We start from the raw sequence: 56575 nt of genomic DNA on the forward strand, positions 1-56575 counted from the left end.
AGATACATCCTACCCCGACGCGGCCCTGCGCGTCGCGGCGCCCGCGCGGCCCGGCGCGCCGGGGTCGACGGGCGCGCCGGGCCGCGCACGGCCGGCCGGGAGGCGGGGCCCTCAGTCCCCGGCGGTGCCCTCGACCGCCCGGCGCTCGCGCTCGACGGCCTTCTGGTGCTGGCGGGGGTCGTAGTCCGGGGTGCCCTGCTTGTGCAGCTCGGCGGTCGCGCGGCGGCCGGCCTCGGCCACCCGACGCGTCGCCTCGGCGGCGGACTCGCGGGCGTCACCCTCGTGCGGTGTCGTCATCGTCGGCTCCTTCCGGTGGGGCGGGCGCCGCGGGCCGCGGTGCCCGGTCCCCACGCTAGGCCGACGCGCGGCCCCGCGCGAGGGCATCGGCGCCCCGACCTGCGGCGATCCGGAGATGCCGGGGACGCGGTTCGGCGCGCTCGATGGTGGCTCAGCGCTCCAGGACCGCGACCGCCTCGACGTGGTGCGTCATCGGGAACAGGTCGTACCCCGTCACGTCGGCCAGCGCGTAGCCCTCCTCCGCGAGGTACGCCACGTCCCGCGCCAGCGCGGCGGGGTCGCACGCGACGTAGACGACGCGCCGCGGCGCGAGCCCCGCGACCGCCCGCACGACGTCCCGCCCCGCACCTACGCGCGGCGGGTCGAGCACGACGGCGTCGACCCCGGCACCCGCAGCGCCCGACGCGAGCGCGCCGGCCACGTCGCCGCCGTGCAGCTCGACCTGCGGCCGGTCGTGCAGGTTCCGGCGCGCGTCCCGCACGGCGCGCGCGTCGCCCTCGACGGCCACCACGGACCCCGCGTCGCCGACCGCGTCGGCCAGGGGCAGCGTGAACAGGCCCGCGCCGGAGTACAGGTCCAGCACGCGCGCGCCGTCGACGTCGCCCAGGGCGTCGAGCACGGCGCCGGTGAGCGCGGCCGGCGCCTCGCGGTGCACCTGCCAGAAGCCGGCGGCGGCGACCCGGTACGCCCACTCCCGCTCCCCCACCCGCACCTGCTCGCGGACGGCGGACCGGGCGTTCGGCCGCGGGTCGACCTTGCCGCGGCGGAGGTCGAACGGCTGGTCGTCGACGAGCACGACCGGGGCGTCCCCGCCGGCGGGCGCGACCGCCTCGATCCGGGCGCCCGGGGCCCAGCGGCGCCCGAGCAGGTCGAGCTCCGCCAGCGCGTCGCTCATCAGCGGCATCGTCGTCACCGGCACGACGTCGTGCGACCGGAACCGGCGCATGCCGGCGCGGCCCTCCCGGTCGGCGAGGAAGCCGACCCGGGTGCGCCAGCCGAGGCCGCCCCGCTCGTCGTCGCCGGGCAGCGCCCGCACGGGCACCTCCCGCTCGACGCGCGCGAGCCGCTGCAGCTGCTCCGCCAGCACGGCGGCCTTCCAGGCGCGCTGGGCGTCGGGCCGGACGTGCGCGAGCTCGCCGCCCCCGACGCCGCCCGGGCCCGCCTCGGCCCACGCGGACTCCACGCGGTCGGGCGACGCCTCGAGCACCTCGACGGCGTCGGCCCGCCAGAACCTCGCCTTCGGCCCGGCGTCGGTCAGCCGCGCCACGACCCGCTCGCCGGGCAGCGCGTGCCGGACGAACACGACCCGCCCGGGGGCGTCCTCGCCGGGCGCCCGCAGCCGGGCGACGCAGTGCCCGCCGTGCGCGACCGGACCGACCTCGAGCTCGACCAGGTCCCCCGGGGCCACCGCGGCGCTGCGCGCCTCAGAGCCCACGGGAGATCGTCCTGCGCACGTGGTCCTCCATGCCGGTCTGCCCTTCGGTCGATGCGAGCTGCCACGGCACGGACGCCACCACGACGCCCGGCGTGAACAGGAGACGCCCCTTGAGCCGCAGGGCGCTCTGGTTGTGCAGCAGCTGCTCCCACCAGTGGCCCACGACGTACTCGGGGATGTAGACGACCACCAGGTCCCGCGGGCTCTCCCGCCGGATCGAGCGGACGTAGGTGATGACGGGCCGGGTGATCTCGCGGAACGGCGAGTCCAGCACCCGCAGCGGCACCGGGAGGTCCATGGCCTCCCACTGCGCGCGGAGCGCCGCGGCGTCCTCGGGGTCGACGCCGACGGTGACGGCCTCGATGGTCTGCGGCCGCGACGCCCGGGCGTACGCGATGGCCCGCATGGTCGGCCGGTGCAGGTGCGAGACGAGCACGAGCGCGTGCACCCGGCTCGGGAGCGCGCGGGCCGCCGCGGGGTCGGCGCCGAGCGCGAGCTCGGCCTTGACCGCGTCGTAGTGCCGGCGGATGCCCTGCATGCCGATGAACACGATGATCATCGCGAGGATGGCGATCCAGGCGCCGTGCGTGAACTTGGTGATGAGCACGATGACCAGCACGGTCGCGGTCATGCCGAAGCCGATCGCGTTGATCACCCGGGACCGGAGCATCTGCCGCCGGCGGTCGGGGTCGGGCTGGGTGCGGAGCTCGCGGGTCCAGTGCTTGATCATCCCGAGCTGGGACAGGGTGAACGACACGAAGACGCCGACGATGTACAGCTGGATGAGCCGGGTGACCTGGGCGTCGAAGGCCAGGATCAGCGCGATCGCGCCGGCGGCCAGGGCGATGATGCCGTTGGAGAACGCCAGCCGGTCACCGCGGGTGTGCAGCTGCCGCGGCAGGTAGCCGTCCTTCGCGAGGATCGAGCCGAGCACCGGGAACCCGTTGAACGCCGTGTTCGCGGCGAGGATCAGGATGAGGCCGGTGACGACCGAGACCAGGTAGAACGCCGGCGGGAACGAGTGGAAGATCGTCTGCGCGAGCTGCCCGATGACCGGGTCCTGCACGTACTCCTCGCCGACCGGCACGCCGTTGTCCAGCAGCTGGGTCGACGGGTCCTCGACGTAGTGCACGCCGGTGAGCCGCGCGAGCGTCAGGATCGACATGATGAGGAACACCGACAGCCCGCCCAGCAGGAGCAGGGTGGTCGCGGCGTTCTTCGACTTGGGCTTGCGGAACGACGGCACGCCGTTGCTGATCGCCTCGACGCCGGTGAGCGCGGCGGACCCGGACGCGAACGCCCGCAGCACGAGGAACGCGCCTGCCGCGCCCATCAGCCCCTGGTCGAAGCCGTCGGCGGGGACGATCGTCAGCGCGCTGGAGGCCGCGGGCTGCAGGTCGCCCGTCAGGTACTGCACGAACCCGAAGATCGCGGTGCTGCCCACGGCGACCATGTACAGGTACACCGGGATCGCGAACGCGTTGCCGGACTCCCGGACGCCGCGCAGGTTCGCGAGGGTGAGCAGCACGACGATGGCCACGGCGAACAGCGCCTCGTGCCCCCGCAGCGCCGGGATCGCCGACGCCGCGTACTGCGCGCCCGACGACACGGACACCGCGACGGTGAGCACGTAGTCGACGAGCAGCGCGCTGGCGACGGTGACGCCCGCCTTCGGCCCCAGGTTCACGGTGGCGACCTCGTAGTCGCCGCCGCCCGAGGGGTAGGCGTGCACGTTCTGCCGGTACGACGCGATGACGGTGATCATCACGACGACGACGGCCAGGCCGACCCACGGGGAGATGACGGTGGCGCTCACGCCGGCGAGGGCGAGCGTCAGCAGCACCTCGTCGGGGGCGTAGGCGACGGACGACAGCGCGTCCGACGCGAAGATCGGCAGGGCGATCCGCTTCGGGAGGAGGGTGTGCCCCAGGTTCTCGCTGCGGACCGGTCGGCCCAGCAGCAAGCGTTTGGCGGCATCCGCGAGATCCGGCACGAGCGACCATGCTAGGCGCACCCGGGGCGTTCCGGCACCGGACACCACCCGGGACCACCCGGGACCACCGGCGCGCCCGGCGGTCCGCGCGGGGTATAGCGTTCCGCGTTGTGCACTTCGTCATCATGGGCTGCGGCCGCGCCGGCGCCACGCTCGCCCAGTCGCTCGAGTCCCACGGGCACTCCGTCGCGGTGATCGACCAGAACCCGGACTCGTTCCGCCGCCTCGACGCGGAGTTCGCCGGGAGCAAGGTCACCGGCCTCGGCTTCGACCGGGACACGCTGCGCCAGGCGGGCATCGACGACGCGTTCGGGTTCGCGGCCGTGTCCGACGGCGACAACTCGAACATCCTGGCCGCGCGCGTCGTGCGCGAGACCTTCGGCGTCGAGAACGTGGTCGCCCGGATCTACGACCCGCACCGCGCGGAGATCTACCAGCGCCTCGGCATCCCCACGGTCGCGACCGTGCGGTGGACCGCCGACCAGGTGCTGCGCCGCCTGCTGCCGATGGGCGCGACCAGCCAGTTCACCGACGCGTCCGGCAAGATCAGCCTGTCCGAGGTCGACGTGCACGCCGGCTGGGTCGGCAAGCCGCTGCGCCTGATCGAGGAGGCCACGGGCGCCCGCGTCGCGTACCTCACCCGCTACGGCGACGGGCTGCTGCCCGACGCGCAGACCGTCCTCCAGGAGAGCGACATCGTGCACCTGCTGCTCCGGACCGACGAGTCCGCCGCCGTCGAGCGGACCCTCACCGTGGCGCCGGAGGTGCAGGCGTGAGGGTCGTCATCGCGGGCGCCGGCTCGGTCGGCCGCTCCATCGCGCGCGAGCTGCTCGCCAACGGGCACGAGATCACGCTCATCGACCGCCAGCCCTCCGCCATGCGCGTCGCGCAGGTGGCCGACGCGGACTGGCTGCTGGCCGACGCGTGCGAGCTGCCCACGCTGACCCAGGCGCGGACGGACGAGTGCGACGTGGTCGTGGCCGCCACCGGCGACGACAAGGCCAACCTGGTCATCTCGCTGCTCGCCAAGACCGAGTACGGCGTGCCGCGCACGGTCGCCCGGGTGAACAACCCCAAGAACGAGTGGATGTTCGACGAGGCGTGGGGCGTGGACGTCGCCGTCTCCACCCCGCGCATCATGACGGCGATGATCGAGGAGGCCGTCTCCGTCGGCGACCTGGTGCGGATCTTCACGTTCCACCAGTCCGGCGCGGACATCCTCGAGCTGACGCTCCCCGAGGGCTCGCCGCTCGCCGGGTCGCTGGTCGGTCAGATCGACTGGCCGGCCGACACCGTGCTCGCGGCGATCGTCCGGGACGACCGCCCGTTCCAGCCGTCCGGGGACGACACCCTGGAGGGCGGCGACGAGCTGCTGTTCGTCACGGGGCGGGACGCGTCCGAGGAGGACCTGGCCGCGCTGCTGTCGAGCCGCGTACCAGGATCCAGCTCGCCCACAGCACCAGCGCCGTGAGCGGCACGCCCATGACGAGCTTCGCCGTGCCGAGCCACGCGACCTCGTCGGCGTAGTACAGCGGCACCTGCACGACCAGCCGCGCGGCGAACATCCCCGCCCACAGCCAGGTGACGAGGGCGTACCGGCGCAGCAGCGCCGGGTCCCTCCGCCAGGCGACGGCGCCGGCCCACGAGCCCTGCTCGGACATCGGGCCGTCGCCGCGGAACAGCCCGAGCACGACGCCGACGAGCGGCCAGCGGACCAGCACCGAGACCACGAACGCCAGCAGGTAGGCGACGTTGGTGAGCAGGCCCCAGGCGAAGTAGTCGCTCGCGTCGCCCGTGCGCCACGCCCAGACGACGCCGATGCCGACCCCGAGGACGCCGGACAGCGCCTGGGTGAGCGGGCTGCGCTGCACGAGGCGCGCGACGACCGCGAGCACCGCGGCGGCGACGGACGCGATCAGCGCGGGGCGCAGCTGCTGGCCGGACGCGACGAACACGACGACGAACAGCAGGCCGGGCAGGACCGACTCGACCGCGCCGCGGACCCCGCCGACGGACTCCGCGATCGAGAAGCTGTCGGCCTCGATCGCGCGCATGCCGCGGGCGGGGACGGCGTCCTCGGGCGCGGCGGCGGGCGGCACGGGGGTGTCGGCCGCGGCGGGCGGGTCCGGCGTCACCGACGGCTCGCGGCCGCCGGCCGGCGTCGGCTCACTCACCCGGACGGGGCCGCAGCTCGTAGCGCGGGTTGAACATGGAGCGCCGGCCCTCGCGGGTGCACACCAACCCCTCGACCTTGAGCCGGCGGCCCGGCTCGATGCCGGCGATCTCCCGGCGGCCCAGCCAGACGAGCACCAGGTTGCCGCTGCCGTCGTACAGGTCGGCCTCGAGCGCGGGCACGCCCTGGCGCGGGCGCAGCACGACGGAGCGGATCACGCCCGAGACCTTCACGCGGTGCCGGTCCGGGGTCTGCGCGACGGGCACGCAGCCCTTCGCGCGGACCGCGTCCTCGCGCTCCTCCGAGGCCTCGATCTCCTCCTGCGACGCGACGGCCCGGCGCAGGCCCTCCCGCAGCGACAGCGGCGACATGTCAGCGGATCTCCGTGATCTCCGGCCCGCGCTTCAGCGGGTCGAACGTGGGTGCGGCGGGGGCGGCGGGCTGGGGCGCCACGCCGTCCGCCTGGTTCGGGAGCGTGAGCGCGAGCAGGTCGCGCGGGGCGCGCGCCTCCGTGCCGCGCACGACGACGGTCGTCCGGAACAGGTTCTCGAGCGTGCCCGCGGCCTCCTCGTCGACCGCGGCGCGGCCGGTGATGACGCCGCGCAGGAACCAGCGGGGGCCGTCGACGCCGACGAACCGCGCGGGGCGGTGGCCGGTGCGGCCCTCCGGGGTGCGGACGGGCAGCCGGGCGAGCAGCTCGCGGCCGAACGGGCCGGGCACGTCGTCGACGGCGCCGCCCTGCTTGCGCACGGACTCGCCGATCTCCTCGCGGATCTCGTCCCAGATGCCGTCGGTCCGCGGCGCGGCGAACGCCTGCATCTGCAGGGTCGAGCCGTCGATCGTCACGCCGACGGCCGTCACCGTGCCGGACTTCTTGTCGATCTCCATGCGCAGCTCCATGCCGTGCACGCCGGGCAGCCGCAGGGCACCCAGGTCGACGCGCGGGCCGGGCGGGATCTCCTCGGTGGAGTCCCAGGGGCCGGCGGACCGGTCGACGGCGGCCGGGGCCGGGTCCTCCGGGGTCGCGTCCTGCACCTCGGGTCCGTCGCCCGCGGCGGCCGCGGTGCCCGCCTGGTCAGCGGCCCCCTCGGCTGCGTCGACGCCGGCCGCGGTCTGGTCCTGGGCGGTGCGGTCCTTCGCACCGCGCCGGAATAGCGCCACCCTCAGTCCCCTCTCCGGGTCGCCCGCGTCGCGGGCGCGTTCGTCACCACGATAGTCCGCACGCCACGGACCACCTAGCGGGCCGCCTGCGTGTCCGCCGAGGGCGCACCGGTGGTCGCGCCCGCCGCCTCGGTGGGCGCACCGGCGGCCCGCCAGCCGCCGCTCGACCCGAAGCCGCCCGTGCCGCGCACCGAGTCCGGCAGCTCGTCGACCTCGACGAACAGCGCGCGCTCCACCCGCTGGATCACCAGCTGGGCCACCCGGTCGCCGCGGTGCAGCACCACGGGCTCGCGCGCGTCGGTGTTGAGGAGCGTCACCGCGATCTCGCCGCGGTAGCCGGCGTCCACCGTGCCGGGCGCGTTGACGATCGTGAGGCCGTGCCGCGCGGCGAGGCCGGAGCGCGGGTGCACGAAGGCGGCGTAGCCCTCGGGCAGGGCGATCGCGATCCCCGTCGGCAGGGTGGCCCGCTCGCCGGGCTCGATCGTCGCGTCGACCCGGGTCACCAGGTCCGCGCCGGCGTCGCCCGGGTGCGCGTAGGCCGGGACCGGCACGCCCTCGTCGAGGCGGCGCAGGCCGATGGTCAGGGTCTCGGGGGCCACGGGGGCGGGCGCGTCGTCCGTCACGGGCCCCGACCCTACCCGTCGCAGGTGGGATGCTGGGGCCGTGCAGACGACGACCGCCCCCGCCTTCGCCGAGCGCCTCTGGCCCTCCCCCGCCGGCTGGGTCGCCGTGCCCGCCCTCGCCGCGATGCTCGGCATCGTGCTGCTGCCCCTGTCGCCGGTGGCGGCGGGCGTGGGCACCGCGCTGGGCCTGGTGGCGGCCGCGCTCGCCGCGGCGCGGCTCGCCACGCGGGTCCGCGTCGAGGGCGGCGAGCTGCACGCGGGCGACGCGCACGTCCCGGTCGCGCTGCTCCGGGCGCCGCGCGCGCTCGACGCGGACGAGACCCGCCACGAGCTCGGCCCGGGACTGGACGCCCGCGCGCACGTGTGCCTGCGCGGCTGGGTGCGGACCGCGGTGCGCGTCGAGCTCGACGACCCGGCGGACCCCACGCCCTACTGGGTGGTCTCGACCCGGCGGCCCGCGGAGCTGGTCGCGGCGCTCGGCGGGACCGTCGAGGGCGGGCACCCGGCCGCCTGACCCCGCCGGGGACGACGACGCCGGCCGGACCCGTCGGGGTCCGGCCGGCGTCGTGACGGCTGGGTGGGGCGCGCTCGCCTGCCGATCAGGCGTGCGCGCCCGGTCGGCAGCTCAGGCCGCGCACTCCGAGCAGACGGGCATGCCGTCCTTCTCGTAGGCGAGCTGACTGCGGTGGTGGACCAGGAAGCACTTCGAGCAGGTGAACTCGTCGGCCTGGCGCGGCAGCACCCGGACCGAGAGCTCCTCGCCCGACAGGTCCGCGCCCGGGAGCTCGAACCCCTCGGCCGCTTCGGTCTCGTCCTCGTCCACCACGCCCGAGTTCTTGTCGGAGCGCCGGGCCTGGAGCTCCTGCAGCGAGTCCTCGCTGAGGTCCTCCTCGGTCTTGCGCGGGGCGTCGTAGTCGGTTGCCATGTGGTGTGGTCACGCTCCGTCTGGTGGTCGGGATCGGCGTACGCGGGATCAAGCGAACGGGGGTCGCCGTTTGTTCCCGGTCAGGCGCCCCGGATTGTGCCTCATTTCGGGGCGGCGTGCACGCCCGGCTCAGTCGTCCGCGTCGGCGCCCAGGTCGGCGAGCAGCGCGGCCAGCGCGTGGACCGTCGCAGCGGGCCCGACGACGGACATCTCGACGCCCGCCGGACGCCCCCGCAGGCCGCTGACCTGCGCACCCGCCTCGATCGCGATGATCTGCCCGGCCGCGAGGTCCCACGGGTTGAGGCCGCGCTCGTAGTGCGCGTCGAGCGATCCCTCGGCCACCCGGCACAGGTCCAGCGCCGCCGAGCCGATGCGCCGGATGTCCCGGACCTGCGGCAGGAGCGCGGCGAGCACCCGGCCCTGCGCGCGGCGGCGCTGCTCGAGGTACCCGAAGCCCGTGCCGACCAGCGACGTGGCGAGCGGGCGCGCCGGGTTGGCCTCGATGCGCCGGCCGTCGCGGAACGCGCCCTGCCCGCGGCCGGCGGTGTAGGTGCGGCCGTCCGCGACCGCGTGCACGCAGCCGGCGACGGGGGTCCAGCGCTCCGGGTCGGGGTCGCCGGCGACGACGCCCACCGAGACCGCGAACGCCGGGACGCCGTACAGGTAGTTGACCGTGCCGTCGATCGGGTCCAGCACCCAGGTGAGCCCGCTGGTGCCGGGCTCCAGCCCGTGCTCCTCGCCGAGCACGCCGTCCTGGGGCCGGTGCTCGGCGAGCAGGGCGCGCAGGTGGGTCTCGGACGCGAGGTCCATCGCCGTGACCGGGTCGACGTCGCTGGACTTGGTGGCGGCCACCTGCACCCGCTCGGGGCTCGTGGTGCGGATCAGGTCGCCCGCGGAGCGCGCGAGGCGCTCGGCGAGCTCGGTGAGGGCGCGGACCTCGACGGGGTCCGGCAGGGCGGCGGGAGACACGGGGGCGCTCGTCACCCGTCCCATCCTGCCCGAGCGGGGCCGGGCGCGGGGGTCAGCCTGCGTCCGGCCCGCCGGCGCCGCCGCCCGGACCCGCGCCCTCCCGGCCCGCCGCGCGCGACCGGCGCACCCGGGCCACCCAGCGCAGCAGCGGCGCCGGCTGCTCGCGGGGCGCCCGCCCGGCGCGGCCCACGCCCCCGACCCGGCCGAGCCGGGCGCGGGCAGCCTCGCGGTCCCACGGCCCCGGCGCCTGCCAGCCGAACCGCAGCGCGACCAGCCGGACGCCGAGGACCCCGACGACCACGGCGACGACCGTGCCCTCGGACAGCGCGTCCTCGCGCCACAGCACGGCGAGCACGAGCGCCCCGAGCAGCGACGGGATGGCGTAGAGCTGGCGCTGGTGCAGCACGGCGGGGAGCTCGCCGGTGAGCAGGTCGCGCAGCACGCCACCGCCGACGCCGGTGACGATGCCGGCGAAGACCGCCGCGGTGGCGCCGACGCCGTACTCCAGCGCCTTGACCGTCCCGACGACCGTGAACAGCGCCAGCGCTCCGGCGTCGAGGACCAGCACCAGGCGGCGCAACCGGTGCAGGGCCGGGTGCGCGGCCCAGGTGAGCAGGCCGGCGGCGCAGGCGGTCGCGACGAACTCCCACCGCGCGATCCCCACGGGCGGGATCGCGCCGATCAGGACGTCGCGCAGCAGGCCGCCGCCGAGGCCCGCGACCCAGGCCAGCACGACGATGCCGAAGATGTCGAAGCCCTTGCGCACCGCGGCCAGGCCGCCGGACAGGGCGCCGACGAACACGCCCAGGAGCTCGAGCACGGGCTGCAGGGGGAGGTCGACGTGCACAGGGGAGATCATGGCAGCCGGGAGTTCCGGCGGCGCACCGCCGAGCCTCCCCGGGATCGGGCCCCGGCGATGGCAGGCTCGTCCGCGGAACGATGGGAGAGGTGATGGCCGAGCTGGAGCTGATCGGGCTGCACGAGGACGGGGAGCACCTGGTCCTCGCCGCGGCCGACGGGCAGCGCTACCGCCTGCGCATCGACGAGCCGCTGCGTGCCGCGGTGCGGCGCGACCGCCCGCAGCTGGAGCAGATCCGCGCCGAGCAGTCGGGCGTGCCGAGCCCGCGGGAGATCCAGGCGCGCGTGCGCGCCGGGCAGTCCGCGGAGCAGATCGCCGAGGAGTCGGGTCTGCCCGTCGAGCACGTGCGGCGGTTCGAGGGCCCCGTGCTCGCCGAGCGCGAGTTCGTGGCCGAGCAGGCCCGCGGGACCCGGGTGGGCCGCGACGTCGGCGCTCCGGTGCTGGGCGAGCTGGTGGTCGACCGCCTGGCGGCGCGCGGCGTCGACACGGCCGCCGTGACCTGGGACGCGTACCGCGAGAACGGCGGCGGCTGGGTGGTCGTCGCGCGGTTCCGCGTGGAGGACGACGCCCGCGAGGCGCGCTGGACCTACGACGCGCAGGCGCGCGCGGTGCACGCGGAGGAGGACGAGGCCCGCTGGCTCTCCGAGACGGAGATCGCCGACGGCCCGGTCCCCCGCCGGCACCTGTCCGCCGTGCGCGACCTCGTGTACGACGTGGACGCCGACGTGCGCCCCGTGCTCGCGGCGGTCGACTCCCCCGGGCGCGCGCAGCACCGCGAGGAGGAGGACCCCGCGGACGACCTGCGGGCCACGCACGAGCTGCTGGACGACCTGCGCGCCCGGCGCGGGGTGCGGCAGACCCTCGACCTCGAGGACGACGAGGACGGCGACGCCTTCGGCGGCTTCGGGCCGCAGCACGCGTTCGACTTCGGGCAGCTCGACGAGCCCGCGGCCCCCGGGGCGCACCCGGTGGACGCCGAGCCCGCCGCCGAGGCCCGGATCTACCCGGCGCCGACCCGCCCGCGCCCGGCCGAGGACGAGCCGGAGACCCCGGTCGCGCTCGAGCCCGGCGAGCCGGAGCCCGCGCCCGCGACGGACGAGGACACGACGCCGACGCGGCCCGAGGACCAGCCGAAGCCGCGCTCCGGCGGGCGCCGGGGCCGGCCGAAGGTGCCGAGCTGGGACGAGATCGTCTTCGGCGCGAAGCCGGAGTGAGGCCCGCGCGGGGGCGGTGACGCCGCCCCCGCGGGCGCGGTCCGGGCTCAGTCCCCCGCGAGCAGCCCGAGCGTCTGGGGCGACAGCGCCGGCGCGCCCGAGGTGCGCGCGGTCATCCGCAGCCGGTGGTGCTTGCGGCACAGCACCTCGTAGCCCACCGCGTCGCCGTCGTCCGGCACCGCGACGTCCCCGACGACGACCTGCGCGCCCTCGACGACCATGACGCCGTGCTCGGTGCGGGCGTTCTGCGTGGCGCGCGCCCCGCACCAGCACAGCGCCTGGACCTGCAGCGTCTCGACGCGGTCCGCCAGCTCGAGCAGCCGCGCCGACCCCGCGAACAGCCGGGTCCGGAAGTCGGTGGTGATCCCGAAGGCGAAGACGTCCACGTCGAGGTCGTCGACGACCCGGCCCAGCTGCTCGACCTGCTCGGCGGAGTAGAACTGCGCCTCGTCGCAGATGAGGAAGTCCACCCGTGCGCCGCGGCTGCGCCGCTGCACGACCTCGTCCCAGAAGTCCGTCGCGGGCGTGACCTCGTGCGCGGGCACCGACAGGCCGAGCCGCGAGGACAGCACGTGCTCCCCCGCGCGGTCGTTCTGGGTGAACAGCACCCCGCCCCGGCCGCGGGCCGTGTGGTTGTGGTGCATCTGCAGCGCCAGGGTGGACTTGCCGCAGTCCATGGTGCCGCAGAAGAAGACCAGCTCGGCCACGTGCTCCTCGTTCCTCGTCGTGCTCGGTGTGCGGGGGTGGGGTGCGGGCGGCGCGCCGGCTCAGGTGTGCACCGCGAGCAGCGGGACACGCAGCTCCGCGGGGGTCAGCGACCCGTGCACGCCGACCAGCTGCAGCGACGCCGCAGTCTGGGTCCGGGAGTCCACCACCGTGGCCCGGCCCGTCGCCGCGACCACCAGGTCGCCGATCAGGGGCCGCACGTGCGCGGACACCGGGCCGAACAGCCCGGCCGCCACGGCGTCGTCCCCGGTGAGCACGACCGCGTCGTCGCCGAGCACGTCGGCCCACCGGGCCTCCGCCGCGCGCGTGTCGACGCCGGGCTCGAGGTGCACGTGCACCGCGCGCGGCTCCCCCGCGACCAGCGCGACGCCCTCGGCCAGCCCCGGGGTGGTCGCGACGTCCCGGCGCCGGGCGGGGTCCACGTCGACCATGCCGTGGTCGGCGGTGACGACGACGGTGGCGTTCTTCGGCAGCGACCGGACCAGCCGGCGCAGCTCGCCGTCGAGCGCCTCGAGCTGGTCGCCCCACTGCCAGGAGCCGGCCCCCTCGTGGTGGCCGGTCTTGTCGACGTCGCCCCAGTACAGGTAGACGAGGCCGGGCTCCCGCAGCAGCCGCAGCGCCGCGTCGACCCGCTGGGCGAGCGACTCCGCCGCGCGGTACCCGCCGCCGCGGAGCGCCGCCTCGGTCAGGCCGGAGCCCATGAACTTGGCGGGCCCGACGGTGGTCACCGTGATGCCCTGCGCGACCAGCCGCTCGAACACCGTGGGTTCGCGCTGCCACTCGCGGGCCGGGCCGAGGCCGTCCCACGACACCATGTTGGCCAGGCCGCCGCTCGCGGGGTTGCGGACGGTGTAGCCGACCAGGCCGGTGCGACCCGGGCCGGTGCCGGTGCCGAACGAGCCCATGGACGCGGCCGTCGTCGACGGGTAGCCCGCGGACAGCGGCCCGGAGCCGTTCAGCAGCGACCGCAGGAACGGGGCGTGCCCGGCGCGCTCCGTGAGGTTCTCGTAGCCCAGGCCGTCGACCAGGACGACGCACACCCGGTGCGCCTCCGGCAGCCCGAGCTGGGCGCGCCGGGCCGGGCCGTCGGGCACGGGCGCGCCGAGGGCGTCGGCGACCGCGGGCAGCAGCCCGGACAGCGACGGGCCCTCGTAGTCGGGCGGCACCAGGCCCGCGTCCGCGAGCCGGGCCGGCACGGTGGACGACGCGGCGGCGGTCATCGTCAGCGCGCGCTCGCCGCGGACAGCCGCTTCGCGAACGCCACGGCGTCGCGGACCGCGCCCTCGCCCTCGGCGACCGCGGACACCCGGACGACCACGTCGTCGGGGGTCAGCGTGCCGGTCAGGCCGTGGTCCGCCTCGCAGGCCGGGTCCGCGCAGGTCGCGGGCTCCAGGTCGACCCGGGACACCGCGCCCCAGCCGACGGCGAGCGTGAGCTCGGCGGCGGCGGTGCCCGGGCGGTGCTGCTCCGGGCTCGCGATCACGTGCGTGAGCGCGACGGAGCGCAGCTCGGACAGCGGCACGGCCTCGGTGGTCGCCGCGGCGCTGGCCGACGGGTGCTCGCTGTCGGCCGGGTGGTCGTCGACGTGCGCGACCACGAGCCGCGTCGGGGTCAGCGCCAGGACCGTGACGTGCCGGCGCACCTCCTGCGCGTCGAACGTCGTCTCGGGGTGCACGAGGTAGGCCTCGACGGGCTCGTCCGCGAGCGCGACGTCCAGGACGTCGGCGACCAGGTCGGGGTAGTACCCGGCGCGGTGCAGGTCACGGAGCAGGTCGGTGGAGGGTGCAGGCACCCGGACATCCTCCCACCCGAGGGGCGGCGCCGTCACACCCCGGCCGGGAGCGTCAGGCGGGCAGCGCGCGGCGCGGGCCGTCGGCCCGGGTGCCGGCCACCCCGACGCGGGCCGTCGCGCCCAGCACGTAGGCACCGCGCTCGGCCACCACGACCGGGTTCAGCTCCAGGTGCAGCAGCTCCGGGAGCTGGTCCGACAGCACGGCCACCCGGGCCAGCACGTCCTCCAGCGCGGCGACGTCGAGCGGCGGCACGCCCCGGTAGCCGAACAGCCGGGGCGACGACCGCGGCGCGCGCACCATGTCGGACACGTCCACGTCGGTGAGCGGCGGCACCGCCCAGGCCACGTCGCCGAGCAGGTCCGTGGTGTCGCCGCCGAGCCCGAACCCGAGCACCGGGCCGAACAGCGGGTCCTCGGCGGACCGGATGACGCAGGCGACCCCGTGCGGGGCCATCGCCTGCACCTCGAGCGGCGCGCGCCCCGGCTCGGGCTCCCGGCCCGCGGCGAGCGCGAGCACCTGGTCGACGTCGGCGCGCAGCTCGGCCTCGTCGTGCACGTCGAGCCGCACCCCGCCGAGGTCCGACCGGTGCCGCAGCGCCGGGACGGTCGACTTGAGCGCGACGGGCCAGCCCAGGCGCTCCGCTGCCGCGACGGCCTCGTCCGCGTCGTGCACGCCGACCGTCGGGAACACCTCCACCCCGGCGAGGCCCAGGAGCTCGGCGACCTGCTCGTGCGTGAGGTCGAGCGACGCCCGGCTGCCGGCCTCGTCGAGCCAGCCCGCGATGCGGCGGCGCGCGGTGCGGGCGTGGATGCCCTCGGGCGCGACGAGCCGGCCGCGGTCGGCCGCCCGCCACGCGGCGTACCGGGCCGCCTGGTCGAGCGCGAGGACGGCGTCCTCCGGGGTCGTGTACGCGGGGACGGTGCGCGGGGCGCCGTCCGCGTCCGGCGCGGTGAGGGCGGGCGTCGCGCCGTGCAGCCCCAGCAGGCAGGCCACCGACGTCCGACCCGACCCGGCGGCGTGCCGGGCGAGCGCCTGGGCGACGCGGTCGTCCCGCGGTCCCACGGTCGGGACGTGCATGGTGACGACGACCTCGACGTCCGGGTCGGCGTACACCGCGGCGAAGGTGCGCTCGACCTTCGCGTCGTCGGCGTCCTCGTGCAGGATCGCCGGCGCGCGGGCGACGGTGAACCCCGCGGCGGCGAGCGCCTCGGACACCAGCGACGCGGCGGCGGACGACGAGGCGACGACCGCGGCGCGGCGGCCCGGGGGCAGCGGCTGCAGGGCGAACAGCTGCGACACCTCGAGCATCTGGTGCACGTTGTCGACCAGCACGACGCCCGAGCGCCGCATCACCTCCTGCAGCGTCTGACGCGAGGCCTGCGTGGGCCGGACGGCGTGCCCGGGCGGCACGACGTGGCCGGACCGGCCGGCGGTCACCACGACGACGGGCTTCGCGGCGGCCAGGCGCCGGGCGACGCGGGAGAACTTGCGCGGGTTGCCGATCGACTCCAGGTACAGCGCCACGACGTCCGTCGCGTCGTCGTCCTGCCAGAACTGCATGAGGTCGTTGCCGGACACGTCGGCGCGGTTGCCCGCGGACACGAGGTGCGCGAGGCCGAGGTGCCGGCGGCGCACCGAGCCGAGGATCGACACCGCGGTCGAGGCGGACTGGCAGAACAGCCCGATCCGCCCGGGCGGCGGCGGGTCCTCGGTGAGCGAGGCGTTGAGCAGGCCGCCCGCGGCGTGCGCGAGCAGGCCGTACGACCGCGGGCCGACCACCCGGAGCCCGGCGGCGTGCGCGGCGCGCAGCAGGGCGCGCTGCAGCGCGAGGCCGGTGGGGCCCTGCTCGGCGTACCCGCCCGACAGCACGACGACGCCCTTGACGCCGAGCCGGCCGAGCGCGCGCACCGCGACGACGGCCTCCGCGGCGGGCAGCGCGAGCACGGCGAGGTCGACGGGGCCGGGGACGTCGTCGAGGCGGTCCCAGTGGTGCACCGTCGGGCGCGGGTCGGCGCCGTCGGGCGCCGGGCGCCCGACCACGTGCACCTCGACGCCGCGCTCGTCGCCGCCTGCCGCCGTGACGGCGCCGGTGCGGTGCGCGGGGTCCTCGGCGGACGGGACGCCGCCGACCAGGTCCGCCAGCACGCGCTCGGCGCGGCGGTCGTCCAGGGACCCCGGCTCGGCGTTCGGCGACGACAGCACCAGCACCGACCGGGCGGTCAGCAGCGCCTGGACGCTGCGCGCCTCCGCGGCGTGCTCGCGGGCCATCATCACCGCGAGCGACCGGTCCGTCGGGTCGATGTCGAAGCCCACCGTCACCACGCCGTCCTCCAGGCGCTGCTGCAGCGAGTACCCGGCCTCGCGGAACACCGCGATCATCCGGCCGTTCTGCGGCAGCACGTCGGCGGTGAACCGGCGGATGCCGCGCTCGCGCGCCGCCGCGGCCAGGTGCTCCAGCAGCACCGAGCCGAGCCCGCGGCCGTGGTGCGCGTCGGCGATGTTGAACGCCACCTCGGCCTCGTCGGGGCCGACCTTGTCGTACCGGGCGACGCCGATGATCGCGTCGTCCCCCGTCACCGCCACCAGCGCGACCCGGTCCCGGTGGTCGACGCGGGTGAACCGCGCGAGGTCCCGGTCCCCCAGCCGCTCCAGCGGGGCGAAGAACCGGAACACGATCGACGCCTCGGACTGCCCGACGTGGAACGCCTGCAGGGCGTCCGCGTCCTCGGGGCGGATCGGCCGCACGTGCGTGGTGCTGCCGTCGCGGAGGACGACGTCGGCCTCCCAGCTCTCCGGGTAGTCCGCCGCCTCGTCGGGCGCGCCCCCGGTGCTCTCGGCCATGCCCACGAGCCTAACCAACCGGCGCGCCGCGCGTCGTGGTGGTCCACAGGCTCGCGGAGCGGCGACAATGGGCGCCGACCACCCGCACCGCCGATCCCGGGAGCAGCCCCCAGCATGGCGCGCCGCAGCAGCACACCCGACGTCCCGCCGGAGGACGTCGTCGAGCGCATCGTCGACATCGACGTCGCCACCGAGATGGAGGGCTCGTTCCTCGAGTACGCCTACTCGGTCATCTACTCGCGCGCCCTGCCCGACGCCCGCGACGGACTGAAGCCGGTGCAGCGCCGCATCCTGTTCCAGATGTCCGACATGGGCCTGCGCCCGGACCGGCCGTTCGTGAAGTCGGCCCGCGTGGTCGGCGAGGTGATGGGCAAGCTGCACCCGCACGGCGACACCGCGATCTACGACGCGATGGTCCGCATGGCGCAGCCGTTCTCGCTGCGGCTGCCGCTGGTCGACGGGCACGGCAACTTCGGCTCGCTCGACGACGGGCCCGCCGCCCCCCGGTACACCGAGGCGCGCATGGCGCCGTCCGCGCTCGCGATGACGCAGAGCCTGGACGAGGACGTCGTCGACTTCGTCCCGAACTACGACAACAAGCTGACCCAGCCCGGCGTGCTGCCCGCCGCGATCCCCAACCTGCTGGTCAACGGCGCGTCCGGCATCGCGGTCGGCATGGCCACGAACATGGCCCCGCACAACCTGGTCGAGGTCGTCGCGGCCGCCCGGCACCTCGTGCTGCACCCCGAGGCGACGCTGGACGAGCTCATGCGGTTCGTGCCCGGGCCCGACCTGCCCAGCGGCGGCAAGATCGTCGGCCTCGAGGGCGTGCGCGACGCCTACCGCACCGGCCGCGGCGCGTTCCGCACCCGGGCCACCGCGCGGATCGAGAACGTCACCCCGCGCCGCAAGGGCATCGTCGTCACCGAGCTGCCGTACACCGTCGGCCCGGAGAAGGTCATCGAGAAGATCAAGGAGGGCGTGCAGTCCAAGAAGCTCTCCGGCATCTCGGACGCCCTCGACCTCACCGACCGGCAGCACGGCCTGCGCCTCGTCATCGAGGTCAAGACCGGGTTCAACCCCGAGGCCGTGCTGGAGCAGCTCTACCGGTACACGCCGCTCGAGGACTCGTTCTCGATCAACAACGTCGCCCTGGTCGACGGCCAGCCCCGCACGCTCGGGCTGCGCGACCTGCTCCAGGTGTGGGTCGACCACCGGATCTCCGTGGTGCGGCGCCGGAGCCAGTTCCGGCTGCGGAAGAAGCAGGAGCGGCTGCACCTCGTCGAGGGCCTGCTCATCGCCATCGTCGACATCGACGAGGTCATCCAGGTCATCCGGTCCTCCGACGACGCGGACGCCGCGCGCACCCGGCTGCGCCAGGTGTTCGACCTGTCCGAGCCGCAGGCCGAGTACATCCTCGAGCTCCGGCTGCGGCGCCTGACCAAATTCTCCCGCATCGAGCTGGAGAAGGAGCGCGACGAGCTGCTCGGCGAGATCGAGGCGCTGCAGGCGATCCTCGGCGACGAGGCGCTGCTGCGGACCACGGTCAGCGACGAGATGGCGGAGGTCGCCGCGACCTACGGCACCCCGCGCCGCACGATCCTGCTGGAGTCCGCGGGCGGCGTCGCCACCGCCGCCGAGGGCGCGCCCGCGCCGCGGTCCGGCCGGTCCGCCGCCCCCGCGCTGTCGCTCGAGATCGAGGACTCCCCCTGCTACGCGCTGCTGTCCGCGACCGGCCTGGTCGCGCGCACCGGCAGCACCGACGTCGAGCTGCGGCCCGCGCCCGGCGCCGGCCGGTCCAAGCACGACGTGCTGTCCGGCGCCGTCGCGACCTCCGTGCGCGGCGAGGTCGGCGTGCTGACGTCCCGCGGCGTCGTCCGGCGGGTGTCCGTGCTCGACCTGCCGGGCCTGCCGCCGACCGACGGCGCGCCGAACCTCTCCGGCGGCCTCCCGCTGTCCGAGCTCCTCGCGCTCGACAAGGGCGAGAAGGTCGTCGGGCTGGTCCCCGTGACCGCCGACGGCCCGACGCTGGCCGTCGGCACCGCGCAGGGCGTGGTCAAGCGGGTCAGCTCCGGCGAGGCGCCCGCGAACCGCGACTCCTGGGAGGTCATCGGCCTGAAGGACGGCGACGAGGTGGTCGGCTGCGCGACCGTGACCGACGAGGACGAGCTCGTGTTCGTCGCCTCCGACGCCGCGCTGCTGCACTTCCCGGCGGCGTCCGTGCGCCCGCAGGGCCGGCCCGCGGGCGGCATGGCGGGCATCAAGCTCGCCCCCGGCCAGCGGGTGGTGCACTTCGGCGCGCTGCCCGCGGGCTCCGACGCGGTCGACGACGCCGAGGGCCCGGTCGTGGTGACCGTCGCCGGGGCGTCGGACGCGCTGCCGGGCACCCAGGCGGGCTCGGCCAAGGTCACGCCCTTCTCCCGGTACCCGGGCAAGGGCCGCGCCACCGGCGGCGTCCGGGCGCACCGGTTCCTCAAGGGCGAGGACGCGCTGTTCCTCGCCTGGGTCGGCCCGGCCCCCGCGCGCGCGACGGGCTCGGCGGGCCAGCCGGTCGACCTCCCGGAGCCGGACGACCGCCGCGACGGCTCGGGCCAGCCCCTGGCGGCCCCGCCCCTGGCGATCGGCTGACCCGGCCGCCCCACGGCCCCACCGCCCACCGCGCCACCGCCCACCGCCCCACCGCGCCACGCCCCCACCGCGCCACCGCGCCACCGCGCCACCGCGCCACCGCGCCGAGTGTGTACGCGACACGTCGAGTGCCTATCCCCTGGATAGGCACTCGCGGGGCCACGCGGGCGGACGGGCGCACGGGCCGAGCTCGCGGCCTCCAGGACGACCCGCCGGCGCAGCGCCGGCGGGCGCGGGTCAGCGGGCCTGGCCCGTGGCGGCGATGCGCGCGCGGACCAGGCCCGACACCTCGACCAGCGACGCCACCTGCGCGTCGTCCAGCGGCGACAGCAGCAGGTCGCGCACCAGCACCCGGCGGGTCTGCTGCGCGGCCCGCGCGGCCGCCTCGCCCGCCTCGGTGAGGCAGACGACCGTGCCGCGGCCGTCCTGGCGGTCGCGGCTGCGCGTCACGAGCCCGCGGGACTCCATGCGGCGCAGCTGGTGCGAGACCCGGCTGTCCTGCCACTCGGCCGCGGCGGCGAGGTCCTTGGCCCGCAGACCGGGGTGCCCGGCCGCGAGCAGCGGCTCGAGCAGCTCGAGGTCGGCGACGGACACGCCGGCGTCGGCGCCGAGCCCGCGCTCGAGCGCCGTGAACATCTCCCGGGAGAGTCCCAGGTACATGCGCCAGGTGGCGTCCTCGTCGACCTGCGCGCGCCCGTCCTCTGGAGCCATGGGCACAGCGTAGGGCCCCGCCGTCGCGCGACGGGGCCGTTCCGTCAGACCTCGATCGTGTACATGATCGCGCCGTGCGTCACCTCGTAGCCGAGGCTGGCGTACAGGCCGTGCGCGCCCGACGGGTTCTCGGTGTCGACGTCGAGCTCCGCGTACTGCATGCCGTCCGCCCGGAACGACGCCATGGCGGCGGTCAGCAGCGCCGGGGCGAGGCCGCGTCCGCGCCACGCGCGCCGGACGCCGAGCAGCTCGGTGTAGCCCGACGTGAACCCCGCGATCTCCCAGTCGTGCTCGTACCGGCCGGAGATCGTGTAGCCCGCGACCTCACCAGTGGCCTCGTCGAGGGCCACGTGGCTCCACTGCGGGGCGAACATCGCGCGGCCCTGCTGCCAGTGCTCCGCCGTCCGGGGCTCGCTCCCCCAGTGGTCGGCGAACGCCTCGTTGTGCGCCAGCCGCACGGCGTCGTCGAGCTCGGCCGACCACGGCACGACGCGCACGCCGTCGAGCGGGCGGGGCTCCGGCAGCGGCCGGGACAGGTCCCGGCGCATGTCGGTGAAGTACCGGATCGGCGCGAACCCCGCGGCGGCGTGCAGGGCGAGGGCGTCGGCGCGGTGGTCCTCGAGGAAGGCGGCGATGCGCCCCGGGGCGTCCTTGCCGGACTCCGCGAGCTTCTGCCGGGCCCGGGCGGTCGCCCAGGCCAGGACCGCGCGCCCGATGCCGCGACCGCGCCACTCCGGGTCCACTCCGCCCGACACCCACACGCGGATGACCCGGACGTCCCCGGGCGGCGCGTCGAGGCTGATCCACGCGCGCGGGACCCCGTCGGCGTCGAGCCCGACCCGCGTGTCCCGCGCCGGGTCCTTCCAGTCGCCGTCGAAGCCCTCGCCGACCTCGGTCTCGCTGGTGCGGAACGGCTGGGCGTCGGCGGCCTCGATGCGCGCGATCAGCGCGGCCAGCACGGGGACGTCGTCGCGGGTCAGCGGTCGCCAGGTCAGGCCCGTGGCGGCGGGGTCGGGCTCGGGGAGCGTCGCGCGCGCGGCGGCGCGCACCGCGAGCGGCGGGACGGCGGCGGGCGTCTCAGGCGTCTCGGGCATGCGGGACACGGTGCCCGACGGCCGCCCGCCCTGTCACGCGGAATCGCCGCGGACGACCCCGAGGCGCAGGTCACGGACGCGCGCCCCGGGGGACCCGCGGCGTCAGGCGTCGATCTGCGAGGCGTCCAGCGTCGACGCTCCGGCCACGATGAAGTCCTTGCGCGGCGCGACGTCCGAGCCCATGAGCAGCTCGAACGTCTCCTCCGCGCTGCGGACCAGCGCGTCGGCGGACTCGGCGGCGGGCAGGGTCACCCGGCGCAGCGTGCGGTGCCGGGGGTCCATCGTCGTCTCCGACAGCTGGTCCGCGTCCATCTCGCCGAGGCCCTTGTAGCGCTGGATGTCCTCCTTGTAGCGCTTGCCGGCCTTGTCGAGCTTCTTCAGCGTCGCGGTGAGCTCGGCCTCCGAGTACGTGTAGATGTACTCGTTCTTCCGGCTGCCGGCGCCGATCACCTCGATGCGGTGCAGCGGCGGGACCGCGGCGTACACCCGGCCGGCCTCGACCAGCGGGCGCATGTACCGGAAGAACAGCGTGAGCAGCAGGGTGCGGATGTGCGCGCCGTCGACGTCGGCGTCGGTCATCAGCACGATCTTCCCGTACCGCGCGGCGTCGAGGTCGAACGTGCGGCCGGAGCCCGCGCCGATCACCTGGATGATCGCGGCGCACTCGGCGTTGCGCAGCATGTCCGAGATCGACGCCTTCTGGACGTTGAGGATCTTGCCGCGGATCGGCAGCAGCGCCTGGAAGTCCGACGACCGCGCGAGCTTGGCGGTGCCGAGCGCGCTGTCGCCCTCGACGATGAACAGCTCGCTGCGCGACACGTCGTCGCTGCGGCAGTCGGCGAGCTTCGCGGGCAGGGACGAGGATTCCAGCGCCGTCTTCCGGCGGGAGATCTCCTTCTGCTTGCGCGCCGAGACGCGGGCGCGCATCTCCCCCACGACCTTGTCGAGCAGCGCGGCCGACTGGGCCTTGTGCTCGCGCTTGGCCGACGTCATCAGCGCGGCGAGCTCGGTGTCGACGACCTTCGCGACGATGTTCCGGACCGGGGCGGTGCCGAGCACCTCCTTGGTCTGGCCCTCGAACTGCGGCTCGGCCAGCCGGACGGTCACGACGGCGGTGAGGCCGGCGAGCACGTCGTCCTTCTCGATCTTCTCCCCGCCGTCCTTGGCGGAGATCTTCAGCCGGCGGGCGTTGGCCTCGACCTGCTTGCGGATCGTGCGGAGCACCGCGGTCTCGAAGCCCGCCAGGTGCGAGCCGCCCTTGGGCGTCGCGATGATGTTGACGAAGGTGCGGACCTCGGTCTCGTAGCCCGTGCCCCAGCGGAGCGCCACGTCGACCTCGCAGTCGCGCTGCACCTCCTGCGGGGTCATGTGCCCGCGCGCGTCGAGGACCGGCACCGTCTCCGAGAACGTGCCCGAGCCTGTGAGCTGCCAGGTGTCGGTGACCGGGGCGTCCGGGGCGAGGAAGTCGGCGAAGTCGACCGTGCCGCCGTCGTGCCGGAACACCTCCTCGTGCGGGCCCTCGGCCGCGGGCGTGCCGGGCAGGCCCCGCTCGTCGCGGACCGTGATCGTCAGGCCCGGCACCAGGAAGCTGGTCTGCCGTGCGCGGGTCACGAGCTCGTCGTAGGAGAACACCGCCGACGTCGGGAAGATGTTCCGGTCGGCCCAGTACCGGATGCGGGTGCCCGTGCGGCCCTTGGCGACCTTGCCGACGACGTCGAGCTGCGAGCGGGCGACGAACGGCTCGAACGGCGACTCGGGGCTGCGGCCCGCCGCGTCGTCGAACACGCCCGGCTCGCCGCGGTGGAACGTCATGCGGTGCGTCTTGCCGCCGCGGTCCACCTCGACGTCGAGGCGCTCGGACAGCGCGTTGACCACCGAGGCGCCGACGCCGTGCAGGCCGCCGGACGCGCCGTACGAGCCGCCGCCGAACTTGCCGCCCGCGTGCAGCTTGGTCAGCACGACCTCGACGCCGGTCAGGCCGGTCTTGGGCTCGACGTCGACCGGGATGCCGCGGCCGCTGTCGCGGACCTCCACCGACGAGTCGGCGTGCAGCACGATGTCGATGCGGTCGCCGTGGCCGGCCAGGGCCTCGTCGACCGAGTTGTCGATGATCTCCCAGAGGCAGTGCATGAGGCCCCGGGAGTCGGTGGAGCCGATGTACATGCCCGGGCGCTTGCGGACCGCCTCGAGCCCCTCCAGCACGGAGAGGTGACGGGCGGTGTAGCTGGACTCGGCGGAAGCGGTCGACACGAGTCCCGAGGGTAATCGCTCGGACCGGCAGAACCGCGGCACCATGCCGCTCCCGGGCGCCGTTCCTCAGGACGCCGTGCGCGCGCGGTCACGATCCGGTGTCGGTCGCGTGACAGGTCGATGACGTCGGGTGATCCGGCGTACGCGGTGAGCGAACCACCCGCCCTCGACGGGAAGGATCCCGGCCGGAGATGGTTGTATGACAACGTGACGGAGACGATCGAGACCACGAACCCGCTGACCGCAGCCGACCGCTGCGACCGCTGCGGCGCTCAGGCCTACGTCCGCGTGCAGCTGCCCGTGGGCGAGCTCCTGTTCTGCGCGCACCACGCGCGCGAGCACGCGCCGAAGTACTCGCAGGTCGCGACCCACGTGCAGGACGAGACGGACAAGCTGCTCGCCGAGCACGGAGCCGGAGCCGGCGCCGCTCGCTGAGCCGCGCCACGAGACCGGCGGCGCACCGGGGACCGGTGCCGCACGCCGCGACGACACGAAGGACGGGGCCCGTCCGGCTGCAGCCGGACGGGCCCCTTCCGTGTGCGGTCACCGCCGCAGGACGACCTTGAGCGCGTCGTGCTGCGCGGCGGCGCCGAACACCTCGTACGCCTCGTGCATCTGGTCGAGCGCGAACGTGTGGGTCCCCATCGGGCGGATGTCGAGCGAGCCCTCCGCCACGAGGTCCAGCAGCATCGGCGCCGTGACGCCGTCGACCAGGCCCATCGTGACGGTGATGTTCTCGATCCACAGCCGGTCGATCGGCAGCGTCACCGGGTGCCCGTGCACGCCGATGTTGGCGACGTGGCCGTACGGGACCACGAGGTCGAACGCCGCCTCCAGGGTCTGCGGGAGGCCGACGGCCTCCATCACGACGTCCGCGCCGCGCCCGCCGCAGAGCGCCCGCACCTCGTCCTGCCAGCCGGCGGCACCCGAGTTCACGGCGTGCGTCGCGCCGAAGTCCTGCACGGCCCGGTCGAGCCGGAACGGGTCGAGGTCGACCGCGACCACCCGGCGGGCGCCGTGCAGGTGCGCGGTCGCCATGGCCGCGAGCCCGACCGGACCGGCGCCGATGCAGACCACTGTGTCGCCGGGCGAGACCGCGCCGTTGCGGACGCCCATCTCGTAGCCGGTCGGGAAGATGTCCGACAGGAAGATCACCTCCTCGTCGGACAGGCCCGCCGGCACGCGGTGCAGCGACGTGTCGCCGAACGGCACCCGGACCAGCTCCGCCTGGGTGCCGTCCACCAGGTGCCCGAGCACCCAGCCGATCCCGCCGACCGACTGGCAGTGGCTCGCCCGGCCGACCCGGCAGTAGCGGCACGTGCCGCACGACGTGATGGCCGGCACGACGACGCGGTCCCCCACCGCGAACTTCCCGACGCTCGCACCGACCTCGACCACGGTGCCGACGGCCTCGTGGCCCAGGACGCGCCCGGGCGTGACCGCGGGGACGTCGCCGAGCAGGATGTGCAGGTCCGTGCCGCAGATCGTGGTCGTGTCGACCCGGACGACCACGTCGGTCGCGTCGACGACGTGCGCATCGGGCACGTCCCCCCACTCCTTGCGTCCCGGGCCGTGGTAGACGAGTGCCTTCATCGCGGGACCTCCTCCGGCGGGCGCCGTCGCCCGCCTGCCTGGGTCGCCTCGCCGTCGAGGTGACCTTCGTCCCCCATCCACCTCCGGCGCGCGCGGCCCCGAGTGGGACCGAGGTCCCGATCCGGACATCCCGCCGCCCCCGGGTACGACGAAGGGCCCACCCCGTGCGGGATGGGCCCTTCGTGGTACCGGCTCAGTCCAGGTAGTCGCGCAGCACCTGGGAGCGGCTCGGGTGGCGCAGCTTGGACATCGTCTTCGACTCGATCTGGCGGATCCGCTCACGGGTCACGCCGTAGACCTTGCCGATCTCGTCCAGCGTCTTCGGCTGGCCGTCCGTGAGGCCGAACCGCATCGAGACGACGCCGGCCTCGCGCTCGGACAGGGTGTCCAGCACCTGGTGCAGCTGCTCCTGGAGCAGCGTGAAGCTCACCGCGTCCGCGGGCACGACGGCCTCGGAGTCCTCGATGAGGTCGCCGAACTCGCTGTCGCCGTCCTCGCCGAGCGGGGTGTGCAGCGAGATCGGCTCGCGGCCGTACTTCTGGACCTCGACGACCTTCTCGGGGGTCATGTCGAGCTCCTTGGCGAGCTCCTCCGGCGTGGGCTCCCGACCGAGGTCCTGGAGCATCTGCCGCTGCACGCGCGCCAGCTTGTTGATGACCTCGACCATGTGCACCGGGATGCGGATGGTGCGGGCCTGGTCGGCCATCGCGCGGGTGATCGCCTGGCGGATCCACCACGTGGCGTACGTCGAGAACTTGTAGCCCTTGGTGTAGTCGAACTTCTCGACCGCGCGGATCAGACCGAGGTTGCCCTCCTGGATCAGGTCCAGGAACAGCATGCCGCGGCCGGTGTAGCGCTTGGCGAGCGAGACGACCAGGCGGAGGTTGGCCTCGAGCAGGTGGTTCTTGGCGCGGCGGCCGTCCTGCGCGATCCACTGGAGCTCGCGGCGCGCCTTCGGCTCGAGGTCGTCGCCGATCGCGGCGAGGCGCTCCTCGGCGAACAGGCCGGCCTCGATGCGCTTGGCGAGCTCGACCTCCTGCTCGGCGTTCAGCAGCGCGACCTTGCCGATCTGCTTGAGGTAGTCCTTGACCGGGTCGGCGGTGGCGCCCGCGGTCACGACCTGCTGGGCCGGGGCGTCGTCCTCGTCGCGGTCGGACACGACGAAGCCGGTGTCCGTGGACTCCTCGGCCGCGGGGGCCTTCGTGGCGGCGGCGGGGGTCTCCTCGGACTCGCCGTCCTCCGTGGTCTCCTCGGCGTCGTCGCCGGCCTCGATCTCGGTGTCGTCGATCTCGACGTCCTCGAGCTCGACGTCCTCCTCGTCGCCGTCCTCGTCCGACTTGGCCTTGGTGGCCTTCGTCGCCTTGACGGGCTTGGCGGTGGCGGCCTTGCCGGCGGTCGCCTTCTTGGCGGCCGGCTTGGCGGCGGCGGCACGCGTCTTGCGGGCGGGCTTCTCGGCCGCCTCGTCTCCGTCCTCGGCCGCGACGACGGCCTTGGCCGACGGGCGCGCCTTGGCGGTGGTGGCCGCGACGGCGCGGGCGGGCGCGGCGGTCGGCTCCTCGATGGTGATGCCGGCGTTGGCCAGACCGCGCACGACGGCCTTCAGCCGCCTGGCGTCCTCCACCTGAGCGGCCTCGCACGCGTGACGCAGCGCAGCGGCGTCGACGCTGCCGTTGGTGCGCCCGGCGCGCACGAGGTCCTGCAGGGCGGGGTGCTCGAACTCACGCGGGAGTGTGGGGGTGGGAGTCTGGGGCGTCACGAATGACCTTTCGGCAGCAAGGGACCCGGTTCGGCGCATCGGGTACCTCGATATTGTACCGGCCCGCACCCACCTCGGGATGCCCCCGGACGGGCGGCGAGGCCTCGGTCCGGCAGGCCGGATGACCTGTCGTAGGTGCTCAACGCACGACGCCCGCCACGGATTCCCGTGGCGGGCGTCGGAGGTGCGCGGATCCCAGGCCCCGGCGTGTCCCGGGCACCCGGGCGTGTCGGCGCCGAGGTGCCGGGGCGCGTCGGCGCCGACGTGCCGGGGCGTGCCCGGAGCCCCGGGTCAGCTCGGGTCGGGCTTGACCGCCAGGACCGGGCAGGGGGAGTCGAGCAGGATGCGCTGGGCGTTGGCGCCGAGGATGAGCTTGCCCACCGGGCTCCGCCGGCGCAGGCCGATGACGATGAGGGTGGCGTCGGTCTCCTCCGCGGTGCCGATGAGCGACTCCGCGACGTCGCGCCCGCCGGTGATGACGCGGACGTCGTGCGGGACGTCCTCCGACTCGAGCGACTCGCGGACCTCGTCGAGCGCGGCGGCGAGCTCGGCCCGCTGCTCGTCGGTCTCGTCCCCGCGCTCGCTCACGACGACGACCAGCGGCTCGGACCGCCGGACCGCCTCGCCCGTCGCCGCGGCGAGGGCGGCACGCCCCTCGACCGTCGCCAGGTACCCGACCACGATGCTCATGTGTGCTCCTCGCACGTGCGCTGTGCGTCCTCGGGCGCGCACCGGTGCGCCGTCGCGCGGGTGCGGGCCGTGGACCGTGGTCCGACCGTACCGGAAGGGGTCGGGGCGCACGACCGGCCGCGGGGCGCTCAGCAGCGGCGACGCACCCACCCGGGCGGGAGCCCTGCGCCGAGGGCCCGGTCGAGCAGCTCGGCGAGCCGGTGACCGGGGTCCTGGTCGAGCGCCCGCTCGACGAGGACCGAGGCCCGGACGGCGTCCCCGTCCCACCACGCCAGGAGGGCGAGCACGGTGAGGGCGGGCGCCTGCTGGTCGCGGCGCCCGTGCGCGACCACCTGCTCGAGGAGGGTCCGCCCCGCCGCCGTGACGTCCTCGCGGGGTTCCCGGCCCCGGACGGGGTCGACCACCAGGTCGAGCGCGGCGCGCACCCGGTCGGAGACGTCGGTGGCGTCGGGCTCGGACCCGCGGTCGGCGCCGTCCCCGACCCGTCCGCCCTCCGCGCCCGGGGACCGGTCGCCGTCCTCCTCGGGCCACCGGTCCTCACCCTGCCCCGGGCCGCCCGGGAGGACCGGGAGGCCTGGGCCCGCCACGCCGGCGCGGAGCACCGCCTCCGGAAGCCCGGCGTCGTCCGGGTCGACGAGGGTCAGCACGACGGCGTCGCGCACGACCGGGTCGAGCAGCGCGGCCTCGAGCCGCCCGAGGACCGCTGCGGACGGACGCGGCCCCAGGGGGTCCTGGCTCGCGCCGGCCGCGGTCCGCCACGCGTCGAGCGACCGCCGCCGCCAGCGCAGGACCGCGTCCGGCCCGTCGGCGCGCAGCAGGGCGTCGAGCCAGCGCGACCGGGCGGCCGCGGCGGACCGGCGCGGGCCGGGGGCCGCCGGGCGCACCAGCCCGAGCTCCTCGCGCGACCCGGCCACCCCGCCGCGGGCGCCGACCAGCCGACCCGCGAGCTCCCCGCCCGACAGGTCGGCGAGCGGGTGGCCGCCCACCGGGCAGCAGCCGGGGTCCCGGCAGTCCAGCCCGACGTAGCGCCCCTCGTCGACGGACCAGACGGTCATCGGCGCGAGGTCGGCGACGGCGCGCCGGAGCACGTCCGCGGCGCGCCCGGCGCGGGAGCCGCGGGCGACCCGCAGGCCGCGGTCGGGGTCGCGCGGGTCACCCTCCCCCGCGTGCAGGACGACGACGACCTCCGCGGCCCCGTCCGCGCGCAGATGACCCGCGAGCGAGTCGGCGAGCAGCGCGCCGTCCAGCCCCACGAGGTCGGCCAGGTCGGTGCGCACGACGACCCCGAGCCGGCGGCCCGGCGGCCGGAGCGACACGAGCACGGCGGAGTCCCGCGGCGGGAAGCCGAGCAGGTACGGCACGAGCGCGAGCAGCTCGCGGGGGTGCCCGAGCCGGAGCGTGGCGCGGGGGTCGGAGGGGCCGGCGGCGGGGACGTCGGCGGGAGGGTCGTCGGGCCGGGAGCCCGGCCGGGGCGCTGTGGTCGTCATGGCCCCACCCGACCGCACCGCGGGCAGCACCCGCCGCGCCACCGGCCCCGCCCTGGGGACGGCGCACCACCTCCGTGCCTGTGGAGGGCTCGGCACCCGCTCACCGAGCGGCGCTACTGTGGCGCCCGTGCTCCGCCGTCCCGCCGCCGTCGTCCTCCTCGCCCTCGTGGCTCTCGGCACGGCGGGCTGCACCGGCGACGACGACGCCGCCCGGCCGACCGGCACCGCCGCGACCGGCACCGCCACGGCTCCCGCGCCGGCGCCCACCGAGTCGCTCCTGCCGAGCCCGACGTCGACGGGGTCCGCGGTCGGCGACCTGGCGGCCGGGTTCCCGTCGGACCTGGTGTCCCCGCCCGAGGGCAGCGAGATCCTGGTCTCGAGCGCCGACACCGACGCGGCGACCGGGCTGACGACGATCAGCCTCAACCTGCGCAGCCCGCTCGCGACGGACCAGCTGGTCCAGGCGGTGCGGGACCAGCTGGTCGCGGCCGGCTTCGCCGAGACGGTGGTCGACCCCGGCTCCACCGGCCTGGCGGCGACGTCGACGTTCGTCCGCGGGGACGGCGCCGCGGAGCTGCTGACGCTCGGCGTGCTCGACCGCGACGGCGTCCGCACGCTCACGCTGGGCGGGACCGTCCGGCTGTGAGGCCCTAGGCTCGCCGGGTGAGCACCGCCCCCGCACTCGTCGACGCCGAGGACCTCCGCACCCGGGTCGACGCCCTGCTCACGGAGCACGTCGAGGCGCTGCTGCCCGAGCTCGTCCGGTCCGGCGCGGGCGCGGCGCCGCTCGCCGAGGGCCTGAGCCACATGCTCGGCGGCGGCAAGCGGCTGCGGGCGGCGTTCTGCTGGTGGTCGTGGCGCGCGCACGGCGGCGACCCCACCTCGCCCGAGGCGGAGGTGGTGCTCCGCGTCGGGGCGGCGCTCGAGCTGTTCCAGGCGGCGGCGCTGTTCCACGACGACGTGATGGACGACTCCGACACCCGGCGCGGGCAGCCCGCGGCGCACCGGCGGTTCGCCGCCCGGCACGCCGAGCAGGGCTGGTCCGGCGACCCCGACCGGTTCGGCGAGTCCGCGGCGATCCTGCTCGGCGACCTCGCCCTCGTCGCGAGCGAGCGCGAGTTCGCGCGCGCGGTGGCGGACCTCGCGGCGGACCGGCGCGCCGCCGCGCACGCGGTGTTCGAGCGGATGCGGACCGAGGTCACCGTCGGGCAGTACCTCGACCTGCTCGCCGAGGTGCTGCCCTGGGGCGAGGACCCGGCGGCGGACGAGCAGCGCGCCCGCGAGGTCATCGTCGCCAAGGCGGCGCGCTACAGCGTCGAGCACCCGCTGCTGCTCGGCGCCGTCCTCGCCGGCGCCGGCGAGGACGCGCTCGCCGCCACCGCCGCGTACGGCCTGCCGCTCGGCGAGGCGTTCCAGCTCCGGGACGACCTGCTCGGCGTGTTCGGCGACCCCGCCACGACGGGCAAGCCGGCGGGCGACGACCTGCGCGAGGGCAAGCGGACCGTGCTGGTGGCGCGGGCGATGGCCCGCGCCCGGGCCGCGGGCGACGCCGGGCTCGCGGACGCGCTGCACGCCGGGCTCGGCGACCGCACGCTCGACGACGAGGCGTGCCGGTCGCTCGCCGCCCGGATCGAGGCCAGCGGCGCCGTGGCCGAGGTCGAGGGGCTCATCGCCGACCTCAGCGCGCGCGGGTTCGCCGCGCTCGCCCGGGCGGAGCTCACCGAGGACGGCCGGGCGATGCTCGTCGCCCTCGGCCACGCGGCGGTCGACCGCCGGGCCTGAGCCCGGCGGCCGGCGCGCGCGTCAGAGCAGCGCCTGCGCCCGGCGCCGCACCTCGGTCTTGTGGCCCGCGCGCAGCGCGTCCACCGGCCGGCCCGGCAGCGACTCGTCGGGCGTGAACAGCCAGGCGATCGCCTCGGCGTCCGACATGCCGACGTCCCCGAGCACCGACAGCGTCCCCTGCAGCGAGGCGAGCACGGCCGAGCGCGCCTCGGGCGCCTCCTCGGCGTATCCCTCGGGCGCGGTGGCGGGGTTCCGCGCGTCGACCGGCACGAGGAAGGCGGCGGGGATGCTCAGGACGGGCGGGTCGCCGCGGCGGACGCCGGCGAGGCGGCGCTCCTTGAGCAGACGGCGGACCTTCCCGGCGTCGACGCCGAGCTCCTCCGCCACGTCCGGCACGGTCAGCCAGGAGTCGACCAGGTCATCGGGGATCTGCGCAGTCACGCGGGCCAGCGTACTGACGCGCGGGCCCGGCGCGCGCACCGTCCCCCGTTCACCCTGGTGGTGCAGCGCGCTCGCCCGGGGGCGTGAGGAATGCGTCCGAAATGTCCTGGTCATTGCACCAAATGGCGCCCCCGACTTCCCAGGCCACAGGACGTGCACTACCGTCGCACTGGTCACTCCAGTCACACGAGTCACACCAGTCACGCGCCGCCGGCGCGTTCCGCCACCGCACCACGCCGTCTCAGCACCAGGGGTCCCCACCATGTCGCAGCCCGCCCTCGCCCTCACGGACCAGGCCGCGCGCGCCCTCGGCGCCCCGGCCCGCGCCGCGGGCCGCCGCGGTCGGCGCCTCGCCACCAGCACCGGCGCGCTCGCCATCGCCGCGGTCGCGGCCACCGCCGCGGCCCCCGCCGCGCACGCCGACGAGCAGTACACGGTGCGCTCCGGCGACACCGTCAGCCACATCGCCGCGAAGTACGGCACGAGCGTGACGGCGGTGCGCAGCGCCAACGGCCTGAACGGCAGCGCCTTCATCCGCGAGGGCCAGCGCCTGACGATCCCGACCGCCGGCGGCGGTGCGGCCACCACCGCCGCCACGCCCGCCTCCGCGGGCGGCGCGCACACGGTCGCCTCCGGCGAGACCGTGTCCGCCATCGCGAAGCGCTACGGCACCACGGTCGCGGCGATCACCTCCGCCAACGGGCTCGACTCCCGCGCGTTCATCCGCGTCGGCCAGACGCTGACGATCCCGGGCGCGGCCGGTGCCACGGCGTCCGGTGCCGCGGCGGCCGCCGCCCCGGCAGCGACCGGCGGCGCGCACACCGTCGCCTCCGGCGAGACCGTGTCCGCCATCGCGAAGCGGTACGGCACCACCGTCGCGGCGGTCGTCTCCGCGAACGGCCTGGACTCCCGCGCGTTCATCCGCGTCGGTCAGACCCTGACGATCCCGGGCGCGTCCGGCGCCGCCACGACGACCGCCGCCACCGCGCCCACCTCCGCGGGCGGCAAGCACACGGTCGCCTCCGGCGAGACCGTCTCGGCCATCGCGAAGCGCTACGGCACCACGGTCGCGGCGATCACCTCCGCCAACGGGCTCGACTCCCGCGCGTTCATCCGCGTCGGCCAGACCCTGACGATCCCCGGCGGGTCCGGCGCCGCGGCGGCCGCCGCCCCGGCCGCGACCGGCGGCGCGCAGCTGGTGGGCAACACGTTCCTCGGCCGCACCTACGCGCCGACCGTCGTCGCCTCCGCGAACGCGAACAAGGCCGCGCTGATCGCCATGGGCGTGCCGTCCAAGGGCGCGATGCAGGCCAAGGTGGCCGCGACGGCCCGCTCGATGGGCGTCGACCCGGCGCTGGCGCAGGCGATCGCGTTCCAGGAGTCCGGCTTCAACCACACCTCGGTCTCCCCCGCCAACGCCATCGGCACGATGCAGGTGATCCCGAGCTCCGGCGAGTGGGCCTCGCAGCTCGTGGGCCGCGACCTCAACCTGCTCGACCCCGACGACAACGTCGTGGCCGGCGTGGCGATCATCCGCCAGCTCGTCCGCACGTCGCCCGACCTGTCGACGGCCGTCGCGTCCTACTACCAGGGGGCGTCCTCGGTGAAGCGGAACGGCATGTTCAGCGACACCCGACGGTACGTCGCGAACGTCCAGACGCACATGGCGCGCTACTGACCGCGGGCCTCCGGGGTCCGGGGCGTCCTCGCCCGTAGAATGCCGCCCGTGGGAGCCACCGTCACCGATCCGCTCGTCGGCCGCCTGGTCGACGGGCGCTACGAGGTCGTCCAGCGCATCGCGCGCGGCGGCATGGCGACGGTGTACCTCGCGGTCGACCGCCGGCTCGACCGCGACGTCGCGCTCAAGGTCATGCACCCGCACCTGGCCGAGGGCCGGGCGGGCGCCGACTTCGTCGCGCGGTTCCGGCGCGAGGCGCGCGCGGCGGCCCGGCTCACCCACCCCGGCCTGGTCGGCGTGTACGACCAGGGCCTCGACGGCGACACCTCGTACCTGACGATGGAGTACGTCGACGGGGTCAACCTGCGCCGGCACCTCTCGGAGCGCGGCTCGCTGAGCGTGGGCGAGGCGCTCGGGGTCGCCGAGCAGGTCCTCGACGCGCTCGGCGCCGCGCACCGCGCCGGCCTCGTGCACCGCGACGTCAAGCCCGAGAACGTGCTGATGGCGACGGACGGGCGGATCAAGGTCGCCGACTTCGGGCTGGCCCGGGCGGTCACCGAGGTCACGTCGACGACCACCGGCACGGTGTTCGGCACGGTCGCCTACCTGTCGCCGGAGCTGGTCGTCCGGGGCGAGAGCGACGCCCGCACCGACGTGTACGCCACCGGCGTCCTGCTCTACGAGATGCTGACGGGCGCGCAGCCGTTCACCGGCGAGACGCCCATCCAGATCGCGTTCCAGCACGTCAACAACGACGTGCCCGCCCCGTCCGACGCCGACGGGGCCTCCTGGCTCCCGGTCGAGGTCGACGAGCTGGTCGGTGCGCTGGCCGCCCGCGAGCCCGAGGACCGCCCCGCCGACGCCGGCGCCGCGCTGGCCCTGCTGCGCCGCACCCGCACCGCGCTCGACCCCGCGACGCTCGCGCGCCGGGTCGACCGCGACCCCGTCGTGTCCCTCCCCCAGGCGACCGACCCCGAGCAGGACACCGGTTCCTCCGCGGTCGGCGCGCGCGCCGCCGGCGACCCGGCCGACGAGCCCGCGGAGCCCGGCGACGCCACCACCCGGCTCGAGACGCCCGGCCGCACGGTCGCACTGCCCATCGGCGCGGTGACCGTGTCCGGCTCCCCCGCCGCGGCGACCGCCCGGCGGCGCCGCCCGTGGCGCTGGGTCGTCGCGGCGGTCCTGCTGCTCGCCGCGATCGGCGGCGGCACCTGGTGGTACCTGGCGGTCGGCCCGGGCGCGTACACCACGGTGCCGGCGGTCTCCGGCCTCGCCGAGGACGACGCGCTGGGGGCGCTGGACGCCGCGGAGCTCGCGTCCGACGTCGTCCGCGCCTTCGACGACACCGTGCCCTCGGGCGACGTCGTCTCCGCCGACCCCGGGGACGGCGAGCGGGTCCGCAAGGACGGCACCGTCACGCTCACGGTCTCGAAGGGCGTCGACCTGGTGGCGATGCCGGCCGAGACCCTGGTCGGGAAGCTGCAGGCCGACGCCGAGGCGCTGCTCACCGCGGCCGGCCTCGACGCGGACTACGTGGAGGGCGACCACTGGGACGACGCCGCCGCCGTCGGCGCCGTGCTCGCCGTGACGGACGCGGACGGCACGCCGGTGGAGCCGGGCCAGGCGCTGCGGCGAGGCTCCACCGTGCTGCTCACGCTGTCCGACGGCCCCGAGCCCGTCCGGATCGTCTCGGTCGTCGGCGCCACGCTCGACGAGGCGACCGCCCAGCTCCGGGGCCTCGGGCTGGTCGTCGCCCCCGAGGAGGCGTTCAGCGACACCGTCGAGGCCGGCCGGGTCATCTCCCAGACCCCCGAGGGCGGCGCCCAGGGCAAGCGCACCGACACCGTCACGCTCCAGGTGTCGAAGGGCCCCGAGACCGTGGCGATGCCGAACCTCACCGGCAAGCAGTACAACGAGGCGGCGGCCGCGCTGGAGGCGCTCGGCCTGAAGGCGGAGCGGCGCAACGTGCTCGGCGGCCTGTTCGGCACCGTCCGGGACCAGAGCGTGCCGGCCGAGCAGCAGGTGGCCAAGGGCACGACGATCACGCTGACGGTCGTCTAGACCCCCGCAGCGGCGAGCGAGGAGGCGCGGCGTGCCCCACCCGTCCCTGGACGACCTGGTCCGGCTGCGCCGCGCGCGGGACCGGATGGACCGCGACTACGCCCAGCCCCTCGACGTCCCGACGCTCGCGCGCGACGCCCTGATGTCCGCCGGCCACTTCTCCCGGTCGTTCCGCGCCGCGTACGGCGAGACGCCCTACGGCTACCTGATGACCCGGCGGATCGAGCGGGCCAAGGCCCTGCTGCGGCGCGGCGACCTCAGCATTACCGACGTGTGCGTCGAGGTCGGGTGCACCTCCCTGGGCTCCTTCAGCGCGCGGTTCTCCGAGCTGGTGGGGATGAGCCCGTCCGCCTACCGCGCGCAGCAGCACGACGCCGGCGCGGCGGTGCCCGCGTGCGTCGCGAAGGTCCGCACCCGACCGGTCAGGAACGGAGAAGCGCCGCGCGACCCGGTCCCTCTAGCGTGACGGCCATGGACATCACGCTGCAGCAGTGCTTCATCGCCGTGCACGACCACGACCTGGCCCTGGCGTTCTACCGGGACGTGCTGGGCCTGGAGGTGCGCAACGACGTCCGGTTCGAGGGGATGCGGTGGCTGAGCGTCGGCCCGCCGAACCAGCCGGACGTCACGATCGTGCTCGAGCCGCCGCTCGCGGACCCGGGCGCGTCGGACGCCGACAAGCAGGCCATGGCCGAGCTGCTCGCCAAGGGCCTGCTGCGCGGCGTCATCTTCCAGACCGACGACGTCGACGCGACCTTCGAGCACATCCGCGCCGCCGGTGGCGAGGTGCTCCAGGAGCCCATCGACCAGCCGTACGGCGTGCGGGACTGCGCGTTCCGCGACCCGTCGGGCAACATGCTGCGGTTCAACCAGCGCGCGGCCTGACGACCGCAGCAGCCCGGGCACGCACGACGACGGCCGCCGCCCCTGGCGGAAGGGGTCGGCGGCCGTCGCCGCGCGCGGGGGTCAGGAGCGCCGGAGCAGCTCCACGACCTGGAACGCGAGCTCCAGCGACTGCTGGTGGTTGAGCCGCGGGTCGACCAGCGTCTCGTACCGGCGCGCCAGCCCGGCGTCGTCGATCTCCTCGGCGCCGCCGAGCACCTCGGTGACGTCGTCCCCGGTGAGCTCGATGTGCAGGCCGCCCGGCACGGTGCCGAGCGCGCGGTGCACCTCGAAGAACCCGGCGACCTCGTCCATGACGTCGGAGAACCGGCGGGTCTTGTAGCCCGAGGCGGACGTGATGCCGTTGCCGTGCATCGGGTCGCACACCCAGGTGACCGGGCGGCCGTCGGCCGTGACCTTCTCCACCAGCGAGGGCAGGAGGTCGCGGATCTTGCCGGCGCCCATGCGGGTGATGAACGTGATCCGGCCGGCCTCGGCGCTCGGGTTGAGCTTGTCGATCAGGCGCAGCGCGTCGTCCGCGGTGGACGTCGGGCCGAGCTTGATGCCGAGCGGGTTGTGCACGCGGCTGAAGTAGTCGACGTGCGCCCCGTCGAGCTGCCGGGTGCGCTCCCCGATCCAGAGGAAGTGCGCCGAGCAGTCGTACGGCAGGCCGGTCCGCGAGTCGATCCGGGTGAGCGGCCGCTCGTAGTCGAGCAGCAGCCCCTCGTGGCTCGCGTAGAAGTCGACGGTGCGCAGGGCGTCGAAGTCGGCGCCGCACGCCGCCATGAACCGGATGGCCCGGTCGATCTCGGCGGCGATCTCCTCGTAGCGGGCGTACGCCGGGTTGGCGGTGAACCCGCGGTTCCACTCGTGCACCCGCAGCAGGGACGCGAAGCCCCCGGTGGTGAACGCGCGGATCAGGTTCAGCGTCGACGCCGACGTGTGGTACGCGTCGAGCAGCCGCTCGGGGTTCGGCGTGCGGGCCTCGGGGGTGAACTCGAAGCCGTTGATGATGTCGCCCCGGAACGCGGGCAGCGTGACGCCGTCGCGGGTCTCCGAGTCCGACGACCGCGGCTTCGCGTACTGCCCGGCCATCCGGCCCATCTTGATGACGGGCAGGCTGGCGCCGTACGTGAGCACGACCGCCATCTGCAGGACCGTCATGATCTTGCCGCGGATGTTGTCCGCGGTGGCCTCGGCGAAGGTCTCGGCGCAGTCGCCGCCCTGCAGCAGGAACGCCTCGCCGCGCCCGGCGGCCGCGAGCTGGCCGCGCAGCGCGTCGGCCTCCCCCGCGAACACCAGGGGCGGCAGCCCGGCGAGCCGGTCGGTCACGCGCTGGAGCGCGTCCCGGTCCGGCCACGCCGGCTGCTGCGTCACGGGCAGGTCCCGCCAGGCCTCGAGCCCCTGCAGGACCCGCGGGTCCGCCTCGACGCTCATCAGTGCGCCGTCGCGGGCACCAGGGGCTGCCCGATGCCCTCCAGGATCGCGCCGAACCACGGCTGCGAGACGTCGAACGCCTTGCCGCCGGCGATCCGCGGGAACGCGATGGCCTTGAGGCGGTCGCCGTCCTCCTCGTCGTGGCCGATCACGCCGGACTCGCCCCGCAGCGCGCACTCGACGGCGAGGTCGGTCATCGACTTGATGAGGCGCAGGTCCTCGGCGTTCGCGGCCGCGGCGCGCGAGTAGTAGCCGGACTTCTGGACCATGACCTTCTCGGCGCCGAGCTTCTCCGCGAACTGCTTCGCGAACCACTGTCCCGGGTTGATCGTGTCGAGCTTGACGTGGCCGAACGGGTCGCGCGGCACCTCGGCGCCGGACGCCTCGAGCTGCTCGACGATCTCGTGCATGCCCGCGCCCTCGGACAGGAAGATGTTGACGTTGCCCTGGGTGTCCATGATCGCCTTGAGGCGCGCGGCCTCGGCGTCGATGTCGAGCGCCAGCTCGGGCAGGAACACGGCGTGCACGTCCCAGCGCTCGCGCGTCAGGCCGAGGGCCGGGGCCCACTCCTGGCGGTCGAGCCACTTGCGGTACTCGGCGGCCGCGGCGGCGGTCAGCCACCCGCAGTGCCGGCCCATGACCTCGTGGACGATGAGCATGCGCGGGCCGGAGCGGTGCTCGCCGATGACGTTCGCGGCGAAGCCGGCGGCCTCCTCGGCGGCGGTCCACGCGCCGAGCGACTGCTTGATCGGCACCACGTCGTTGTCGATGGTCTTCGGCAGGCCGACGACGGTCAGGCCGTAGTCGTTGTCCGCCAGGTACGCGGCGAGGTCGGCCGCGGTGGTGTTGGTGTCGTCGCCGCCGATGGTGTGCAGCACGTCGACGCCGTCGGCCTTGAGCTGCTCGGCCGCGACCTGCAGCGGGTCCTGGCCCTCCTGGACCAGCCCGCGCTTGACGCAGTCGGCCGCGTTGGTGAGCTTGACCCGCGAGTTGCCGATCGGCGAGCCGCCGAACCGGTGCAGCAGGTGCGCCTGCGCGCGGCCCTCGGCGTCGATCACGATCTTGTCGCCGCGCAGGAGCCCGTGGTACCCGTGCTGGTAGGCGATGATCTCGACCTCGGGGGCGATCTCGGTGTAGCGCTCGATGAGGCCACCGACGGCCGAGGACAGGCACGGAGCGAAGCCACCCGCGGTCAGGAGCGCGACGCGACGAACCGACATGAGACACACCTCTCGATAGAACAGCACAGCTGGGTCATCCCAGCCCCGGGGCCACTGAAGGGCACCCCGCGGGACCGGACCCGGGACCGAGGTCCTCGGGTCGCGCCGCGCGGTGCGCGACGGACGCGGCTCATCCTACTGAGCCGCGGACTCCTCCTCCGGCGGGACCGGAGGCTGGACATCGGGCACGGCCCGGCCGCCGGGCGCGGTCGGCTCGGGGGCCGCCGGGCCGGTCGCCGCGGGGTGCCCGGTGGCGATGCGCGCCTTCTGGGTCGCGGCGTAGATGTCCACGTACTCCTGGCCGGACAGGGCCATGAGCGCGTACATGATCTCGTCGGTCACCGAGCGCAGGATGAACCGGTCGTTCTCCATGCCCTTGTACCGGCTGAAGTCGAGCGGCTCGCCGATGACGATGCCGATGCGCCGAGGCCGCGGCAGGCGCTGGCCGAGCGGCTGCGCCTTGTCCGTGTCGACCATCGCGACGGGGATGACCGGGGCGCCCGACTCCAGGGCCATGCGCGCCACGCCGGTCTTGCCGCGGTAGAGGCGGCCGTCGGGGCTGCGGGTGCCCTCGGGGTAGATGCCGAACAGCTTGCCCTCGGCGAGCCGGTTCAGGCCGGTGCGCAGCGCCGCCTCGGAGGCCTTGCCGCCGGAGCGGTCGACCGGGATGGTGCCGACGCCGCGCATGAAGCCCGCGGTGAGCCGGCCCTTGAGCCCGCGGCCCGTGAAGTACTCGTTCTTGCCGATGAACACGATCTCGCGGTCCAGCACCAGCGGCAGGAAGAACGAGTCGACGACCGCCAGGTGGTTGCTGGCCAGGATCGCCGCGCCGCTGCTCGGCACGTGCTCCGCGCCCCGCACCCACGGGCGGAACAGCAGGTGCAGCAGCGGGCCCACCAGGACCCGCTTCATGAACCAGTAGAACAACCTGCCACCTCTCGCCCTCGTCGTGCGGGCCGTCGGGCACCCGTCGGGTGCCCGGCGCTCCTAGCCGACTCTAGAGTGCTGCCATGGCTCCGCGTCCCGACCGCCCCGACCCGTCGCCCGACGGCGACGAGCCCGACGGCCCGCGCGCCGACCGGCAGCACGACCCCTCCGGCGACCGCGTCACCGACGAGCAGTGGGCCGCCATCGTCGCGGAGCTCCGCGGCGACTCGGACCCGACCGGGCCGGCGGAGCCGCCGGCGGCCGCCGCCGCAGGCCAGGACGACCCGCGGACGTCGTCCGGTCCCGCCGTAACCTACCCCGTCGCGCCGTGGGTGACCGACCGGCGCGTCGTGCGTCCCGCGCGCGCGGAGCCCGCGCCGCCCGCCGAGGCCGGTCCCCCGGACCCCGGCACGCCGCCGCTGTCCGGCCGCGACTGGGACGCGACCGACCAGATGGACGAGGCCGAGCGGCGGGTCGACGAGGCGGAGCACTTCCGGCCGCCGGACCCGGGCCCGGTGCTGGGCGGCGACCCGCTGCTCACGATGGCGTGGCTGGCGATCGCGCTCATGCCCGTGGTGTGGCTCGTCGTGCTGATCTTCTGGCGGGACGCGCCGCCCGTCGTCATGCAGGCGTCGGTGGTGACGTTCGTGCTGGGCCTGGTCGTCCTGCTCTGGCGGATGCCGCACCGGCGGGACACGGAGCACGACGACTCGGACGGCGCGGTCGTCTGACGCACCCGGACGCGCGACGGGCGCGCCGGACGCGGGGTCTCCCCCGGCTCCGGCGCGCCCGTCGCGGACGTGCGGGTGGCCTCAGCGGCGCGCGAGGTCCGCCGCGCCCACGATGCCCGCGTCGTTGCCCATCGAGGCGAGCGCGAACGTCGCCTCCGGGCGGTGGCCGCGCGCCGACAGCTGGTCGAGGAACGCGCGGCGGGCCGGGGCCAGCAGCAGGTCGCCCGCGGCGCTGACGCCGCCGCCGATGACGACGATCGAGGGGTCCAGCAGAGCCGCGACGGACGCGGAGCCCTCGCCGATCCACCGGCCGAGCTCGGCCAGCAGCTCGACGGCCAGCGGGTCGCCCTCCTGGGCGGCCTGGGTGACGTGCGGGCCGGTCAGCGCGTCGGCGTCGCCGCCGGCGAGCTCCAGCAGCCGGGTGCCGCGGGCCGGCTCGGTGATGAGCGCGGACTGCGCGTCGCGCACCAGAGCGCTGCCGGAGGCGTACTGCTCCCAGCAGCCCTCGTGCCCGCAGCCGCAGTAGTGGCCCCCGGGGACGACGCGCATGTGGCCGACCTCGGCCGCGACGCCCCAGGCGCCGAGCACGAGCTCGCCGTTGACCACGATGGCGCCGCCGAGGCCGGTGCCGATCGTGAGCAGCAGCATGTCCTGCTCGTCCCGCGCCGCACCGAACCGGAACTCGGCCCAGCCGGCCGCGTTCGCGTCGTTCGCCACGACGATCTTGACCTCGTCGCCGATCTCCTTCGCGACGATGTCGCGCAGCGGGTGCTCGCGCCACGGCAGGTTCGGGGTGAACAGCACGGTGGCCTGGTCGGTGCCGATGAAGCCGGGGGCGGCGAGGCCGATCGCGCCGATCTCGTACTGCTCGGCGAGCTCCTGGCAGGCCTCGATGACGCCGCGGTCGACGCTCCCGGAGTCGCGGGGGTCGGTGTCGCGACGCGTCTTCGCGATGATCCGGCCGTCCTCGTCGACCACACCGGCGGCGATCTTCGTCCCGCCGATGTCCACACCGATGGCGTGCATGCTTCCCTGCTTCCGCGTGAGATCTCTGCGTGGCGCACCCGCGAGGACCGCCGGACCGGGACGCTGCACCGGTGCCGCGGCGGCGACACTGCGCGCGTGCGCCCCCACGCTAGCGTGCTGGGCGGCCTTCTCTGCACACGCTCCCAGCGCGCGGGCGGTTCTCGCGCCGGCGCACGCGCCGGCCACCCGCTCGGGGGACGTGTCGGGCGCCGCGATCGGGACGAAAGTCCCCTATGCTCCTGACACCCTTCCGACGCCTGACAACGGAGCCAGCCATGGAGGAGTTCAGCACACCCCTGCTCATCGAGGCGGGGCCGCGGGAGAACCTGCTCGACCTGCTCGCCACGCGCGTGGCCGAGACCGGCGACGGCCCGCTGATGGAGTACAAGACGCCCGGGACGACGTCCTGGCGCACGGTGAGCGCCGCGCAGTTCGACCGCCGGGTGCGCGACGTGGCGCGCGGGTTCGTCGCGCACGGCGTCCGCCCGGGCGACCGGGTCGGCATCATGTCCCGCACCCGGTACGAGTGGACCGTGCTCGACTGGGCGCTGTGGAGCGCCGGGGCCGTCCCGGTCCCGGTCTACGAGACCTCGTCCGCCGAGCAGGTGCACTGGATCCTCACCGACGCCGCGGTGACGCTGCTGGTCGTCGAGACCGCGGAGCACGCCGCCACGGTCGCCGAGGTCCGCCCGGAGGCGCCGCTGCTGCAGGACGTGCTCCTGATCGACGGCGGCGCGGTGGACGCGCTGGCCGCCGAGGGCGCCGCGGTGCCCGACTCGGAGGTGGACCGGCTGCGCCGGCACGCCGGCCGGGACGACCTCGCGACGATCATCTACACCTCCGGCACGACCGGCCGCCCCAAGGGCGTCGAGCTCACCCACGGCAACTTCGCGGTGCTCGCCCGCAACGCCGTCGAGGGGCTGCACGAGGTGGTGGCGACCCCCGGCGCGCGGACGCTGCTGTTCATGCCGCTGGCGCACGTGTTCGCCCGGTTCGTCGAGGTGCTCTGCATGCCCGCCGGCGCCGTCCTCGGGCACACGCCGGACACCAAGCAGCTGCTGCAGGACCTGGGCGAGTTCCGGCCGACGTTCATCCTCTCGGTGCCCCGGGTGTTCGAGAAGGTCTACAACTCGGCGGAGCAGAAGGCCGCGGCGGGCGGGAAGCTGAAGATCTTCCAGTGGGCCGCGCGCACCGCGATCGCGTACTCGAAGGCGCTGGACGCCGGCGGGCCGTCGCTCGGGCTGCGGGCGCAGCGGGCCGTCGCGGACCGGCTGGTGTTCCACAAGCTCCGCGCCGCGATGGGCGGGCAGATCGAGTGGGCGATCTCCGGCGGCGCCCCGCTGGGCGAGCGGCTCGGGCACTTCTTCCGCGGCATCGGCGTCCGGGTGCTCGAGGGCTACGGCCTGACCGAGACCACCGCACCCGCCACGGTGAACATGCCGGGCAAGACCCGCATCGGCACCGTCGGCCCGCCGCTGCCCGGCACCGCCGTCCGGATCGCCGCCGACGGCGAGGTCGAGGTCCGCGGGCACCAGGTGTTCGGGCGGTACCACGGCAACCCGGTCGCGACCGCCGAGGCGTTCGACGACGGCTGGTTCCGCACCGGCGACCTCGGGTCGCTCGACGAGGACGGGTACCTGCGGATCACCGGGCGCAAGAAGGAGATCATCGTGACCGCGGGCGGCAAGAACGTCGCCCCTGCGGTGCTCGAGGACCGGCTGCGCGCGCACCCGCTGATCAGCCAGGTGGTCGTGGTCGGCGACGGGCGGCCGTTCATCGGGGCCCTGGTGACGCTCGACGCCGAGGGGCTGCCGGGCTGGTGCGCGGCGCACGGCCTGCCGGAGCTGTCCGTGGCGGACGCCGCCGCGCACCCGGACGTGCTCGCGTCGATCGACGAGGGCGTGGAACGGGCCAACCGCGCGGTGTCCCGGGCGGAGTCCATCCGGCGGTACCGCATCCTCGACCGGGACCTCACGATCGCGGGCGGGTACCTGACGCCGAAGCTGAGCGTCCGGCGGACGCACGTCCTCAAGGACTTCGCGACGGACGTCGAGGCGATCTACGCGGGCGACCAGGCGGGCTGAGCGGGCGGCCGGCCGACCGGTGACGACCTCACCGGCCGGCCGGGCGCGGTGCCGTCAGACCCGGCCGAGGCGGGCCAGGAGCGTCGCGGACGGGAGCACGCGGGCGCCCGCGGCCTCCAGGTCGGCGCCCAGCGCCCGGTCGCTCGTCACCGCCACCACCACGCGACCCGGTGGCTCGGCGCGGACCAGGCGGCGCAGCAGGTCGTCGGCGATCTCCCCCTGCGAGAACAGCACGCGCACGCCGCGCGGGGCGGCGGGGGTCCGCCCGGAGGCCTCGGACTCCCGCCCGTCGAAGCAGCACGTCACCTCGGCGCCCGTGCGGCCCGCGAGCGTCGCCAGGCGCTCGGTCAGCCGGCGGCGCTGCTCGGTCAGCGGCTGGTCCGGCCAGGCCAGCTTCGACACGTTGTAGCCGTCGACCAGCAGGTGCGCGCGCGGCATCGCGAGCAGGTCGTCGAGCAGCGCAGGGTCGTCGGCGAACCGGCCGCGGGACGTCGGGCGCGAGCCCGCTCCCCCGGGCGCCGGCACGGGCGGCGCGACCAGGTCGGCGGGCATGCGGCCGGCCGGCGGCAGCGCGAGCTCCTCGCGCAGCGCCGACCCGGCCTCGACGAGCGTGTCGAGCAGCAGCCGGACCCGGACCTGGGCGAGCTCCCGCAGCGCCGCGGCGTCCTCCCGGGCGACGCGCGCCAGGTCCTCGGCGCGGCGCCGGTCGTCGTCGGCCGACGCCCGCACCTTGGCGGTCTCGGCGTGCACGCGTTCGGCGGCGGCTGCGACCTCCGCGGCGTGCTCCGCGGCGCGGCGTGCCTCGGAGCGCGACCGGTCGGCGTCGGAGCGCAGCCGGCGGAGCTCGCGACGCAGCGAGACCAGCTCCGCCTCGGCGGCGTCCGCGCGCTCGGTCTCGGCGGTCAGGCGGGCGGCCAGCCGGCGGACCTCGGCCTCGGCGCGGTGGGCGCGGTGCGCGTGATCGGCGTCGGGCTGCGCCGGCTCGTCGTCGCCGGGGGGCGGCGTGCCGAGCGCCGAGAGCCGCGCCTCCCAGCCGTCGGGGCGCAGCAGCGCGGCGCCCACCGCGAGGTCGAGCCGGGCCTCGGGCACGCCGGGTGCGGGCGGGTCGGCGAGCAGGTCGGCCGCCAGGTCCGGGTGCGCGTGCGACCAGGCCCGCGCGACGCGGGCGCGGAACGCGTCGTCGCGCTCGACGGCGAGCCACAGCGGCCCGGCCCCGGCGGTCACCCGGCGTCGCGGGGCGAACCGGCGCACGGCGGCGAGCGACGCCGGGACCGCGCCCGGGTCGAGCGCCCCCAGCACCTCCGCGGCCAGCGGCAGCACCGCGGCGCGCACGGCCTCGGGCACGGCGTCGGGGGCGGGCTCGGGCATGCGCGTCACCCTACGGGTCCGCAGGTGGGGCCGGGACCGCCGGGGCGTGTCGGAGGGCGCGGCTAGCGTGCGGCTCATGGTCCACCGGTCCCCCGTCCCGCCCCGCTCCGACCTCGCGGCGCCGCAGACCGGCCGGCCGGTGCAGGTGACCCTGGACGACATCGGCACCCCGCTGCACGACGTCACGTTCGTCGTGGTCGACCTGGAGACCACCGGCGCCGCGCCCGGCGCGTCCGCCATCACCGAGGTCGGCGCGGTCAAGGTCCGGGGCGGCGAGGTGCTGGGCGAGTTCCAGACGCTCGTCGACCCGGGAGGCCCGGTGCCCGCGCAGATCCAGGTGCTCACGGGGATCACGACGGCCATGGTGATCGGCGCCCCGCGGATCGCCGAGGTGCTGCCCTCGTTCCTCGAGTTCGCCCGCGGCTCGGTCCTCGTCGCGCACAACGCGCCGTTCGACGTCGGCTTCCTCAAGGCCGCCGCCGCGGAGACCGGGCACGCGTGGCCGGGGTTCCCCGTCGTCGACACCGTCCGGCTGGCGCGCCGCGTGGTCACCCGGGACGAGGCCCCGAACCACAAGCTCAGCACCCTGGCCAGCCTGTTCCACGCGACGACGACCCCCGAGCACCGCGCGCTCGCCGACGCCCGCGCCACCGTCGACGTGCTGCACGCCCTGCTCGGCCGGCTCGCGCCGCTCGGCATCACGCACCTGGAGGACCTGGCCACCGCCGCCGACGCCGTGCCCGCGGACGTCCGGCGCAAGCGCACCCTCGCCGACGGCCTGCCGGACCTGCCCGGGGTGTACCTGTTCCGGGGACCGAAGGACGAGGTGCTGTACGTCGGCACCTCGACGTCGCTCCGCAAGCGCGTCCGGTCGTACTTCACGGCCGCCGAGAAGCGGTCCCGGATGCGGGAGATGGTGCGCATCGCGCAGGCGGTCACGCCCGTCGTGTGCGCGACGCCGCTGGAGGCGCAGGTGCGCGAGCTCCGGCTCATCGCCGAGCACAACCCCCGGTACAACCGCCGGTCCCGGTCCCCCGAGCGGATGCCGTGGGTCCGGCTCACCGCCGAGGCGTTCCCGCGGCTGTCCGTCGTACGCGAGGTCCGGGACGACGCCACGCACATCGGGCCGTTCGCGTCCCGCGCGGCGGCGCAGTCCGCGGTCGAGGCGCTGCACGACGCGTTCGCGATCCGGCGGTGCACCGCGCGGCTGCCGCTCGTCCCGGCGCCCGGGGCCAGCGCGTGCCACCTCGCCGAGATCGGCCGGTGCCCCGCGCCGTGCGTGCGCCCGGAGGCCGTCGCGGAGTACGCCGAGACCGTCGCGGCCGTCCGCGACGCGATGCTGGCCGACCCGGCGGCGGTCGTCGGCGCCCACACCGCCCGGATCGACGCCCTCGTGGGCCGGGAGCGGTTCGAGGAGGCCGTCACGGTCCGCGACCGGCTCGCGGCGTTCCTGCGCGGCTCGGCGCGGTCCCAGCGCCTGGCGCCGCTCGCGGCGTGCGCGGAGCTGGTCGCGGCGCGGCGCACGGACTCGGGCGGCTGGGAGGTCGTGCTCGTCCGGCACGGGCGGCTCGCCGGGACGGCGCTGGTGCCGCGGGGCAGCGACCCGATGCCCGCCGTCGAGTCGCTGCGGGTGACCGGCGAGCACGTCGCGCCGCCCGTCGCCCCGGCACCCGCCGGGCACCCCGAGGAGGCCGACCTCGTGCTGGCGTGGCTCGGCCGGGCGGGCGTGCGGATCGTGAGCGTGAGCGAGCCGTGGGCCTACCCGGTGCGCTCGGCGCAGGCGCGGACCGACCCCGCCGACGCCGTCGCGGCCGGGCGGGAGGCGGCCGCCGCGCTGGGCGAGGCGGTGGACGCGGTGGCCGGGGACGGCACGGCGGCGCCGGGGTGGGCGGAGCGCGACGCCCGGTTCACCGCCGAGGCCGCCGAGGCGGGCGCGGGGTTCGGCCTGGGTGGTGCCTCTGGGCTCGGCGGGGCGTCCGGGCTCGCCGGGACTTCCGGGCTCGGCCCGGCATCCGGGCTCGGCCCGGCATCCGGCCTCGGCGCCGCCGTCCCGGACCTCCGCGACCTCCCCGGGCTGGCCCGCGCGGCCGACCTGCACGCACCCCGCCGGACCGGCGCGGCGACGCACGGGCCCGAGGACCCCGCCGAGGGAGCCGCCGGCGCGGCATGATGGCGTCATGCTGACCGCCATCGTGCACATCGACACCGACGCCGACCGCATCCCCGAGGCCGCCGCCGCCATCGCCAACATCCCGGGCGTGAGCGAGGTCTACTCCGTCACGGGCGGCGTCGACCTGATCGCCATGGTGCGCGTCCGCGAGCACGAGGAGCTCGCCGACATCATCGCGGACAAGGTCAGCAAGGTGGACGGCGTCGTCCGCACCCAGACGTTCATCGCGTTCCGCACCTACTCGCAGCACGACCTCGAGCAGGCCTTCGCCCTCGGCATCGAGGACTGACCGCCCGGCGTCGCCCCGACGCCGAGCGGGTAGCGGACGCGCCGAGCGAGTAGCCGGCGAATGCTCGCTCGGCGCGTCGGCTGCTCGGTCAGCGAGGCGAGCCCCGAGGCGCCGAGTGTGCACGGGACACGTCGAGTGCCTATCCAGCGGATAGGCACTCGACGTGTCCGATAGGCACTCGCGGGCACACACCGTCGCGGGCAGGCGGTCGCGAGCACGCCGTCGCGGGCACGCCGTCGCAGGCGCGCCCGGCGCGTCAGGCCGAGGCCGCGCGCCAGCGCTCCAGGACCTCCGCCGCCGCGCCCGAGTCCACGGCCGTCGCCGCGTGCGACAGCCCCGCGCGCAGCCGCGCCACGAGGTCGCCCCCGGACGCCCCGGTCCCGGGCAGGCTGCCGTCGGCGACCAGCGCCGCCGCCGCGTTGAGCAGCACCGTCTCCCGCGACGCCACCGCCTCGCCCGCGAGCACGGCCCGCGCCACGCCGGCGTTGAACGCCGCGTCCGCGCCGCGCAGGTCCGCGACCGTCACGGGCGCGAGCCCGAGGTCGCCGACCGGGTCGAGCACGTGCTCCGTCACCGCGCCGCCCGAGACGTGCCAGACGCGCGAGGTGCCGGTCGGCGCGAGCTCGTCGAGCCCGTCGTCGCCGCGGAAGACCAGCGCCTCGGTGCCGCGCCGCGCGAGCACGCCCGCGACGAGGCCCGCCATCCGCGCGTCGGCCACGCCGATCGCGGCGGCGGCCGGCTGCGCCGGGTTGGTGAGCGGGCCGAGGAAGTTGAACACCGTCTTGATGCCGAGGTCCCGCCGCGCGACGGCGACGTGCCGCATCGCGGGGTGGAAGGTCAGGGCGAAGCAGAACGTGATGCCGACCTCGGACGCGAGCTGCGCGACGCGCTCGGGGGTCTGGTCGAGCCGGATGCCCAGGGCCTCGAGCACGTCGGCGGACCCGGAGGACGACGACGCGGCCCGGTTGCCGTGCTTGACCACGCGCACGCCCGTGCCCGCGACGACGACGGACGCCATGGTCGAGACGTTGACGGTGTGCGCCCGGTCGCCGCCGGTGCCGACGATGTCGACCGCCCGCCCCGGCACCTCGAACCGCAGGGCGTGCGCGAGCATCGTGTCGGCCAGCGCCGTCAGCTCCGCGACCGTCTCCCCCTTGGCGCGCAGCGCGGTGAGGAAGCCGGCCACGCGGGCCGGCGAGGCGGAGCCGGACATGATCTCGTCCATGGCCCAGGCGGTCTGGGCCTCGTCGAGGTCCCGGCCCTCGACGAGCGTGGTGAGCAGGTCGGACCAGGTGACCTGCTCGGTCATGCCGCGGGGGTCCGGGCGAGCAGGCCCACGACGGCGTCGTGCAGCTCGACCGGGTCGAGGGGCTGGGAGACGACGCCGTCCGCGTCGGACCAGGCGGCGAGCCACGCGTCCTGCGGCCGGCCGGTCAGCACCAGCACGGGCGGGCAGCGGAACACCTCGTCCTTGACCTGGCGCGCGAGCGCCATGCCGCCGACCTTGGCGGCCTCGCCGTCGAGCACGAGCAGGTCGTAGGTCCCGGTCTCCGCCTGCTGGAGCGCGGCCTCCGGAGTCGCGACCTCGCTCCACCGGATGTCCGGCGCACCGCGGCCGAGCCGGCGGCCGACGCCCAGGCGCACCTGCGCACGCGTGTCGACGTCGTCGCTGTAGAGCAGGATGCGCGGGCCCTCGGTGGGCGCGGCGGGGGTGGCGTCAGCGGCCATGGTGGTCCTTCGCTCGTGCGGGGGGACGTGTCGCGCGCGTCCCTGCCCTGCATCTTGGCACGACGGCCGACACGCCGGTCGCGACGCTCCGACCTGCCCACGAACGCGCGGAACGAGGTGACGATGTGACAGAAACCTCGGCGACGTACGGGGACTAAGGACCCACGCACAGCCGTCATAAGCCATACTGACAGGCGTGACGACCGCAACGGCTGCCCCCGCCTCCGCTCCCCACGTGAGCGTCAACCGACCGAACCCCGTGTCGGTCGGGACGATCGTGTGGCTGGCCTCGGAGCTCATGTTCTTCGCGGGCCTGTTCGCCATGTACTTCACCCTCCGCGCGACGGTGCCGGAGGAGTGGGCGCTCCAGACGGAGAAGCTCAACGTCACGTTCGCGGCGATCAACACGACGGTGCTGCTGCTGTCGTCGGTGACCTGCCAGATGGGCGTCTGGGCCGCCGAGCGGTTCCAGCCGGTCCGCTCCGGCTCGCTGCTCAACGTGCGCGGCTGGGGCATGAACGAGTGGATGACGCTCACCTACATCATGGGCGCCTTCTTCATCGGCGGGCAGGTCTTCGAGTACGCCGAGCTCGTGCACGAGGGCCTCACCATCTCCTCCAGCCCGTACGGCTCGGTGTTCTACCTGACCACCGGCTTCCACGGTCTGCACGTGGTCGGCGGCCTCATCGCCTTCCTGTTCCTGCTGGGCCGCTCCTTCACCTCGAAGCGGTTCGGCCACCACGAGGCGACCACCGCCATCGTGACCTCGTATTACTGGCACTTCGTCGACGTGGTGTGGATCGCGCTGTTCGCGACCATCTACCTCATCAAGTGACCAGCCCGCACCACCCGCAGTCCCCCCGTAGAGCCCCCCGCACGCCCGAGACGAGGATCCATCCGTGAAGGCACTCGCCGCCCGCAGGCACCACCGGTCAGCGCCGGTCGTGCTGCTCCTGCTGGCGCTGCTGCTGACCGGAGCGGTGTACGCGATCGCCCAGCCCGCCAGCGCCGACGCGGCGCAGGCTGCGGCCAGCGAGAGCGACGTCGCCGCCGGTCAGAAGCTGTTCCAGGCCAACTGCGCCACCTGCCACGGCGTCTCCGCCGAGGGCCGGGAGGCCGTCGACGGCGGCGCCGGCGGCCCGTCCCTCATCGGCGTGGGTGCCGCCGCGGTCGACTTCCAGGTCGGCACCGGTCGCATGCCCGCGCAGATGAACGGCGCGCAGATCCAGGCCAAGCCCGTCCAGTTCGACGACGAGCAGATCGCGCAGCTCGCGGCGTACGTCGCGTCCCTGGGCGCCGGCCCGGCGATCCCGTCGGAGGAGCAGGTCGACCCGAGCAAGGGCGACGCCGCCAACGGCATGGCCCTGTTCCGCACGAACTGCGCGATGTGCCACAACGCGGTCGGCGCCGGTGGCGCGCTGTCGCAGGGCAAGTGGGCGCCCGCGCTCACCGAGACGTCCCCCACGCACATCTACGAGGCGATGCTGACCGGCCCGCAGTCGATGCCGGTGTTCAACGACGCCAACATCACCCCGGACGAGAAGCGCGACATCATCGCCTACCTCGACGAGCAGCGCGACGGGTCGCCCGGCGGCCTGACCCTCGGTTCGCTGGGCCCGGTCGGCGAGGGCCTGTGGGCCTGGGTCATCGGCATCGGCCTGCTGATCGGCGCCTCGGTCTGGATCGGAGCCAAGTCCTCGTGAGCACGCACCACGACCCGTCCACGGACGTCACGACCCGCGGCGACGGCCCGCTCCCCGAGCGGTTCGACGACCCGGGCCTGCACGCGCACCGCGCGCGTGTGGGCGACACCGACCCGAAGGCGCAGAAGCGCGCCGAGCGGCAGGTCGTCGTCCTCTTCACGATCTCGATCCTCGGCACCATCGGCGCGATCGTCGCGTACGCGCTGGTGCCCCCGGGCGAGACCGTCGGCACCATGCGGCTGTCGAACCTCCTGCTCGGCCTGGGCCTGTTCCTCGGCCTGGCCGGCATCGGCCTCGCCGCCGTGCACTGGGCCAAGGCGCTCATGAACGACCACGAGCGCGCCGAGGACCGCCACCCCACCGCGTCGTCGGAGTCCGTCCGCGTCAAGGCCGTCGAGGCCCTGCGCGAGGGCGCCAAGGACTCGTCCATCGGCCGCCGCGGCGTGCTGAAGGGCGCGATGGTCACCTCGCTGGCGCTGTTCCCGCTGGCGATCGCCGTGCCGCTGGTCGGCAACCTCGGCGGCGGCTGGGACGTCTCGCAGTCCAAGCGGACGATGTGGCGCCGCGGCACCCGCCTGACGATCGACCCGTCCGGCCGCCCGATCAAGGCGTCCGACGTCACCATCGGCTCGGCCTTCCACGTGATCCCCGAGGGCCTCGAGGACGCCGAGCACCCGCTCAACGAGAAGGCCAAGGCCGTCGTGCTGATGGTCCGCATGGACCCGCGCGACATCAAGTCCGAGCAGGGCGAGGGCTGGAGCTACGACGGCATCCTGGCCTTCTCCAAGATCTGCACCCACGTCGGGTGCCCCGTCGCCCTCTACGAGCAGCAGACGCACCACATCCTGTGCCCGTGCCACCAGTCGACCTTCGACGCCGCCGACGGCGCCAAGGTGGTCTTCGGCCCCGCGCACCGCCCGCTGCCCCAGCTGCCGATCACCGTGGACGACGAGGGCTACCTCGTCGCGCAGAGCGGTTTCGACTCCCCCATCGGCCCGTCCTTCTGGGAGCGCCTCACGTGAGCACCGTCGACTCTCCCCCGGCACCGCCGACGCGCACCACGCGCGCCGCCGCGGCGACCGCGGACTACCTGGACCAGCGCACCGGCGTCGGCAACGCCGTCAAGGAGTTCGCGCGCAAGATCTTCCCCGACCACTGGTCGTTCCTCCTGGGTGAGATCGCGCTCTACTCCTTCGTGGTGCTGCTCATCTCGGGCACCTTCCTCACGATGTTCTTCGTGCCCTCGATGACCGAGGTGCACTACCGCGGCCCGTGGGCCGCGATGGACGGCGTGCAGATGTCCGAGGCGTTCGCCTCGACGCTGCGCCTGTCGTTCGAGGTCCGCGGCGGCCTACTCATGCGGCAGATCCACCACTGGGCCGCGCTGATCTTCATGGCGTCGATCGTGACGCACATGATGCGCGTGTTCTTCACCGGCGCGTTCCGCAAGCCGCGCGAGCTCAACTGGCTCGTCGGCTTCACGCTGATGATCCTCGGCCTGCTGGCCGGCTTCTCCGGCTACTCGCTCCCCGACGACGTGCTGTCCGGCAACGGCCTGCGCATCGCGGACGGCGTGGCCCGCGCGATCCCGATCCTCGGCTCGTACATCTCGTTCGCGCTGTTCGGCGGCGAGTTCCCGGGCACGGAGCTGATCCCCCGCCTGTTCACGGTGCACATCCTGCTGATCCCGGCGCTGATCCTCGCGCTGATCGGTCTGCACCTGCTCATGGTCGTGCTGCACAAGCACACCCAGTACCCGGGATCGGGCCGCACCGACAAGAACGTCGTCGGCTACCCGCTGTTCCCCGTGTACGTGGCCAAGGCCGGCGGCTTCTTCTTCGTGGTGTTCGCGGTCATCGCCCTCATGGCCGCGACCCTGACGATCAACCCGGTCTGGAACTACGGCCCGTTCGACCCGGGCGTCGTGTCCGCGGGCGCGCAGCCGGACTGGTACATGCTGTTCCTGGAGGGCGGCCTGCGCCTCATGCCGGGCTGGGAGTTCGTCATCGGCCAGTACACGGTCTCGATGAACATCCTCGTCCCCGGTGTGGTCATCCCGGGCCTGCTGTTCACGGTCCTCGCGCTGTGGCCGTTCCTCGAGGCGTTCGCCACCGGCGACAAGCGCGAGCACCACGTGCTCGACCGCCCGCGCAACGCCCCGTTCCGCACCGCGTTCGGCGTCGCCTTCCTGACGGCCTTCATGATCCTGGTGCTCGCCGGGTCGAACGACCTCATCGCGACGCACTTCCACCTGTCGATCAACGACATCACGTGGACGTTCCGGGTGCTGTTCTTCGTGGCCCCGCCGCTGGCGTTCTGGATCACGAAGCGCATCTGCCTGGCGCTGCAGCGCAAGGACCGCGAGCTGGTCCTGCACGGCCACGAGACCGGCCGCATCGTCCGGTTCGCGTCCGGCGAGTACATCGAGGTGCACAAGCCCCTCGACGCCCACGAGCGCTGGCTCCGCGTGCAGCACGAGCCCCGTCGCCCGCTCGAGATCGAGCCGGCCGAGGACTCGCGCGGCGTGCGCCGCAAGGGCTACCGGATCGACGCCGCACGGCGCCGGCTCTCGAAGGTCTTCTACGAGGACCGGGTCGAGCCCGTCACGCCGGCGGAGCTCGCCGCGGCCCAGTCGCACGGCGGCCACGACGCCCTGCCGCTCGCGCACGACGAGCAGCGCGAGGAGCTGACCGCCGGCGCGTCCGGCAGCCGGCACCTCGCCCCCGAGCCCGAGGACACCGAGGGCACGCAGCGCCACTGAAACAGGCGCTGACCTGGGGAATCATCCCGCGCGCCCGGTCGTTGCACCGGGTGGGCGAGGCGATCGACAGGACGACCCCGCCCGGGTCGCACCGGCTCACCGCCGGAGCGGCCCGGGCGTCGTCGTCCCCGGGGCCGCCGGACCCGACGTACGCCGAGCCGGAGCCCCGGCTCGGGAGGCCGGGGACCACCCGGTCGTGGTACGACAGAGGAGGTGCGCCCGCCCGACGGCGGGGCGCACCGACTGCGAAGACGCCGCCGCGGCGAACAGAGCCGCGGCCCGAGCAGGAGAGGCACTGATGGCTGACTACACCCTTCCGGACCTGCCCTACGACTACGCGGCGCTCGAGCCGCACATCTCCGGCCGCATCATGGAGCTGCACCACGACAAGCACCACGCGACGTACGTGGCCGGCGCCAACACGACGCTGGAGAAGCTGGCGGGGGCCCGGGAGTCCGGCGACTTCGCCGCCGTGGCCGGCCTGGAGAAGACCCTGGCCTTCAACCTCGGCGGCCACGTGAACCACTCGGTGTTCTGGGAGAACCTCTCCCCCGACGGCGGCGACAAGCCGGTCGGCGAGCTGGCCGCGGCGATCGACGAGTTCTTCGGCTCGTTCGACAAGTTCCAGGCGCACTTCACCGCCAACGCGACCACCATCATGGGCTCCGGCTGGTCGATCCTGGCCTGGGACTCCATCGGCCAGAAGCTCGTCATCGTGCAGCTGTACGACCAGCAGGGCAACATCCCGCTGGGCATCGTGCCGATCGTCGTGCTCGACATGTGGGAGCACGCGTTCTACCTCGACTACGTCAACGTCAAGGCGGACTACGTCAAGGCGTGGTGGAACATCGTGAACTGGGCGGACGCCGGCGAGCGGTTCGCCCGCGCGCGCACGCAGACCTCGGGCCTGATCGTCCCGTCGCTCTGAGCTCCCTCTGACGGCTGCGCGAGGCCGGTCCGCCCTCCGGGGCGGGCCGGCCTCTCTCGTGCCCGCAGCGGGCAGCCGGCAGGCAAGAGCGGGGTCGCCGTCGGGCACGAGCGGTCCGCCATCAGGCACGGGCGGGTCGCCGTCAGGCACGAGCGGGCCGCCGGTCCACGCCCCGCTGACCGGTGCGCCGCCCCCCCCCGGCGCCGAGTGCCTATCCGACACGTCGAGTGCCTATCCCGTGGGTAGGCACTCGACGTGTCGGATAGGCACTCGCGGAATCGGGGCGGCGCGGGCGGCGCGGGCGCCGAGGCGGCACGGGCGGCGCGGGCGGCGGGGATGGCCCGGCAGGCCGCGATCCGGCCGGCAACGGCGACGGGCCGGGCACCCCGTGGGGTGCCCGGCCCGTCGTGCCGTGCGGTGCGCCTGCGCTCAGTGCGCGTGCTGGCCGCGGGAGAACTCGAAGATCCACCCGACGAGGCCGATGATGCCCAGCGCGCCGCCGATGTACAGCAGCCACCAGCCGATCGCCATGCCGAGGAACACCAGCGCGCCGGCGAACGCGATCGTGATGGGCCACCAGCTCCACGGGCTGAACACGCCCTGGTCGCCGGCGCCCTCCGCGATGAGCGCCTCCGGGTCGTCCTCCGGCCGGGCGTCGATCCGGCGGGAGAGCAGCAGCAGGTAGCCGCCGATCATGCCCACCAGGCCGCCGACCAGCGGGATGCCGACCGTGCCGACGGGCTCGCCGCCGCTCCACCAGGCGTAGATCAGGCCGATCGGGATGAAGAACAGGATCCCGCCCAGGAAGAGGTAGGGCTCCACCTTCATGGCGTGCCGCGGTCGCTCGCCGCCGGACACGGACGGCTTCGCGCCGCCGAACTCGTCGAGCCTGCTCACTTGTCCCGGCCCTCCTCGTCGTCGGTGCCGCGCGGACGGTCGTCCACGATGGTCGCGCTGGACTGCTCCTCCTGGCCACCGCCGTGGTCGGCGCGGTCGCGGGCGACTCTCTGCTCACCCGTGCGCTCGGCCTCCCAGTCGAAAAACCCGGGCTCGGGCTCGACGTGGTCCATGGCCGCCACCTCGGGGTGGTGCAGGTCGAACGCCGGGCGCTCGGACCGGATGCGGGGCAGCGACGTGAAGTTGTGCCGCGGCGGCGGGCAGGACGTGGCCCACTCGAGCGACTGGCCGTAGCCCCACGGGTCGTCGACGGTGACCTTCGGCGCCCGGCGCCAGGTGATGTAGACGTTCCACAGGAACGGCAGCGTCGAGATCGCGAGGATCATCGAGCCGACCGTCGAGAGCTGGTTCATCCAGGTGAACCCGTCCTCGGGCGAGTAGTCCGCGTAACGGCGCGGCATGCCGATCGCACCCAGCCAGTGCTGGACGAGGAACGTCATGTGGAAGCCGACGAACAGCAGCCAGAAGTGCACCTTGCCCAGGCGCTCGTTCAGCATGCGGCCGGTGAACTTGGGCCACCAGTAGTACATGCCGCCGAACATCATGAACACGACCGTGCCGAACACCACGTAGTGGAAGTGCGCGACGACGAAGTACGTGTCCGAGACCTGGAAGTCGAGCGCCGGGCTGGACAGGATGACGCCGGTCAGGCCGCCGAACAGGAAGGTCGTCAGGAAGCCGATCGTCCAGAGCATCGGCGTCTCGAACGTGAGCTTGCCGCGCCACATCGTGCCGATCCAGTTGAAGAACTTCACGCCTGTCGGCACAGCGATGAGCATCGTCATCAACGAGAAGAACGGCAGCAGGACCGCGCCGGTCACGTACATGTGGTGCGCCCACACGGTGACCGACAGGGCGGCGATCGCGATCGTCGCGTACACCAGGCCCTTGTAGCCGAACACCGGCTTGCGGCTGAACACCGGGAGGATCTCGGTCGCGATGCCGAAGAACGGCAGCGCGATGATGTAGACCTCGGGGTGCCCGAAGAACCAGAACAGGTGCTGCCAGAGGATGGCACCGCCGTTCTCGGGGTTGAACACCTGCGCACCGAGGCGGCGGTCAGCGCCCAGCGCGAACAGCGCGGCCGCCAGCGGCGGGAACGCCATCAGCACCAGCAGGCTCGTGATGAGGGCGTTCCAGGTGAAGATCGGCATCCGGAACATGGTCATGCCCGGCGCGCGCAT

The 56575-nt window shown here is 75.1% G+C and carries 52 protein-coding genes (1 of these 52 cut by a window edge); 21 read left to right on the plus strand and 31 right to left on the minus strand.

Translation table 11 applies throughout. From position 1 onward, the window contains the following. Positions 1-111: 111 nt before the first annotated feature. The 3 genes from J5O08_RS08515 to J5O08_RS08525 form a co-directional block, all read right to left on the minus strand. Entirely contained in the window at positions 112-297 is a 186-nt protein-coding gene (locus tag J5O08_RS08515; protein ID WP_218706450.1) for a translation initiation factor 2, read from the minus strand. Between the two features lie 151 nt (positions 298-448). After that, on the minus strand, positions 449-1732 hold the full coding sequence (locus J5O08_RS08520; RefSeq protein WP_218706451.1) for a class I SAM-dependent RNA methyltransferase: 1284 nt from the start codon (positions 1730-1732) through the stop codon (positions 449-451). After that, a complete protein-coding gene (locus J5O08_RS08525) occupies positions 1722-3725 on the minus strand; it encodes an APC family permease (protein WP_217613871.1) in 2004 nt (667 codons plus the stop codon). The genes J5O08_RS08520 and J5O08_RS08525 overlap by 11 nt, the downstream gene beginning before the upstream one ends. A gap of 125 nt (positions 3726-3850) precedes the next feature. On the opposite strand from J5O08_RS08525, the gene J5O08_RS08530 reads away from it, so the two are divergent. Next, a complete protein-coding gene (locus tag J5O08_RS08530; RefSeq protein WP_217613984.1) occupies positions 3851-4501 on the plus strand; it encodes a TrkA family potassium uptake protein in 651 nt (216 codons plus the stop codon). Beyond that, positions 4498-5196 carry a TrkA family potassium uptake protein gene (locus J5O08_RS08535; protein ID WP_217613872.1) on the plus strand — a complete coding sequence of 233 codons (699 nt, stop codon included), beginning with the start codon at positions 4498-4500 and terminating at the stop codon, positions 5194-5196. The genes J5O08_RS08530 and J5O08_RS08535 overlap by 4 nt, the downstream gene beginning before the upstream one ends. Here the strand turns inward: J5O08_RS08535 and J5O08_RS08540 are convergent. The 4 genes from J5O08_RS08540 to dut all read right to left on the minus strand — a co-directional run bounded on the left by J5O08_RS08540 (position 5105) and on the right by dut (position 7682). Further along, positions 5105-5899, minus strand: a complete 795-nt coding sequence (locus tag J5O08_RS08540) for a DUF3159 domain-containing protein (RefSeq protein ID WP_308281487.1) — start codon at positions 5897-5899, stop codon at positions 5105-5107. The two genes, J5O08_RS08535 and J5O08_RS08540, sit on opposite strands and share 92 nt — an antisense overlap. Next, a complete protein-coding gene (locus tag J5O08_RS08545; RefSeq protein ID WP_147797223.1) occupies positions 5892-6260 on the minus strand; it encodes an OB-fold nucleic acid binding domain-containing protein in 369 nt (122 codons plus the stop codon). The genes J5O08_RS08540 and J5O08_RS08545 overlap by 8 nt, the downstream gene beginning before the upstream one ends. Before the next feature lie 10 nt (positions 6261-6270). Continuing rightward, positions 6271-7059 (minus strand): DUF3710 domain-containing protein, encoded by a 789-nt coding sequence (locus tag J5O08_RS08550; protein ID WP_218706452.1) that lies wholly within the window; start codon positions 7057-7059, stop codon positions 6271-6273. Between the two features lie 74 nt (positions 7060-7133). Then, complete coding sequence (gene dut / locus J5O08_RS08555) at positions 7134-7682, minus strand: dUTP diphosphatase (RefSeq protein WP_308281488.1); 549 nt, start codon at positions 7680-7682, stop codon at positions 7134-7136. 40 nt (positions 7683-7722) lie between these two features. Here dut and J5O08_RS08560 point away from each other — a divergent pair, with 40 nt between their 5' ends. After that, on the plus strand, positions 7723-8196 hold the full coding sequence (locus J5O08_RS08560; protein WP_218706509.1) for a DUF3093 domain-containing protein: 474 nt from the start codon (positions 7723-7725) through the stop codon (positions 8194-8196). A 111-nt stretch (positions 8197-8307) separates the two neighbouring features. Here the strand turns inward: J5O08_RS08560 and J5O08_RS08565 are convergent, their stop codons facing one another. The 3 genes from J5O08_RS08565 to J5O08_RS08575 all read right to left on the minus strand — a co-directional run bounded on the left by J5O08_RS08565 (position 8308) and on the right by J5O08_RS08575 (position 10423). Continuing rightward, positions 8308-8607: a DUF4193 domain-containing protein gene (locus J5O08_RS08565; protein WP_146835284.1), complete on the minus strand. Its 300-nt coding sequence runs from the start codon at positions 8605-8607 to the stop codon at positions 8308-8310. A 129-nt stretch (positions 8608-8736) separates the two neighbouring features. Further along, on the minus strand, positions 8737-9600 hold the full coding sequence (locus J5O08_RS08570) for an inositol monophosphatase family protein (RefSeq protein WP_217613874.1): 864 nt from the start codon (positions 9598-9600) through the stop codon (positions 8737-8739). Positions 9601-9628: 28 nt separating this feature from the next. Then, on the minus strand, positions 9629-10423 hold the full coding sequence (locus J5O08_RS08575; protein ID WP_246855062.1) for a trimeric intracellular cation channel family protein: 795 nt from the start codon (positions 10421-10423) through the stop codon (positions 9629-9631). A gap of 104 nt (positions 10424-10527) precedes the next feature. On the opposite strand from J5O08_RS08575, the gene sepH reads away from it, so the two are divergent. Next, positions 10528-11649: a septation protein SepH gene (gene sepH, locus J5O08_RS08580; protein WP_218706456.1), complete on the plus strand. Its 1122-nt coding sequence runs from the start codon at positions 10528-10530 to the stop codon at positions 11647-11649. Between the two features lie 47 nt (positions 11650-11696). On the opposite strand, the gene J5O08_RS08585 is transcribed toward sepH, so the two are convergent. From J5O08_RS08585 to J5O08_RS08600, 4 genes are read right to left on the minus strand one after another with little or no spacing between them, the layout of a single operon-like run. Then, the gene (locus tag J5O08_RS08585) at positions 11697-12356 is read right to left on the minus strand and encodes a thymidine kinase (protein WP_218706457.1); all 660 of its coding nucleotides are present in this window, start codon (positions 12354-12356) and stop codon (positions 11697-11699) included. 60 nt (positions 12357-12416) lie between these two features. Beyond that, positions 12417-13595, minus strand: coding sequence for an alkaline phosphatase family protein (locus J5O08_RS08590; RefSeq protein WP_218706458.1), 1179 nt, complete (start codon positions 13593-13595; stop codon positions 12417-12419). Positions 13596-13597: 2 nt separating this feature from the next. Further along, positions 13598-14167, minus strand: coding sequence for a DUF5998 family protein (locus J5O08_RS08595; protein WP_217613878.1), 570 nt, complete (start codon positions 14165-14167; stop codon positions 13598-13600). Positions 14168-14219: 52 nt separating this feature from the next. Further along, positions 14220-17009 carry a GNAT family N-acetyltransferase gene (locus J5O08_RS08600; RefSeq protein ID WP_218706459.1) on the minus strand — a complete coding sequence of 930 codons (2790 nt, stop codon included), beginning with the start codon at positions 17007-17009 and terminating at the stop codon, positions 14220-14222. Between the two features lie 114 nt (positions 17010-17123). On the opposite strand from J5O08_RS08600, the gene J5O08_RS08605 reads away from it, so the two are divergent. Continuing rightward, complete coding sequence (locus tag J5O08_RS08605; protein ID WP_218706460.1) at positions 17124-19637, plus strand: DNA topoisomerase (ATP-hydrolyzing) subunit A; 2514 nt, start codon at positions 17124-17126, stop codon at positions 19635-19637. A 237-nt stretch (positions 19638-19874) separates the two neighbouring features. Here J5O08_RS08605 and J5O08_RS08610 read toward each other — a convergent pair whose 3' ends face one another. The 3 genes from J5O08_RS08610 to J5O08_RS08620 all read right to left on the minus strand — a co-directional run bounded on the left by J5O08_RS08610 (position 19875) and on the right by J5O08_RS08620 (position 23737). Further along, a complete protein-coding gene (locus tag J5O08_RS08610; RefSeq protein ID WP_217613881.1) occupies positions 19875-20348 on the minus strand; it encodes a helix-turn-helix domain-containing protein in 474 nt (157 codons plus the stop codon). 44 nt (positions 20349-20392) lie between these two features. Then, positions 20393-21442, minus strand: a complete 1050-nt coding sequence (locus J5O08_RS08615) for a GNAT family N-acetyltransferase (RefSeq protein WP_218706461.1) — start codon at positions 21440-21442, stop codon at positions 20393-20395. A gap of 102 nt (positions 21443-21544) precedes the next feature. Beyond that, a complete protein-coding gene (locus J5O08_RS08620) occupies positions 21545-23737 on the minus strand; it encodes a DNA topoisomerase IV subunit B (RefSeq protein ID WP_255589504.1) in 2193 nt (730 codons plus the stop codon). A gap of 150 nt (positions 23738-23887) precedes the next feature. Between J5O08_RS08620 and J5O08_RS08625 the strand changes: the two genes are divergently transcribed. Beyond that, complete coding sequence (locus J5O08_RS08625) at positions 23888-24127, plus strand: hypothetical protein (RefSeq protein WP_154730727.1); 240 nt, start codon at positions 23888-23890, stop codon at positions 24125-24127. Between the two features lie 108 nt (positions 24128-24235). On the opposite strand, the gene J5O08_RS08630 is transcribed toward J5O08_RS08625, so the two are convergent. From J5O08_RS08630 to J5O08_RS20895, 4 genes are all read right to left on the minus strand, one after another. Continuing rightward, positions 24236-25285, minus strand: coding sequence for a zinc-binding dehydrogenase (locus J5O08_RS08630; RefSeq protein WP_218706463.1), 1050 nt, complete (start codon positions 25283-25285; stop codon positions 24236-24238). Positions 25286-25478: 193 nt separating this feature from the next. Next, positions 25479-27041: an RNA polymerase sigma factor gene (locus tag J5O08_RS08635; RefSeq protein ID WP_308160794.1), complete on the minus strand. Its 1563-nt coding sequence runs from the start codon at positions 27039-27041 to the stop codon at positions 25479-25481. A 291-nt stretch (positions 27042-27332) separates the two neighbouring features. After that, positions 27333-27731, minus strand: a complete 399-nt coding sequence (locus J5O08_RS08640) for a universal stress protein (protein WP_218706464.1) — start codon at positions 27729-27731, stop codon at positions 27333-27335. A gap of 128 nt (positions 27732-27859) precedes the next feature. Then, on the minus strand, positions 27860-29218 hold the full coding sequence (locus J5O08_RS20895) for a DUF4192 domain-containing protein (RefSeq protein ID WP_255589505.1): 1359 nt from the start codon (positions 29216-29218) through the stop codon (positions 27860-27862). A gap of 127 nt (positions 29219-29345) precedes the next feature. Between J5O08_RS20895 and J5O08_RS08650 the strand changes: the two genes are divergently transcribed. Next, positions 29346-29864, plus strand: a complete 519-nt coding sequence (locus J5O08_RS08650; protein WP_218706465.1) for a hypothetical protein — start codon at positions 29346-29348, stop codon at positions 29862-29864. Positions 29865-29881: 17 nt separating this feature from the next. Further along, the gene (locus J5O08_RS08655; protein WP_218706466.1) at positions 29882-31000 is read left to right on the plus strand and encodes a polyprenyl synthetase family protein; all 1119 of its coding nucleotides are present in this window, start codon (positions 29882-29884) and stop codon (positions 30998-31000) included. 21 nt (positions 31001-31021) lie between these two features. Here J5O08_RS08655 and J5O08_RS08660 read toward each other — a convergent pair whose 3' ends face one another. Then, entirely contained in the window at positions 31022-31441 is a 420-nt protein-coding gene (locus J5O08_RS08660) for an Rv2175c family DNA-binding protein (RefSeq protein WP_308281489.1), read from the minus strand. 262 nt (positions 31442-31703) lie between these two features. Here J5O08_RS08660 and J5O08_RS08665 point away from each other — a divergent pair, with 262 nt between their 5' ends. The 4 genes from J5O08_RS08665 (at position 31704) to J5O08_RS08680 (ending at position 36065) form a co-directional block, all read left to right on the plus strand. Further along, positions 31704-33119, plus strand: coding sequence for a LysM peptidoglycan-binding domain-containing protein (locus tag J5O08_RS08665; RefSeq protein ID WP_218706468.1), 1416 nt, complete (start codon positions 31704-31706; stop codon positions 33117-33119). A 39-nt stretch (positions 33120-33158) separates the two neighbouring features. Further along, complete coding sequence (gene pknB, locus J5O08_RS08670) at positions 33159-35180, plus strand: Stk1 family PASTA domain-containing Ser/Thr kinase (RefSeq protein WP_255589506.1); 2022 nt, start codon at positions 33159-33161, stop codon at positions 35178-35180. Between the two features lie 85 nt (positions 35181-35265). Then, positions 35266-35646, plus strand: a complete 381-nt coding sequence (locus J5O08_RS08675) for a helix-turn-helix transcriptional regulator (protein ID WP_218706504.1) — start codon at positions 35266-35268, stop codon at positions 35644-35646. Positions 35647-35651: 5 nt separating this feature from the next. After that, positions 35652-36065 carry a VOC family protein gene (locus tag J5O08_RS08680; protein ID WP_217613891.1) on the plus strand — a complete coding sequence of 138 codons (414 nt, stop codon included), beginning with the start codon at positions 35652-35654 and terminating at the stop codon, positions 36063-36065. A gap of 81 nt (positions 36066-36146) precedes the next feature. Here J5O08_RS08680 and J5O08_RS08685 read toward each other — a convergent pair whose 3' ends face one another. The 3 genes from J5O08_RS08685 to J5O08_RS08695 all read right to left on the minus strand — a co-directional run bounded on the left by J5O08_RS08685 (position 36147) and on the right by J5O08_RS08695 (position 39646). Continuing rightward, positions 36147-37499, minus strand: a complete 1353-nt coding sequence (locus J5O08_RS08685; protein WP_218706472.1) for a class II 3-deoxy-7-phosphoheptulonate synthase — start codon at positions 37497-37499, stop codon at positions 36147-36149. Next, entirely contained in the window at positions 37499-38719 is a 1221-nt protein-coding gene (locus tag J5O08_RS08690) for a pyrophosphate--fructose-6-phosphate 1-phosphotransferase (protein ID WP_166940381.1), read from the minus strand. The genes J5O08_RS08685 and J5O08_RS08690 overlap by 1 nt, the downstream gene beginning before the upstream one ends. Positions 38720-38854: 135 nt before the next feature. Next, a complete protein-coding gene (locus J5O08_RS08695) occupies positions 38855-39646 on the minus strand; it encodes a 1-acyl-sn-glycerol-3-phosphate acyltransferase (protein WP_240934046.1) in 792 nt (263 codons plus the stop codon). Positions 39647-39729: 83 nt separating this feature from the next. Between J5O08_RS08695 and J5O08_RS08700 the strand changes: the two genes are divergently transcribed. Further along, positions 39730-40377, plus strand: coding sequence for a hypothetical protein (locus J5O08_RS08700; protein ID WP_218706474.1), 648 nt, complete (start codon positions 39730-39732; stop codon positions 40375-40377). 81 nt (positions 40378-40458) lie between these two features. Here J5O08_RS08700 and J5O08_RS08705 read toward each other — a convergent pair whose 3' ends face one another. Next, positions 40459-41403: an ROK family glucokinase gene (locus J5O08_RS08705; protein WP_218706475.1), complete on the minus strand. Its 945-nt coding sequence runs from the start codon at positions 41401-41403 to the stop codon at positions 40459-40461. A gap of 275 nt (positions 41404-41678) precedes the next feature. Between J5O08_RS08705 and J5O08_RS08710 the strand changes: the two genes are divergently transcribed. After that, positions 41679-43487 carry a long-chain fatty acid--CoA ligase gene (locus J5O08_RS08710; RefSeq protein WP_218706477.1) on the plus strand — a complete coding sequence of 603 codons (1809 nt, stop codon included), beginning with the start codon at positions 41679-41681 and terminating at the stop codon, positions 43485-43487. Between the two features lie 54 nt (positions 43488-43541). On the opposite strand, the gene J5O08_RS08715 is transcribed toward J5O08_RS08710, so the two are convergent. Next, positions 43542-44855, minus strand: coding sequence for an NYN domain-containing protein (locus J5O08_RS08715; RefSeq protein ID WP_218706479.1), 1314 nt, complete (start codon positions 44853-44855; stop codon positions 43542-43544). A 76-nt stretch (positions 44856-44931) separates the two neighbouring features. On the opposite strand from J5O08_RS08715, the gene J5O08_RS08720 reads away from it, so the two are divergent. Together J5O08_RS08720 and J5O08_RS08725 are read left to right on the plus strand one after the other, a co-directional pair. Continuing rightward, complete coding sequence (locus J5O08_RS08720) at positions 44932-47025, plus strand: DEDD exonuclease domain-containing protein (RefSeq protein ID WP_218706481.1); 2094 nt, start codon at positions 44932-44934, stop codon at positions 47023-47025. 7 nt (positions 47026-47032) lie between these two features. After that, a complete protein-coding gene (locus J5O08_RS08725) occupies positions 47033-47314 on the plus strand; it encodes an Lrp/AsnC family transcriptional regulator (RefSeq protein ID WP_217613898.1) in 282 nt (93 codons plus the stop codon). A gap of 256 nt (positions 47315-47570) precedes the next feature. Here the strand turns inward: J5O08_RS08725 and trpD are convergent, their stop codons facing one another. After that, complete coding sequence (trpD, locus tag J5O08_RS08730) at positions 47571-48623, minus strand: anthranilate phosphoribosyltransferase (RefSeq protein ID WP_218706482.1); 1053 nt, start codon at positions 48621-48623, stop codon at positions 47571-47573. Beyond that, the gene (locus tag J5O08_RS08735; protein WP_218706483.1) at positions 48620-49042 is read right to left on the minus strand and encodes a two-component system response regulator; all 423 of its coding nucleotides are present in this window, start codon (positions 49040-49042) and stop codon (positions 48620-48622) included. Before J5O08_RS08735 ends, trpD begins: the two co-directional genes overlap by 4 nt. 187 nt (positions 49043-49229) lie before the next feature. On the opposite strand from J5O08_RS08735, the gene J5O08_RS08740 reads away from it, so the two are divergent. The 5 genes from J5O08_RS08740 to J5O08_RS08760 all read left to right on the plus strand — a co-directional run bounded on the left by J5O08_RS08740 (position 49230) and on the right by J5O08_RS08760 (position 54434). Further along, entirely contained in the window at positions 49230-49877 is a 648-nt protein-coding gene (locus J5O08_RS08740) for a heme-copper oxidase subunit III (protein ID WP_210417475.1), read from the plus strand. 64 nt (positions 49878-49941) lie between these two features. Continuing rightward, a complete protein-coding gene (locus tag J5O08_RS08745) occupies positions 49942-50745 on the plus strand; it encodes a c-type cytochrome (protein ID WP_147796450.1) in 804 nt (267 codons plus the stop codon). Continuing rightward, positions 50742-51767, plus strand: a complete 1026-nt coding sequence (locus J5O08_RS08750) for a ubiquinol-cytochrome c reductase iron-sulfur subunit (RefSeq protein ID WP_218706484.1) — start codon at positions 50742-50744, stop codon at positions 51765-51767. The genes J5O08_RS08745 and J5O08_RS08750 overlap by 4 nt, the downstream gene beginning before the upstream one ends. After that, positions 51764-53506 (plus strand): cytochrome bc complex cytochrome b subunit, encoded by a 1743-nt coding sequence (locus J5O08_RS08755; RefSeq protein WP_218706485.1) that lies wholly within the window; start codon positions 51764-51766, stop codon positions 53504-53506. Before J5O08_RS08750 ends, J5O08_RS08755 begins: the two co-directional genes overlap by 4 nt. Before the next feature lie 298 nt (positions 53507-53804). After that, entirely contained in the window at positions 53805-54434 is a 630-nt protein-coding gene (locus J5O08_RS08760) for a superoxide dismutase (RefSeq protein ID WP_147796447.1), read from the plus strand. A gap of 429 nt (positions 54435-54863) precedes the next feature. On the opposite strand, the gene J5O08_RS08765 is transcribed toward J5O08_RS08760, so the two are convergent. After that, on the minus strand, positions 54864-55262 hold the full coding sequence (locus J5O08_RS08765) for a cytochrome c oxidase subunit 4 (RefSeq protein WP_217613991.1): 399 nt from the start codon (positions 55260-55262) through the stop codon (positions 54864-54866). Positions 55263-55327: 65 nt separating this feature from the next. Further along, positions 55328-56575, minus strand: partial view of a cytochrome c oxidase subunit I gene (gene ctaD / locus J5O08_RS08770; protein ID WP_218706486.1) — the 3' portion only. It continues 570 nt past the right edge of the window; the window shows 1248 of its 1818 coding nt (coding positions 571-1818); its start codon lies off the right edge, out of view; the stop codon is at positions 55328-55330.

It is taken from the genome of Cellulomonas sp. PS-H5 (genome assembly GCF_019265565.1).
Taxonomy (GTDB): domain Bacteria; phylum Actinomycetota; class Actinomycetes; order Actinomycetales; family Cellulomonadaceae; genus Cellulomonas.

Bases quoted from the DNA above. Each gene is read 5' to 3' on its own strand.
- J5O08_RS08515 (WP_218706450.1), bottom strand. From the start codon at position 297: ATGACGACACCGCACGAGGGTGACGCCCGCGAGTCCGCCGCCGAGGCG.
- J5O08_RS08530 (WP_217613984.1), top strand. From the start codon at position 3,851: ATGGGCTGCGGCCGCGCCGGCGCCACGCTCGCCCAGTCGCTCGAGTCC.
- J5O08_RS08565 (WP_146835284.1), bottom strand. From the start codon at position 8,607: ATGGCAACCGACTACGACGCCCCGCGCAAGACCGAGGAGGACCTCAGC.
- J5O08_RS08570 (WP_217613874.1), bottom strand. From the start codon at position 9,600: ATGGGACGGGTGACGAGCGCCCCCGTGTCTCCCGCCGCCCTGCCGGAC.
- sepH (WP_218706456.1), top strand. From the start codon at position 10,528: ATGGCCGAGCTGGAGCTGATCGGGCTGCACGAGGACGGGGAGCACCTG.
- J5O08_RS08590 (WP_218706458.1), bottom strand. From the start codon at position 13,595: ATGACCGCCGCCGCGTCGTCCACCGTGCCGGCCCGGCTCGCGGACGCG.
- J5O08_RS08600 (WP_218706459.1), bottom strand. From the start codon at position 17,009: ATGGCCGAGAGCACCGGGGGCGCGCCCGACGAGGCGGCGGACTACCCG.
- J5O08_RS08605 (WP_218706460.1), top strand. From the start codon at position 17,124: ATGGCGCGCCGCAGCAGCACACCCGACGTCCCGCCGGAGGACGTCGTC.
- J5O08_RS08610 (WP_217613881.1), bottom strand. From the start codon at position 20,348: ATGGCTCCAGAGGACGGGCGCGCGCAGGTCGACGAGGACGCCACCTGG.
- J5O08_RS08615 (WP_218706461.1), bottom strand. From the start codon at position 21,442: ATGCCCGAGACGCCTGAGACGCCCGCCGCCGTCCCGCCGCTCGCGGTG.
- J5O08_RS08620 (WP_255589504.1), bottom strand. From the start codon at position 23,737: ATGGTGCCGCGGTTCTGCCGGTCCGAGCGATTACCCTCGGGACTCGTG.
- J5O08_RS08630 (WP_218706463.1), bottom strand. From the start codon at position 25,285: ATGAAGGCACTCGTCTACCACGGCCCGGGACGCAAGGAGTGGGGGGAC.
- J5O08_RS08640 (WP_218706464.1), bottom strand. From the start codon at position 27,731: ATGAGCATCGTGGTCGGGTACCTGGCGACGGTCGAGGGGCGTGCCGCC.
- J5O08_RS20895 (WP_255589505.1), bottom strand. From the start codon at position 29,218: ATGACGACCACAGCGCCCCGGCCGGGCTCCCGGCCCGACGACCCTCCC.
- J5O08_RS08665 (WP_218706468.1), top strand. From the start codon at position 31,704: ATGTCGCAGCCCGCCCTCGCCCTCACGGACCAGGCCGCGCGCGCCCTC.
- pknB (WP_255589506.1), top strand. From the start codon at position 33,159: ATGCCGCCCGTGGGAGCCACCGTCACCGATCCGCTCGTCGGCCGCCTG.
- J5O08_RS08675 (WP_218706504.1), top strand. From the start codon at position 35,266: ATGGACCGCGACTACGCCCAGCCCCTCGACGTCCCGACGCTCGCGCGC.
- J5O08_RS08680 (WP_217613891.1), top strand. From the start codon at position 35,652: ATGGACATCACGCTGCAGCAGTGCTTCATCGCCGTGCACGACCACGAC.
- J5O08_RS08685 (WP_218706472.1), bottom strand. From the start codon at position 37,499: ATGAGCGTCGAGGCGGACCCGCGGGTCCTGCAGGGGCTCGAGGCCTGG.
- J5O08_RS08690 (WP_166940381.1), bottom strand. From the start codon at position 38,719: ATGTCGGTTCGTCGCGTCGCGCTCCTGACCGCGGGTGGCTTCGCTCCG.
- J5O08_RS08700 (WP_218706474.1), top strand. From the start codon at position 39,730: ATGGCTCCGCGTCCCGACCGCCCCGACCCGTCGCCCGACGGCGACGAG.
- J5O08_RS08705 (WP_218706475.1), bottom strand. From the start codon at position 41,403: ATGCACGCCATCGGTGTGGACATCGGCGGGACGAAGATCGCCGCCGGT.
- J5O08_RS08710 (WP_218706477.1), top strand. From the start codon at position 41,679: ATGGAGGAGTTCAGCACACCCCTGCTCATCGAGGCGGGGCCGCGGGAG.
- J5O08_RS08715 (WP_218706479.1), bottom strand. From the start codon at position 44,855: ATGCCCGAGCCCGCCCCCGACGCCGTGCCCGAGGCCGTGCGCGCCGCG.
- J5O08_RS08720 (WP_218706481.1), top strand. From the start codon at position 44,932: ATGGTCCACCGGTCCCCCGTCCCGCCCCGCTCCGACCTCGCGGCGCCG.
- J5O08_RS08725 (WP_217613898.1), top strand. From the start codon at position 47,033: ATGCTGACCGCCATCGTGCACATCGACACCGACGCCGACCGCATCCCC.
- trpD (WP_218706482.1), bottom strand. From the start codon at position 48,623: ATGACCGAGCAGGTCACCTGGTCCGACCTGCTCACCACGCTCGTCGAG.
- J5O08_RS08735 (WP_218706483.1), bottom strand. From the start codon at position 49,042: ATGGCCGCTGACGCCACCCCCGCCGCGCCCACCGAGGGCCCGCGCATC.
- J5O08_RS08760 (WP_147796447.1), top strand. From the start codon at position 53,805: ATGGCTGACTACACCCTTCCGGACCTGCCCTACGACTACGCGGCGCTC.
- J5O08_RS08765 (WP_217613991.1), bottom strand. From the start codon at position 55,262: ATGAAGGTGGAGCCCTACCTCTTCCTGGGCGGGATCCTGTTCTTCATC.